This window comes from Streptomyces sp. NPDC050504 (assembly GCF_044458065.1).
Lineage (GTDB): Bacteria > Actinomycetota > Actinomycetes > Streptomycetales > Streptomycetaceae > Streptomyces.
The window spans coordinates 350,940-407,123 of record NZ_JBITHO010000001.1 but is presented as its reverse complement, the minus strand read 5'-3'; the positions used below and the strand labels follow the sequence as shown (position 1 = coordinate 407,123).

The 56,184-nt window shown below is 73.3% G+C and carries 48 protein-coding genes (2 of these 48 running past the window's edge); 17 read left to right on the top strand and 31 right to left on the bottom strand.

Annotation, left to right across the window (positions count from 1 at the left end):
* From ACIBNE_RS01760 to ACIBNE_RS01730, 7 genes are all read right to left on the bottom strand, one after another.
* Positions 1–258, bottom strand: partial view of a 1-hydroxy-2-methyl-2-butenyl 4-diphosphate reductase gene (locus ACIBNE_RS01760; protein ID WP_399268363.1) — the 5' end (the start) only. The gene continues 411 nt to the left of window position 1, outside the view; only the first 258 of its 669 coding nucleotides appear in the window; its start codon is at positions 256–258; its stop codon lies beyond the left edge, outside the window.
* The gene (gene shc, locus ACIBNE_RS01755; protein ID WP_399268361.1) at positions 258–2,273 is read right to left on the bottom strand and encodes a squalene--hopene cyclase; all 2,016 of its coding nucleotides are present in this window, start codon (positions 2,271–2,273) and stop codon (positions 258–260) included. Before shc ends, ACIBNE_RS01760 begins: the two co-directional genes overlap by 1 nt.
* Positions 2,274–2,401: 128 nt before the next feature.
* A complete protein-coding gene (locus ACIBNE_RS01750; protein ID WP_399268359.1) occupies positions 2,402–3,493 on the bottom strand; it encodes a polyprenyl synthetase family protein in 1,092 nt (363 codons plus the stop codon).
* Positions 3,490–4,878 carry a hydroxysqualene dehydroxylase HpnE gene (hpnE, locus tag ACIBNE_RS01745; RefSeq protein ID WP_399268357.1) on the bottom strand — a complete coding sequence of 463 codons (1,389 nt, stop codon included), beginning with the start codon at positions 4,876–4,878 and terminating at the stop codon, positions 3,490–3,492. Before hpnE ends, ACIBNE_RS01750 begins: the two co-directional genes overlap by 4 nt.
* Before the next feature lie 109 nt (positions 4,879–4,987).
* Positions 4,988–5,926, bottom strand: a complete 939-nt coding sequence (gene hpnD / locus ACIBNE_RS01740; RefSeq protein ID WP_399268355.1) for a presqualene diphosphate synthase HpnD — start codon at positions 5,924–5,926, stop codon at positions 4,988–4,990.
* An 8-nt stretch (positions 5,927–5,934) separates the two neighbouring features.
* A complete protein-coding gene (gene hpnC / locus ACIBNE_RS01735; RefSeq protein ID WP_399268353.1) occupies positions 5,935–6,846 on the bottom strand; it encodes a squalene synthase HpnC in 912 nt (303 codons plus the stop codon).
* 291 nt (positions 6,847–7,137) lie between these two features.
* On the bottom strand, positions 7,138–7,815 hold the full coding sequence (locus tag ACIBNE_RS01730; protein WP_399268351.1) for a WHG domain-containing protein: 678 nt from the start codon (positions 7,813–7,815) through the stop codon (positions 7,138–7,140).
* An 84-nt stretch (positions 7,816–7,899) separates the two neighbouring features.
* Here ACIBNE_RS01730 and ACIBNE_RS01725 point away from each other — a divergent pair, with 84 nt between their 5' ends.
* Complete coding sequence (locus tag ACIBNE_RS01725; protein WP_399268349.1) at positions 7,900–10,086, top strand: MMPL family transporter; 2,187 nt, start codon at positions 7,900–7,902, stop codon at positions 10,084–10,086.
* 55 nt (positions 10,087–10,141) lie between these two features.
* On the opposite strand, the gene ACIBNE_RS01720 is transcribed toward ACIBNE_RS01725, so the two are convergent.
* The 7 genes from ACIBNE_RS01720 to ACIBNE_RS01690 all read right to left on the bottom strand — a co-directional run bounded on the left by ACIBNE_RS01720 (position 10,142) and on the right by ACIBNE_RS01690 (position 17,254).
* A complete protein-coding gene (locus tag ACIBNE_RS01720) occupies positions 10,142–10,930 on the bottom strand; it encodes an ABC transporter ATP-binding protein (protein WP_399268347.1) in 789 nt (262 codons plus the stop codon).
* Positions 10,923–11,852 (bottom strand): ABC transporter permease, encoded by a 930-nt coding sequence (locus ACIBNE_RS01715; RefSeq protein ID WP_399268345.1) that lies wholly within the window; start codon positions 11,850–11,852, stop codon positions 10,923–10,925. Before ACIBNE_RS01715 ends, ACIBNE_RS01720 begins: the two co-directional genes overlap by 8 nt.
* A gap of 130 nt (positions 11,853–11,982) precedes the next feature.
* Positions 11,983–12,861, bottom strand: a complete 879-nt coding sequence (locus tag ACIBNE_RS01710; RefSeq protein WP_399270005.1) for a glycosyltransferase family 2 protein — start codon at positions 12,859–12,861, stop codon at positions 11,983–11,985.
* A 23-nt stretch (positions 12,862–12,884) separates the two neighbouring features.
* Positions 12,885–13,664: a CDP-alcohol phosphatidyltransferase family protein gene (locus ACIBNE_RS01705; protein ID WP_399268343.1), complete on the bottom strand. Its 780-nt coding sequence runs from the start codon at positions 13,662–13,664 to the stop codon at positions 12,885–12,887.
* Positions 13,642–14,703 carry an iron-containing alcohol dehydrogenase family protein gene (locus ACIBNE_RS01700; protein WP_399268341.1) on the bottom strand — a complete coding sequence of 354 codons (1,062 nt, stop codon included), beginning with the start codon at positions 14,701–14,703 and terminating at the stop codon, positions 13,642–13,644. Before ACIBNE_RS01700 ends, ACIBNE_RS01705 begins: the two co-directional genes overlap by 23 nt.
* Positions 14,691–15,428 carry a sugar phosphate nucleotidyltransferase gene (locus ACIBNE_RS01695; RefSeq protein WP_399268339.1) on the bottom strand — a complete coding sequence of 246 codons (738 nt, stop codon included), beginning with the start codon at positions 15,426–15,428 and terminating at the stop codon, positions 14,691–14,693. Before ACIBNE_RS01695 ends, ACIBNE_RS01700 begins: the two co-directional genes overlap by 13 nt.
* Entirely contained in the window at positions 15,425–17,254 is a 1,830-nt protein-coding gene (locus tag ACIBNE_RS01690; RefSeq protein ID WP_399270003.1) for a DUF5941 domain-containing protein, read from the bottom strand. Before ACIBNE_RS01690 ends, ACIBNE_RS01695 begins: the two co-directional genes overlap by 4 nt.
* Before the next feature lie 279 nt (positions 17,255–17,533).
* Between ACIBNE_RS01690 and galE the strand changes: the two genes are divergently transcribed.
* The 4 genes from galE (at position 17,534) to idi (ending at position 21,877) form a co-directional block, all read left to right on the top strand.
* A complete protein-coding gene (galE, locus tag ACIBNE_RS01685; RefSeq protein WP_399268337.1) occupies positions 17,534–18,517 on the top strand; it encodes a UDP-glucose 4-epimerase GalE in 984 nt (327 codons plus the stop codon).
* Positions 18,518–18,716: 199 nt separating this feature from the next.
* Entirely contained in the window at positions 18,717–19,655 is a 939-nt protein-coding gene (locus ACIBNE_RS01680; protein ID WP_399268335.1) for a cation diffusion facilitator family transporter, read from the top strand.
* Positions 19,656–19,905: 250 nt separating this feature from the next.
* On the top strand, positions 19,906–21,192 hold the full coding sequence (locus ACIBNE_RS01675) for a bifunctional class I SAM-dependent methyltransferase/N-acetyltransferase (RefSeq protein ID WP_399268333.1): 1,287 nt from the start codon (positions 19,906–19,908) through the stop codon (positions 21,190–21,192).
* A 115-nt stretch (positions 21,193–21,307) separates the two neighbouring features.
* Positions 21,308–21,877, top strand: coding sequence for an isopentenyl-diphosphate Delta-isomerase (gene idi, locus ACIBNE_RS01670; protein ID WP_399268331.1), 570 nt, complete (start codon positions 21,308–21,310; stop codon positions 21,875–21,877).
* A gap of 109 nt (positions 21,878–21,986) precedes the next feature.
* Here the strand turns inward: idi and ACIBNE_RS01665 are convergent, their stop codons facing one another.
* Entirely contained in the window at positions 21,987–22,442 is a 456-nt protein-coding gene (locus tag ACIBNE_RS01665) for an ATP-binding protein (RefSeq protein WP_399268329.1), read from the bottom strand.
* Between the two features lie 143 nt (positions 22,443–22,585).
* Entirely contained in the window at positions 22,586–23,305 is a 720-nt protein-coding gene (locus ACIBNE_RS01660; protein ID WP_399268327.1) for an HdeD family acid-resistance protein, read from the bottom strand.
* Between the two features lie 74 nt (positions 23,306–23,379).
* On the opposite strand from ACIBNE_RS01660, the gene ACIBNE_RS01655 reads away from it, so the two are divergent.
* Positions 23,380–24,129, top strand: a complete 750-nt coding sequence (locus tag ACIBNE_RS01655) for an enoyl-CoA hydratase/isomerase family protein (RefSeq protein ID WP_399268325.1) — start codon at positions 23,380–23,382, stop codon at positions 24,127–24,129.
* Positions 24,130–24,189: 60 nt separating this feature from the next.
* Here ACIBNE_RS01655 and ACIBNE_RS01650 read toward each other — a convergent pair whose 3' ends face one another.
* Positions 24,190–24,825: a DJ-1/PfpI family protein gene (locus ACIBNE_RS01650; protein ID WP_399268323.1), complete on the bottom strand. Its 636-nt coding sequence runs from the start codon at positions 24,823–24,825 to the stop codon at positions 24,190–24,192.
* A gap of 43 nt (positions 24,826–24,868) precedes the next feature.
* Positions 24,869–25,876: a GlxA family transcriptional regulator gene (locus ACIBNE_RS01645; protein WP_399268321.1), complete on the bottom strand. Its 1,008-nt coding sequence runs from the start codon at positions 25,874–25,876 to the stop codon at positions 24,869–24,871.
* Positions 25,877–25,988: 112 nt separating this feature from the next.
* Between ACIBNE_RS01645 and ACIBNE_RS01640 the strand changes: the two genes are divergently transcribed.
* Both ACIBNE_RS01640 and ACIBNE_RS01635 read left to right on the top strand, forming a co-directional pair.
* Positions 25,989–26,858 (top strand): hypothetical protein, encoded by an 870-nt coding sequence (locus tag ACIBNE_RS01640; protein WP_399268319.1) that lies wholly within the window; start codon positions 25,989–25,991, stop codon positions 26,856–26,858.
* Between the two features lie 191 nt (positions 26,859–27,049).
* Positions 27,050–29,512, top strand: coding sequence for a Tex family protein (locus ACIBNE_RS01635; RefSeq protein ID WP_399268317.1), 2,463 nt, complete (start codon positions 27,050–27,052; stop codon positions 29,510–29,512).
* A gap of 66 nt (positions 29,513–29,578) precedes the next feature.
* On the opposite strand, the gene ACIBNE_RS01630 is transcribed toward ACIBNE_RS01635, so the two are convergent.
* Both ACIBNE_RS01630 and ACIBNE_RS01625 read right to left on the bottom strand, forming a co-directional pair.
* The gene (locus ACIBNE_RS01630) at positions 29,579–31,216 is read right to left on the bottom strand and encodes an ABC-F family ATP-binding cassette domain-containing protein (RefSeq protein WP_399268315.1); all 1,638 of its coding nucleotides are present in this window, start codon (positions 31,214–31,216) and stop codon (positions 29,579–29,581) included.
* Positions 31,217–31,229: 13 nt separating this feature from the next.
* Positions 31,230–32,408 (bottom strand): oxidoreductase, encoded by a 1,179-nt coding sequence (locus ACIBNE_RS01625; protein ID WP_399268313.1) that lies wholly within the window; start codon positions 32,406–32,408, stop codon positions 31,230–31,232.
* 75 nt (positions 32,409–32,483) lie between these two features.
* On the opposite strand from ACIBNE_RS01625, the gene ACIBNE_RS01620 reads away from it, so the two are divergent.
* Positions 32,484–33,443 carry an FAD-dependent oxidoreductase gene (locus ACIBNE_RS01620; RefSeq protein ID WP_399268311.1) on the top strand — a complete coding sequence of 320 codons (960 nt, stop codon included), beginning with the start codon at positions 32,484–32,486 and terminating at the stop codon, positions 33,441–33,443.
* Positions 33,444–33,501: 58 nt separating this feature from the next.
* Here the strand turns inward: ACIBNE_RS01620 and ACIBNE_RS01615 are convergent, their stop codons facing one another.
* Together ACIBNE_RS01615 and ACIBNE_RS01610 are read right to left on the bottom strand one after the other, a co-directional pair.
* The gene (locus ACIBNE_RS01615; protein WP_399268309.1) at positions 33,502–34,854 is read right to left on the bottom strand and encodes a M14 family zinc carboxypeptidase; all 1,353 of its coding nucleotides are present in this window, start codon (positions 34,852–34,854) and stop codon (positions 33,502–33,504) included.
* A complete protein-coding gene (locus ACIBNE_RS01610) occupies positions 34,854–36,806 on the bottom strand; it encodes a Xaa-Pro dipeptidyl-peptidase (protein ID WP_399268307.1) in 1,953 nt (650 codons plus the stop codon). Before ACIBNE_RS01610 ends, ACIBNE_RS01615 begins: the two co-directional genes overlap by 1 nt.
* Before the next feature lie 214 nt (positions 36,807–37,020).
* On the opposite strand from ACIBNE_RS01610, the gene ACIBNE_RS01605 reads away from it, so the two are divergent.
* From ACIBNE_RS01605 to ACIBNE_RS01595, 3 genes are all read left to right on the top strand, one after another.
* On the top strand, positions 37,021–38,589 hold the full coding sequence (locus tag ACIBNE_RS01605; protein ID WP_399270001.1) for a M1 family metallopeptidase: 1,569 nt from the start codon (positions 37,021–37,023) through the stop codon (positions 38,587–38,589).
* 132 nt (positions 38,590–38,721) lie between these two features.
* Positions 38,722–39,789 (top strand): LacI family DNA-binding transcriptional regulator, encoded by a 1,068-nt coding sequence (locus tag ACIBNE_RS01600; RefSeq protein WP_399268305.1) that lies wholly within the window; start codon positions 38,722–38,724, stop codon positions 39,787–39,789.
* A 71-nt stretch (positions 39,790–39,860) separates the two neighbouring features.
* Positions 39,861–40,736, top strand: a complete 876-nt coding sequence (locus tag ACIBNE_RS01595) for an oxygenase MpaB family protein (protein ID WP_399268303.1) — start codon at positions 39,861–39,863, stop codon at positions 40,734–40,736.
* Positions 40,737–40,833: 97 nt separating this feature from the next.
* Here the strand turns inward: ACIBNE_RS01595 and ACIBNE_RS01590 are convergent, their stop codons facing one another.
* On the bottom strand, positions 40,834–41,319 hold the full coding sequence (locus ACIBNE_RS01590; protein WP_399268301.1) for a hypothetical protein: 486 nt from the start codon (positions 41,317–41,319) through the stop codon (positions 40,834–40,836).
* 449 nt (positions 41,320–41,768) lie between these two features.
* Between ACIBNE_RS01590 and sph the strand changes: the two genes are divergently transcribed.
* Positions 41,769–42,770: a sphingomyelin phosphodiesterase gene (gene sph / locus ACIBNE_RS01585; protein ID WP_399268298.1), complete on the top strand. Its 1,002-nt coding sequence runs from the start codon at positions 41,769–41,771 to the stop codon at positions 42,768–42,770.
* Between the two features lie 75 nt (positions 42,771–42,845).
* Here sph and ACIBNE_RS01580 read toward each other — a convergent pair whose 3' ends face one another.
* On the bottom strand, positions 42,846–44,606 hold the full coding sequence (locus ACIBNE_RS01580; protein WP_399268296.1) for an AMP-dependent synthetase/ligase: 1,761 nt from the start codon (positions 44,604–44,606) through the stop codon (positions 42,846–42,848).
* Positions 44,607–44,732: 126 nt separating this feature from the next.
* On the opposite strand from ACIBNE_RS01580, the gene ACIBNE_RS01575 reads away from it, so the two are divergent.
* Positions 44,733–45,545, top strand: coding sequence for a MerR family transcriptional regulator (locus ACIBNE_RS01575; protein WP_399268293.1), 813 nt, complete (start codon positions 44,733–44,735; stop codon positions 45,543–45,545).
* A gap of 200 nt (positions 45,546–45,745) precedes the next feature.
* On the opposite strand, the gene ACIBNE_RS01570 is transcribed toward ACIBNE_RS01575, so the two are convergent.
* The 4 genes from ACIBNE_RS01570 to ACIBNE_RS01555 are packed head-to-tail and all read right to left on the bottom strand — an operon-like array spanning position 45,746 to position 51,602.
* On the bottom strand, positions 45,746–47,932 hold the full coding sequence (locus tag ACIBNE_RS01570; protein WP_399268291.1) for a 3-hydroxyacyl-CoA dehydrogenase NAD-binding domain-containing protein: 2,187 nt from the start codon (positions 47,930–47,932) through the stop codon (positions 45,746–45,748).
* Positions 47,933–47,973: 41 nt separating this feature from the next.
* A complete protein-coding gene (locus tag ACIBNE_RS01565) occupies positions 47,974–49,188 on the bottom strand; it encodes an acetyl-CoA C-acetyltransferase (protein WP_399268289.1) in 1,215 nt (404 codons plus the stop codon).
* 55 nt (positions 49,189–49,243) lie between these two features.
* The gene (locus ACIBNE_RS01560) at positions 49,244–50,386 is read right to left on the bottom strand and encodes an acyl-CoA dehydrogenase family protein (RefSeq protein WP_399268286.1); all 1,143 of its coding nucleotides are present in this window, start codon (positions 50,384–50,386) and stop codon (positions 49,244–49,246) included.
* 13 nt (positions 50,387–50,399) lie between these two features.
* Entirely contained in the window at positions 50,400–51,602 is a 1,203-nt protein-coding gene (locus ACIBNE_RS01555) for a CaiB/BaiF CoA transferase family protein (protein WP_399268284.1), read from the bottom strand.
* 159 nt (positions 51,603–51,761) lie between these two features.
* On the opposite strand from ACIBNE_RS01555, the gene ACIBNE_RS01550 reads away from it, so the two are divergent.
* Entirely contained in the window at positions 51,762–52,946 is a 1,185-nt protein-coding gene (locus ACIBNE_RS01550) for a saccharopine dehydrogenase family protein (protein ID WP_399268282.1), read from the top strand.
* 52 nt (positions 52,947–52,998) lie between these two features.
* Here ACIBNE_RS01550 and mmpA read toward each other — a convergent pair whose 3' ends face one another.
* Both mmpA and ACIBNE_RS01540 read right to left on the bottom strand, forming a co-directional pair.
* A complete protein-coding gene (gene mmpA / locus ACIBNE_RS01545; RefSeq protein WP_399268280.1) occupies positions 52,999–53,115 on the bottom strand; it encodes a morphogenic membrane protein MmpA in 117 nt (38 codons plus the stop codon).
* A gap of 61 nt (positions 53,116–53,176) precedes the next feature.
* On the bottom strand, positions 53,177–53,920 hold the full coding sequence (locus ACIBNE_RS01540) for an endonuclease V (RefSeq protein ID WP_399268278.1): 744 nt from the start codon (positions 53,918–53,920) through the stop codon (positions 53,177–53,179).
* Positions 53,921–53,963: 43 nt separating this feature from the next.
* Here ACIBNE_RS01540 and ACIBNE_RS01535 point away from each other — a divergent pair, with 43 nt between their 5' ends.
* Positions 53,964–54,260 carry a YciI family protein gene (locus ACIBNE_RS01535; protein ID WP_399268276.1) on the top strand — a complete coding sequence of 99 codons (297 nt, stop codon included), beginning with the start codon at positions 53,964–53,966 and terminating at the stop codon, positions 54,258–54,260.
* A gap of 261 nt (positions 54,261–54,521) precedes the next feature.
* Here the strand turns inward: ACIBNE_RS01535 and ACIBNE_RS01530 are convergent, their stop codons facing one another.
* Positions 54,522–55,631 carry a YCF48-related protein gene (locus tag ACIBNE_RS01530; RefSeq protein ID WP_399268274.1) on the bottom strand — a complete coding sequence of 370 codons (1,110 nt, stop codon included), beginning with the start codon at positions 55,629–55,631 and terminating at the stop codon, positions 54,522–54,524.
* Positions 55,632–55,810: 179 nt separating this feature from the next.
* On the opposite strand from ACIBNE_RS01530, the gene ACIBNE_RS01525 reads away from it, so the two are divergent.
* Positions 55,811–56,184, top strand: the 5' portion of a protein-coding gene (locus ACIBNE_RS01525) for an SsgA family sporulation/cell division regulator (protein WP_399268272.1). 43 nt of this gene lie beyond the right edge of the window; the window shows 374 of its 417 coding nt (coding positions 1–374); it begins with the start codon at positions 55,811–55,813; its stop codon lies beyond the right edge, outside the window.

The window sequence follows — 56,184 nt, the reverse complement described above, 5'->3', positions numbered from 1 at the left end:
CGGGTGCATCCCGGGCCGCAGCCCGGCACAGAACCCGGACGCGACGACCGCCGCACCGCGCAGCGGCCCGCCGCCGAGCGCACCCGTGACGGCGCGCTCGGCCGCCGCCGGGCCCATGCCCGTGCGCAGCACCGTCACCGGCCCGGGGGCCTCGACGCCCCGCCCCCCGGCCCGCAGGGCGAACCGTTCGATGGCGAGCGCGCAGGCCACGAGCAGCGGCGTACCGCTCGCCCCTGCCGCCCCGTCGGGGTGTTCCATCACGCCCCCTCGCGCCCCGCGGCGAACGGCTCGCCGTGGACGTACCGGCCGAGCGCGGTCAGCGGGAAGACCTGCCGGTACAGGTGGTAGTTGATGGAGAAGTCCCAGGGGAAGCCGGTGCCGGTGAAGTACGGCTCGTCCCAGGAGCCGTCCTCGCGCTGGGTCTCGGCGAGCCAGGCCACGCCCCGCTCCACCGCCTTGCCCTCCCGCTCGCCGGCCGCGAGCAGCGCAAGCAGCGCCCACGCGGTCTGCGACGCGGTGGACTCCCCGCGGCCCGGCCGGCCGTGCTCGCGGTAGGAGCGCAGGTCCTCGCCCCAGCCGCCGTCCTCGTTCTGCACGGACTCCAGCCAGCTCACGGCGCGCCGGATCGCCGGGTGCCCGAGCGGCAGCCCGGCGGCGGTGAGGGCCGGGACCACCGACCCCGTGCCGTACACGTAGTTGACGCCCCAGCGGCCGAACCAGGCGCCGCAGGGCTCCTGTTCGGCGATGAGCCAGTCGATGCCGCGCCGGGTGCGCGGGTCGTGGGACCTGCCCTCGACGGCCAGCATCTCCACGACGTGGCCCGTGACGTCGGACGAGGGCGGGTCGATGACCTCGCCGAAGTCGCAGAACGGCAGCCTGTTGGGGAACTTGCTGGTGTTGTCGGCGTCGAAGGCGCCCCAGGCGCCGTTCTTGGACTGCATGCCGAGCACCCAGCGCACCCCCCGGCCGATCGCCGCCTCCATGCGCTGCGGGTCGGGGTGCGCGACCCGGCGCAGCGCGAGGACGACCTCGGCGGTGTCGTCGATGTCGGGGTAGTTGTCGTTGTGGAACTCGAACGCCCAGCCGCCGGGGGCGAGTCCGGGTCTGCGCACCGCCCAGTCCCCCGACTTGCCGATCTCCTCGTCCAGCATCCAGTCGGCGGCCTTGACCAGGGCCGGGTGGTCGGGGGGCAGGCCCGCGTCGGCGAGCGCGATCGTGGCGAGGCAGGTGTCCCAGACCGGTGACTGGCACGCCTCGATCATGCGGGAGCCGTCCTCGCGCCAGACCGCGAACCGGTCGAGCGATTCGAGGCCCGCCCGCATCACCGGGTGGTCCAGGTCGTAGCCGAGCAGGTGCAGCGCGATCACGGAGTACACGGCGGGCGGCTGGATCCCGCCCCAGCAGCCGTCGTTCTCCTGCCGCTCCACGATCCACTGCGCCGCCGCGCGCATCGCGGCCCCGCGCACCCGGCGCGGCGCGACCTTGCGGTAGGCGTGCACCACCCGGTCGAGGCGCTGGAAGAGCCCCTCCCAACTGACCGCCGGGGCAAAGGCTTTGGGCGGGCTGGGATTGCGGGCGTCGGCGTGCAGCTCGTCCAGGGCGAACGGCGCGGGCCGTACGGGGCGGTGCGCCGAGACGACGGTGAGCGGCACGATGGTCTGCCGCGCCCAGCAGCCGAAGTTGTAGATGCTGAGGGGGAACCACTTGGGGAAGTACATCATCTCGGGCGGCAGGTCGGGCAGGTCGTCCCACTTCCACCAGCCGAAGAGCGCCAGCCAGATGCGGGTGAAGACCCGGCTCGCGGCGATGCCGCCGTGCGCCCTGGCCCAGGCGGAGGCCCGCGCCATGTGCGGCGCGTCCGGGGCGTCCCCGGCCAGCCGCAGCGCGACGTACGCCTCGATGGTCGCGGAGAGTTCGCCGGGGCCGCCGTAGAAGGTGGCCCAGGCGCCGTCCTCGCGCTGCTCGTTCCTGATGTGCCGCGCGGAGGCCTCGGTGATCCGCGCGTCACTGATCCCCAGGAACTGCCGGAGCAGTAAATCCTCCGCGTCCATGGTGACGTTGGTTTCGAGGTCGCCCTTCCACCAGCCCTGGTCGTCCTGGAGGGCGAGCAGGTGGGCCGTGGAGCGGGCGGCGGCCCGCTCCGCGGCTTCGAGCACCGCGGGTGCTCCGCCGGCGCCCGCCGCGGTGCCGGTCGCGGCCGGGTCGTGCGGTCGGCTGGCCGAGGCGGCAAGGGGGCCTGGCGCCCCGGTGCTTCCGTCGGTCGTCGCTGTCATGGCTTCCCCTTCGTTGCAGTGGTCGCTCTGCTGTGCTGGGGTCTCCGTCGGCCGGTGCGCCCGTGCGGGGCACCGGCCGGCGACTGCGAGTCATATGCGCCGGTGGGTGACCGGCCCTTCGAAGGCGCTCATCTCTTCCGTACGACGACGAAGTCGGCGAGCGCGGTCAACTGGGCGTGCACCTGGACCGGCAGGTCGATGCCCTCCAGGGCCTCCAGGGCCACGGCGTACTGCCGCCGCGCCTCCTGGGAGGTCCAGTCCCGGCCGCCCGCCTCCTCGATGAGGGCGGCCCTGGCGGCGAACTCCTCCTCCGAGAAGCTGTCGAAGTCGTTGCTCTTGGCGTCGGCCGCGAGCAGTTCGCCGAGCCGGGTCGACGCCGGTCCGGCAGCCGCGAGGGCGGCGACCACCGGCAGGGACTTCTTGCGCTGGCGCAGGTCGCTCCAGGTCTGCTTGCCCGTGGACTCGGGGTCGCCCCAGATCCCCAGCAGGTCGTCGACGGCCTGGAAGGCCAGGCCGAGGTGGTAGCCGTACGCCTCCAGGCGGTCGGCGGTGCGGTCGTCGGCGCCGCCGAGCACCGCGCCGATCGAGGAGGCGCAGGCGAGCAGGGCGCCGGTCTTGTTGCCCTCCATCTCCAGGCACTCCTCGACGGTGACCCGCTCGCGGTGCTCGAAGGAGATGTCCTGGGCCTGGCCGTCGATGAGCTTGCGGGTGGCGGTGGTGAGCCGGCGCGTCGCACGGCCCGCGTCGGCCGTGCCGAGCTCCAGCAGCAGTTCGTTGGCGAGGGCGAACAGCGCGTCGCCGACGAGGATCGCCTGGGCGGGGCCGTGCACCTTCCACACCGTGTCGCGGTGCCTGCGCTGCTCGTCGCCGTCCATCAGGTCGTCGTGGAGCAGCGAGAAGTTGTGCACCAGCTCGACCGCGACGGCGCCGGGGATCCCGGTCTCCGGCGGGGCGCCCGCCGCCTCGGCGGAGAGCAGCGCGAGCGCGGGGCGCACGGCCTTGCCGCCGTCGCCGTCGGCGGGGTTGCCCTGGGCGTCGATCCACCCGAAGTGGTAGGCGGCCACGGTGTCCATGGGAGGGGCGAGCCGTTCCACAGCGGCACGCAGCACCGGAGTGGACAGGGTGCGCCCGCGCTCCAGAAGCGCGGTGACGTCCGCGGTGTCGACAGCCGGAATCGCCGGGTTCACGGTCTCTCCTCTTGTATCGGTCGAACTGCTCATGCCGCCTCCCCGAGCGGGTGCTCGTGTCCTCGGCCGAGCGCGGAGAGCGCCGCGCCCGCTGCGCTGAAGCCGCTGCGGACGGCGCCCTCCATGGTCGCGGGCCAGCCGGTGGCGGTCCACGATCCGGCCAGGTAGAGGCCGGGCGCGTCGGTCCTGGCCGCGGGGCGCAGCCGGCCGACGCCTGGGGTGGGGGCGAACGTCGCTGTCCGCTCCCTGGTGACGAAGAAGTCCCGTACGCCCGCGCCCCTGGCCGCGGGCAGCAGGCGCTCCAGCTCGGGGAGGTAGCGCGCGCGCAGCTCGGCCACCGGCGTGTCGATCTCGTCCTGGGCGGCCGACTGGGACACGGCGAGGTACTGGCCGCCGCCGGTGAGTCCGGAGGACCCGGTGCGGTCGAAGACCCATTGGACGGGGCTGCCGAGCGCGGTGAAGAAGGGGCGGCGGAGCACCTTGCGGTCGTAGACCACGTGGACGTTGAGGATCGGCGCGGTGTCGATGGCGAGGAGCCGGTCGGGGTCGGCGAGGGCGCCTTCGGGGAGCAGGCCATGGGCTTCGTGCTGGGCGGTGGCGAGGACGACGGTGTCGGCGCCGAACCGTTCGTCCTCGGTGTCGACGAGCCAGCGGCCGTCCGCGTCCCGGGTGAGGGCGGTGACGCGGGCGCGCAGTTCGGTGCGGACGCCCGCGGCGTCGAGCGCCTTGCGGGCCAGCGTGTCGTGGAGTTCGCCCAGCGGCACGCGGGCCCAGCCGATGTCGGCGGCGCCGGGGTCGGAGAGGAGGCCGGTCTTGAAGACCATCGCGGCCAGGCCCATGGAGGCGTGCGGGGCGGTGGCGTTGAGGGTGGCGACGCCGACCAGGTCCCAGAGGGCTTCGACGGTGCGCGGGGACTGGCCGCGGCGGGCGAGCCAGCCGGCGAAGTCGATGTCGTCGAGCGCGGGGTCGGCGGGGTCGAGGCCCTTCAGGGCGAGGGCGGCGCGCCCGACGCTCGCGCGTTCGGCGAGGGAGAGGTGCGGGTAGGTGGCGAGGCTGGCCGCGAGGTGCAGCGGTACGGGCAGGGCGGTGCGCCGCAGTCGTCCCAGGCGGGGGCCCTTGGGGTGGCCGACGTCGAGGACGGGGACGTCCAGCCGGTCCTGCACGGGGGCGAGTTCGGTGCCGCCGACGCGGTCGAGGAACCAGCGGTAGGCGGTGCAGCAGCGCAGGTAGACGTGCTGGCCGTTGTCGACGGTGAGGTCGCCGCGGCGGAAGGAGAAGGCGAGTCCGCCGAGCCTGGGGCGCCCTTCGAGGAGGGTGACGGTCAGGCCCGCGTCGGCGAGCCGCAGCGCGGCCGTGATGCCGGCGAGGCCGCCGCCGATCACCACGGCGCGGTCGGTCCGCACGTCGCGTTCGGTCATGCGCCCTCCCCTGAGCAGGCCGTTGCAGGCAGGGACGCGGCAGCCCGGCGGAGGGTTGCGTGCCGCCCGCAGTTCACGTTCATGGTGCACGTGTTGAACCTGATGCGCATCAGGGCCGCCTCCTGGCGGTCTGGCGCGAGATCGTCCGGGCGTCGAGTCCCGACAGGCCGCGCACGGCGACGTACGCCTTCTCGTGTCCGGGGAGGGAGACGCGCCCGCGGAGGACGGCCTCGGGGTCGCGCTCGATACGGTCGAGGAGGCGGCGGTAGATGCCGGCCATGGCCGCGACGCAGGCGCCGCTGCGCCGGTCGAGCATGGGCAGCAGCCGGTAGCCGTCGGCGAACAGCGAGCGGGCGCGCCGCACTTCGTAGTGGACGAGGCCGGTGAAGTCGGAGCCGGGCGGCGGGGTGGTGGAGTGGAAGCCGCTGGAGCAGCCGAACTTGGCGAGGTCCTCGGCGGGCAGGTAGGTGCGGCCGTTGGCGGCGTCCTCGCGAACGTCCCTGAGGATGTTGGTGAGTTGCAGGGCGAGGCCGAGCGTGTCCGCGTATTCGGCAGCGCGTTCGGCGTCGCGCGCGCCGGGCTCGGTGCCGAACACGCCGAGCGAGAGGCGGCCGATGGCGCCCGCGACGCAGCGGCAGTACAGCTTGAGGTCGTCCCAGGTCTCGTAGGTCTCGCCGCGGACGTCCATCAGTACGCCGTCGATGAGTTCGTCGAGGCCGCCGAGCGGCAGCGGGAAGCGGCGCGCCGCGTCGCTGAGGGCGACCGCGACGGGGTCGGTGTCGTCCTCGTCGACGTCGCCGGCGCGGACCCGGTCGAGGACGGAGCGGGTGGCTTCGAGGCGTTCCCGCTTGGTCCCGGGCGCCAGTCGGCCGTCGCCGATGTCGTCGACGCGCCGCGAGAACGCGTACAGCGCGGACATGGCCTGGCGCTTGTGGGGCGGCAGGAGTCTGATGCCGTACGCGAAGTTGCGTGCCTGCTGTCCGGTGACGGCCTCGCAGTAGCTGTACGCGGCCTGGACCGGCGCGGTCATGTGTGGCTGTCCCTCCATGGTCCGGCTCACCCCTCTCCCCGGGCGCTGCGCAGCACGGCTCCCGTTTCGCGCAGCAGTACGGGCTTGGTCGGCTTGGGCGGTCCGGGCAGCACGTCGTGTCCCGCGGCGGCGATCGCCCTCAGGGCGGCGCGCCCTCCTGCGACGAATCCGGCGAGCAGGAGCCTGAGCCTGCCGTGGACGCTGCCCACGAGGGCGGTGCCTTCGTCGAGCAGTTCGCGGGCGCGCCCGGCCTCGTAGGCGATCAGGCTGCGCACCGAGGCGCTCGCCGTGGGGCGGGCCAGGTCGGCCTCGGTGACGTGCAGCCCCCGCATGTCGTCGGCGGGCAGGTAGATCCGGTCGCGGGCGAGGTCCTCGGCGACGTCCTGGAGGTGTTCGACGATCTGGAGGGCGGTGCAGACGGCGTCGGAGCGGCGGACGCGCTCGGGGCTGGCGGTGCCGGTGATGCCGAGGACGAGGCGGCCGACCGGGTCGGCGGAGAGGGTGCAGTAGGCGCGCAGGTCGGCGTACGTGGCGTAGCGGCGCACGCGCTGGTCCTGGCGGTTGGCCTCGATCAGGCCGAGGAAGGGCTCGGGGGTGAGCGAGCAGCCGCGCACGGTGGGCACCAGGGCGCGGAGCAGGGGGTGGCGCGGGGTGCCGTCGAAGACGCGGTGGAGGTCGGCCTCGAAGGCGTCGAGCATGGCGAGCCGGTCGTCGGCGGCCTCCGGGTCGAGGCCCAGGAGGCGGGCGTCGGCGCCGCCGGGGGCGAGGTCGCCGTCGCCGATGTCGTCGACGAGCCTGGCGTAGCCGTACACGGCCATGAGGTCGTCGCGCCAGGCGCGGGGCAGGAAGAAGGGCGCCACGGGGAAGTTCTCGTGGGCGGCCTTGGCCAGGGTGGCGCGCTCGGCCGAGGCGGGCGCCGTCTGTTGGATTCCGGTCACCGCACGCTTCCCGCTACGTTTCGAACGGGGACGGCGAAAGCGTCTCGGAGCTGGAGATCATCCGTCATGGCCGTCACATCTCCCGTTCTACACCGCCGACCCATTACATCCCATTTCGGACACGCCGCTGGTTCAGCCGGGGGACCCGGAGGGGGTATCTCCCCACTTGCGGCGAATCAGCATCCGTACAGCTTACGTTGTACAACGCCCAGCACTCCGACGGGGTGCTGGGAGCGTTACAACAACACTCCGATCCGGCTCAACCTTCCCTGATGCCACCGGATTTGACGGTCATTCGCCCTCCGTGTCGGCCGGACTCCCCAGAGCCCGTCCGGCGGCCAGTCCCGCGACGGTGACGGCCACGGTCCGTTCGACGACGGGCACCCACTCCTCCTCGGAGAGGCCGCTCAGGCCGTCGATGACGAGCAGGGACAGGCCGTGCACGGCCGACCACGCCACGACCTCGGCCCCGGCCCGGTCCCCGGCGGCCATCCGCCCGGCGGCGACGAGGCCGTCCAGCGCTTCGGAGAGCAGGGCGTACGAGCGGTACACCGGCCCCTCGCCGGGCACCTCCTCCACCTTGGGGACGCCGAAGGCGGTGCGGTAGAGGCCGGGGTTCTCCAGCGCGAAGCCGACGTAGCCGCGCCCCAGCGCGCGCACGCGGCGCTCGGCGCGCTCCCCCGGGTCGCCGGCGGCCGTCGCGGCGTCGGCGTCCGACGCCGCGACGGCCCGCTCCATGGCGTCGGCCAGCCGGTCGTGGCAGTGCAGGGCGACGACGAGCAGCAGGTCGCCCTGGCCCTGGAAGTGGCGGTAGGCGGCGGCGGGCGAGACGCCGACGCGGCGCGCGGCCTCGCGCAGCACGACCTTGTCGGGACCGCCTTCGGCCGCGAGTTCGGCGGCGGCGGCGATCAGCGCGTTGCGCAGATCCCCGTGGTGGTAGCCGGACTTGCTTCCGTAGATCGTCGCCATACCCGCATCCTGCCCGATGTTGACAGTAGTAACATTCGCTGTCACCTTCAATGTTAACGTCGTGAACATTGAAAGGGCACGATCATGCTGACCAAGATCGCCGAGTTGGCCCTGCACCGGGCCAGGACCCTGCTCGTGCTGGCCGCCCTCGCCCTGGCCGCACTGGCCGTCCTGGGCGCCGGCGCCTTCGGGGTGCTGCGCGGCGGCGGTTTCGACGACCCCGGCGCACCGTCCGTCAGGGCCGGAAAACTGATCGAGGACACCTTCGGAGGCAGCACCAACCTGCTCTTCCTCGTCGAACTCGACGGCGCGTCCGCCGCCGCCGCCGACGCGCGCGGCCGGGAGATCACCGCCGTGCTCAAGGCCGACCCGCACGTCGAGAACGTCTCCTCCTACTGGGCGGGGCGCAGCCCGCTGCTGCGCTCGGACGACGGCCGCCAGGCCCTGGTCGGCGCCCATGTGAAGGGCGCCGACGGCAAGGACGACGAGCGGGCCGCCGCGCTGGTCGAACGGCTGGCCGGGGAGCGGGACGGGGTGCGGGTGCTGGCCGGGGGCGCGGCCGCGGTCAGCAACGAGGTCTCCACCCGGGTCGGCAAGGACCTCGCGCTCGCCGAGGCCGTCGCCGTGCCGCTCACCCTGGTCCTGCTCGTGCTCGCCTTCGGCAGCCTGGTCGCCGCGCTGCTGCCGCTGGCCATCGGCCTCTTCGCCGTCGCCGGGACCTTCGCCGAGCTGTACGTCATCGGCAGCCTCACCGACGTCTCGGTCTTCTCGGTCAACCTCACCACGGCCCTCGGGCTCGGCCTCGGCATCGACTACGGGCTGCTGCTCGTCAGCCGCTTCCGCGAACAGCTCGCGGCGGGCGACGCGATCGACGACGCGCTGCGCACCACCGTGCGCTCCGCCGGGCGCACGATCGTCTTCTCGGCCGCCACGGTGGTGGCCGCGCTCGCCACGCTGCTGCTCTTCCCGCCGTACTTCCTGCGCTCGTTCGCCTACGCGGGCATCGGGGTCGTCGTCCTCGCCGTGCTCGCCGCGCTCCTCGTCGTACCGCCGCTGCTGGCGCTCCTCGGCCACCGCGTCGACCGGGGGCGGCTGCCCTGGGCCGCGGCCGCGCGGCGGGCCGACGCGCCGCTGTGGGGGCGGCTCGCGGGCGCGGTGATGCGGCGCCCCGCGCTGACCGCGCTGCCGGTGCTCGCGGTCCTGCTGGCGATGGCGGCCCCGCTGCTCGGGGTCACCTTCGGCACGCCCGACGAGCGCGTCATGCACGAGGACGCGTCGGGCCGCCGGGTCGCCGCCGCGCTGGAGCGCGGCTTCCCCGGCTCGGACGCGGACGCGGTGCAGGTGGTCCTCAGGGGCCGCGTCGACGGCACGGCGCTCGCGGCGTACGCGGCCGAACTCTCGCGCGTCGAAGGGGTGCGCCGGGTGGACGCGAGCGGCGGCTCCTACCGGGCGGGGGCCGCGGGTCCCGCGGCCGCCGCGCTCGGCCGCCGAGACGCCCAGCGGCTGGTCGTGGTCGGCGCGCCCGAGGCCAAGTCGGCCGCCGCCCAGCGGCTCGTACGGGAGGTGCGCGCCGTGCCCGCGCCGCCGGGCGCCGACGCGCTGGTCGGCGGGGTGGACGCGCTGCTCGTGGACTCCAAGCGGTCCATCGCGGACCGGCTGCCCGCCGCCGTCGGGCTCGTCCTGTTCACCACCTTCGTCCTGCTGTTCCTCTTCACCGGCAGCGTCGTCCAGCCGCTGCGGGCCCTGCTGCTGAACGCGGTCAGCCTGTCGGCCGCGATCGGCGCCATGGTGTGGATCTTCCAGGACGGGCACCTGGCGGGGCTGCTCGGCTTCACCCCGCAGCCGCTGGACACCTCCATGACCGTGCTGCTGTTCTGCGTCACCTTCGGGCTCTCGATGGACTACGAGGTGTTCGTGACCAGCCGGATGAAGGAGCTGCACGAGGCGGGGGCGGACAACGCCACCGCGGTGACCGAGGGGCTGGCGCGGACCGGCCGGATCGTCAGCACGGCGGCGGGGCTGCTCGCGGTGAGCTTCTTCGCCTTCGGCACGGGCGAGATCAGCTTCCTCCAGATGTTCGGGCTCGGCACCGGGCTCGCGATCGTGATCGACGCGGTCGCGGTGCGCGGCGTGCTGGTGCCCGCCGCGATGCGGGTGCTGGGCCGCCGGGCCTGGTACGCGCCGCGCGCGCTGCGCGGGCTGCACGCGCGGGTGGGGCTGAGCGAGGAAGCGGGGACCGCGCCCGGGGAACGCACCCCCGTGAAGGTCTGAGACGGCGCGAAGGGGGCCACCGGACGGTGGCCCCCTTCGCACGCCGACCGGCGGACTACTTGCCGGTCTCCTTCAGGTACTCCTTGATGACCTCGTCCGTGGGCCCGTCCATCAGGAGCTCGCCCTTCTCCAGCCACAGCACCCGGTCGCAGGTGTCGCGGATCGAGTTGTGGCTGTGGCTCACCAGGAAGACCGTGCCGGCCTCCTTGCGCAGCTCCCTGATCCGCTGCTCGGAGCGGACCTGGAACCTGCGGTCGCCGGTGGCCAGCGCCTCGTCGATCATCAGCACGTCGTGGTCCTTGGCCGCCGCGATGGCGAACCGGAGCCGGGCGCCCATGCCGGAGGAGTACGTCCGCATCGGCAGGGTGATGAAGTCGCCCTTCTCGTTGATGCCCGAGAAGTCGACGATGCTCTGGTAGCGCTCGCGGATCTCCTCGCGGGACATGCCCATCGCCAGGCCGCCGAGGATGACGTTCTTCTCGCCGGTCAGGTCGCCCATCAGCGCCGCGTTCACCCCGAGCAGCGAGGGCTGCCCGTCGGTGTAGACCTTGCCGCTCTCGGTGGGCAGGAGCCCGGCGATCGCCCTGAGCAGGGTCGACTTGCCCGAGCCGTTGGTGCCGATGAGGCCGATGGCCTCGCCGCGGTACGCGGTGAAGGAGACGCCGCGCACGGCGTGCACCTTGCGCACCCCGCGCGACTCGCTCTTGTCGCGGCGGATTATCCGGCTCAGCGCCGCCGTCGCGCTGCCCTTGCCGCCGCCCGCGCCGTTGACGCGGTACACGATGTGCACGTCCTCGGCGATGACGGTGGGGACGCGCGCCTTGTTCTTGTCCGTCTCAGCCACGGCCGTACCGTTCCTCAGCCTTCCAGAAGAACACGAAGCCCACGACGCCCACGACGACCGCCCAGCCCAGGGCCGCGAGCCAGACGTGCGCGGGCAGGTTCGACGCCCCGTACCCGTCGATGAGCGAGAAGCGCATCAGGTCCATGTAGATCGCCGCCGGGTTGTACATCAGCACGTCCGCGATCCAGGCCGGCTTGTCCTTGAGCATCACCGGGATCGAGAACATCACGCCGGATGCGTACATCCAGGTCCGCATGATGAACGGCATCAGCTGGGCGAGGTCGGGGGTCTTGCTGCCGAGCCGCGCCATGACCAGCGCGAGGCCGACGTTGAAGACGAACTGCAGCGCCAGCGTGGGCACGATCAGCAGCCAGCTCAGCGAGGGGTAGCTGCCGAACGACGCCGCGACGATCAGCAGCACGATCATCGAGTACAGCAGCTGCTGGAGCTGCTGGAGCGCGAACGAGATCGGCAGCGAGGCGCGCGGGAAGTGCAACGCCCGCACCAGGCCGAGGTTGTTGGAGATCGCCCGGACGCCGGCCATCACCGAGGTCTGGGTGAACATGAAGACGAAGACGCCCGTCACCAGGAACGGGATGTAGACGTTCTTCTCCATCCCGCGGCCCGCGTTCAGGATCAGCCCGAAGATCAGGTAGTAGACGGCCGCGTTGAGCAGCGGCGTCGCCACCTGCCAGATCTGGCCGAGCTTCGCCTGGCTGTACTGGGCCGTGAGCTTGGCCCGGGAGAACGCCAGGATGAAGTGGCGGCGGCCCCACAGTTGCCTGATGTACTCGAAGAGTCCGGGCCTGGCGCCACTGACCGACAGACCGTACTTGGCGGCCAGCTCGGCCGGTGACAGACCGTCGTCGGGGGAAGGCGCGGTGGCCACGGCGACCGCACCGTCTTGGGTTGTGTCACTCACAAGTCGAAACTTCCGTGTTCAAGATGCGCAGCCAGTCGCGGGCGCGGCTGAGGCGGACAGGTCCCGGTGTTGCGCCCGATGGTCGTCGGCCTTCTCAAGAGCTCGTGAAGGTCCTCCGCCATCGAGCTTGTCAGATGACGGGTGGTCGGCCCAGTCGGGTCAGGCGCCATACCGTATGCCACTTCATCGGACGCCGAGGTCCGCAGGGTGCCTTCCAGCCCTCCTTGAACCCGGCGAACCACGCCTTGAGCGCGGGGCCCGAGGGGCGCCGGGCCAGCGTGAGCAGCATCCAGACGCCCGGGTAGACGGGCACCAGGGGCGCGGGGAGGTTGCGGCGGGCGAGCCAGACGCGGTTGCGGGCCACGTTGTGGTGGTAGGTGGCGTGCCGCGACGGCGGCATCGTCGGGTGGAAGAGCACCATGTCGGCGCGGTAGTCGATCAGCCAGCCCGCGTCGAGCGCGCGCCAGGCCAGATCGGTCTCCTCGTGCGCGTAGAAGAACTCGCCCGGCAGGACGCCCGCTTCGGCGAAGACCTTCGTCCGTACGGCGTTGGCGCCGCCGAGGAAGGTCGTCACGCGCGAGGAGCGCATCGGGTCCGACGAGCGGAGCCTGGGCACGTGGCGGCGCTGGGTGAGGCCGGTCTCCGGGTCGGCGATGCGGAAGCTGATGATGCCGAGCTCCGGATCGTCGGCGAAGGCCGCGCGGGCCAGTTCGGCGGTGTCGGTGTTCGGCAGGAGGCCGTCGTCGTCCAGGAACAGCAGCACGTCGACGTCCTGCCCGTGCGCGCCGAACGCCTCGATGCCGACGTTGCGCCCGCCGGGGATGCCCAGGTTCTCGGGCAGGTCGACGGTGCGGACGAAGGGGAAGTCCTCGACGCCCGTGACCGGGGCGCCGTTGCCGACGACGACGGTCTCGATCGGGTCGCCGTCCTGCTTGGCGACGGACTCCAGGAGGGCGCGCAGGTCGTCGGGGCGGTTGCCCATGGTGATGATGACCGCGCCGACCTTCAGCGGCTGCGACTGCCGCACGGCGCTCACCTCAGCCTGCTGGAGACGAGGATGGACACCAGGTGCAGCAGCGTCTGGAGCAGCGCGATGCCGGCGAGCACGGCGACGCCGACCCGCGAGAAGAACAGGTCGCCGCGGACGTGGTCGGCGATCGCCAGCGCCAGGATGAGCAGCGACGCCTCGATGCCCAGGACCAGGCGGTGGAACTTCAGCGCGGCCGCGGCCCTGCGGGCGAGCGCCATGCCGGACGAGCGGGGCTCGGCCGCGGCGTCCTTGACGACGGGCAGGCCGCCCTGGTGGCGGGCGACGCCGACGAGGTCGGTCTCGGCCTTGATCAGGATGGCGCCGAGCGCGGCGAGCGTGCCCAGGAAGGCCCACAGCCAGTCGATGCGCCCGGTGCCCCACAGGTCGGCGGCGCGCAGTCCGAATCCGACCAGGACGGCGGCGTCGCACAGGTAGGCGCCGACGCGGTCGAGGTAGACGCCGGAGAGCGAGAACTGCTTCTTCCAGCGGGCGACCTCGCCGTCGACGCAGTCGAGCAGCAGGTACATCTGGACGGCGACGACGCCGAGCACGGCGCCCCAGATGCCGGGCACCAGCAGCGCGGGGGCCGCCAGGACGCCCGCGATGGTCATCACGTAGGTCAGCTGGTTCGGCGTGACCTTGGTGGTGACCAGGAGGCGGGTGATGCGCAGCGAGATCTCGCGCATGTACAGGCGGCCGCCCCAGTGCTCTCCGCTGCGCCGGTCCTTCACTCCTGCCGGGTGAACGACCGGGCGGAGCTCAGCTACGGATGGTCTTTGCATAGTCGGCGTACGCGTCCCTGATCTGATCGGTGGTGAGGTCAAGGTGCTCAAGAATGGTGAACCGGCCGGGCCGGGTCTGCGGCGCGTACTCCACGGCCTTGACGAACTCGTCCGTGGAGAAGCCGATGTCGTCGGGGAGCACCGGCAGTCCGTGCCTGCGGAGCACGTCGGCGAAGTGGCCCGACGCGTCGCGGGCGCCGCGCAGGTGCATCGCGAAGGCGGCGCCGATGCCGACCTGTTCGCCGTGGCTGGCGGCCCGCTTGGGGTAGAGCAGGTCGAAGGCGTGGCTGATCTCGTGGCAGGCGCCGGACGAGGGCCGGGAGTCGCCGCTGATCGACATGGCGATGCCGGACAGGACCAGCGACTCGGCGAGGACGGTGAGGAACTCGTCGTCGGCGACGGTGCCCGGGTGGTGCAGCACCGCCTCGCCCGCCGTACGGCCCATGGCGGCGGCGAGGCCGTCGACCTTCTCGCCGGTCACGTCGCGGGAGAGCTCCCAGTCGGCGATGGCGGAGATGTTGGAGATCGCGTCGCCGATGCCCGAGCGGACGAACCGGTCGGGCGCCTCGCGGACGTAGTCGAGGTCGATGACCATCGCGATCGGGGTCGGGACTCCGTAGGAGCCCCTGCCGTTGTCGTTGTCCAGGATGGAGACCGGCGAGCAGAGGCCGTCGTGCGCGAGGTTGGTCGCGACGGCGACCATGGGCAGGCCGACCCGGGCCGCCGCGTACTTCGCCACGTCGATGATCTTGCCGCCGCCGAGGCCGACGACGGCGTCGTACCGCTTGCCCTTTATGTCGTCGGCGAGCTGCACCGCGGAGTCGATGGTGCCGTCGGCGACCGGGTACCAGTCGGCGTCCGGCAGCAGCGGCGCGAGGCGCTCGCGCAGCGCCTGGCCTGATCCGCGGCTGATCGCGATCGACAGGCGGCCCGCGTTGGAGATCCGCTGGTCGGCCAGGAGGCCGGCCAGGTCGTCCAGCGCGCCGCTGCTGATGTCGACGACGACCGGCGACGGAATGAGCCGGGTCAGTACAGGCACGCGATCTCACGGCCCTTCGCGAGGTCGTCGTGGTTGTCGATCTCGACCCAGGGGACGTCGCCGATGGGCGCCACGTCGACGGTGAAGCCGCGGTTCACCAGCTCCTGGTAGCCGTCCTCGTAGTAGAGGTCGGGGTCGCGCTCGAAGGTGGCCTTCAGCGCGTCGGCCAGCTCTTCGGCGGCCTCGGGCTCGATGAGCGTGACGCCGATGTACTCGCCGGTGGCGGTGGCCGGGTCCATCAGCTTGGTGATGCGCCGGACGCCCTTGCCGTCCTCGGTGATCACCTTCATCTCCTCGTCGGCGAGGTCCTTCACCGTGTCGAGGGCGAGGATGATCTTCTGCCCTTCGCCGCGCGCGGCGAGCAGGGTCTCCTCGACGGAGACGGGGTGGACGGTGTCGCCGTTGGCGAGGATCACGCCGCGCTTGAGGACCTCGCGGGCGCACCACAGGGAGTAGGCGTTGTTCCACTCCTCCGCCTTGTCGTTGTCGACGAGGGTGAGCTTCAGGCCGTACGTCGCCTCCAGCTCCTCCTTGCGCGCGTACACGGCCTCCTTGCGGTAGCCGACGACGATCGCGGCCTCGGTGAGGCCGACGGCGGCGAAGTTCGCGAGGGTGAGGTCGAGGACGGTCTTCTCGCCGGCCACGGGCACGAGGGCCTTCGGGAGCGTGTCGGTGTAGGGGCGCAGACGCCGTCCAGCACCGGCTGCCAGTACGAGGCCGATCATGCGGGTTCTCCTTCGTCGTGTACGGCGGGTGCTCCGGAGGACACCCAGAAGCGGATGGACTCCACCAGCACGACCAGCGCGATGGCGCAGGCCAGCGCCGTGAGCGCCAGGGTGAACCGGGTGTCCGTCGTCGTCAGCGCGGCGGCGAGCACCGTCACCACCAGGGTGCGGCCCTCGTGGCCGCCGATGGTCCGCACCAGCCACTGGGGCGGTGCGCCGGTGCCGCCGCGGATCCGGTACACCGTGTCGTAGTGATGGTAGGCGACCGCGGCGACCAGTCCGAAGGCGGCGGGGACCGCGTGCGGGACGTCCGAGCGGGCGGCCAGGATGAGGATCGTGAGGTACTCGGCGGCGCGGAAGAGCGGCGGCACGAGCCAGTCCAGGGCGCCCTTGAGGGGGGCCGCGACGGCGAGGCCGGAGAGGACGGCGTAGAACACCGCCGCGACGACCATCTGCCGGGAGCCGAAGGGCTGGGTGAGCGCGGCGGCGACCAGCGCGACCGCGCCGATCGCGGCGAGCACGGGGGCGGACGGGACCTTGGGGCCGCGCCGGGCGACCAGCTCGGCGAGCGGGCCGCTGTCGGCGAGGTCGGCGAGCGCCTGGGCGGCGCGGTCGGTGCGCTTCGCCTTGCGGGTCAGCGAGCGCAGCAGGCGGCCCGCCGTGGTGTAGCAGGCGGCGAAGGCGCAGCCGGCCAGGAGCGCGTAGAAGACGATCCGGGGCGTGGTGAGCGCGGTGAGGACCGCGATCATGGCCCAGCGCTCGCCGATCGGCAGCACGATCATCCGGCGGACCCAGACCGTCCAGCCCTTGCTGTCGAGCTTGTCGGAGAGGGCGGCGGTGGGGCTGGTGTTGGCGGTGGCGTCGTGGTTCGCCTCGTTGAAGGAGAAGTCCACGATGTGGCGGCAGCTCTGGAGGACCATCGCGCCGAGCGCCAGGACCCACACGTCGTCGCCGCCGCGTACGGCGCCGATCGCCAGGCCCGCGTAGTAGGCGTACTCCTTGGCCCGGTCGAAGGTGGCGTCCAGCCAGGCGCCCATCGTCGAGTACTGGAGCGAGTAGCGGGCGAGCTGCCCGTCCGTGCAGTCCAGGACGAAGGAGAAGAGGAGCAGGAGGCCGGCGACGACGTAGCCGCCGCGGGTGCCGGTGGCCGCGCAGCCCGCCGCGACGAGCGCGGTGAGCAGGGAGGCGGTGGTGACCTGGTTGGGGGTCAGGCCGCGGCGGGCGCACCAGCGGGCGATGTACTTGGAGTACGGGCTGACGCAGAACGTGGTGAAGAAGCCGTCGCGGGCCTTCACCGCTGAGCGCAGCCGCACGGCCTCGTCGTCCACGGCGGCGACGGCGGCGACGGCCGCCGCGCGGTCCGCCTCGTCCCGCGGCACGTCCGCGACGAGCGAGCCCAGCTCGGGCCGCTGCACGGGGGTGCCTTCGGCGTCGAGGGCCTCGGCGACGAGGTCGGGCAGCCCGGTGACGGTCGCGGAGGCCGCGCCGTGGTCCCCGGCGGCCGCGGAGGCCGCGCCGTGGTCCGCGGTGGGCAGCGCCTCCAGGGCGCGGGCGAGGGCGGCGCGGGCCTCGGGCTGCGCGGTGAGCGCGCCGGGGATCGCGGCGGCGGCGAAGCGCGGGTCGGTCAGGCCGAGGCGCAGCGCGTGGACGTGGCCCACGAAGCGGGGGTCCACCACGGCGACGCGCTCGGCGGCCGGGACCGCGGCGAGCAGCGCGGCGGCCTCGTCGGGTCCCGGTGCGATGCGGACGTCGAAGCCCAGCGACCGCAGCTCGCCTTCGAGCGACGATCCGGGTACCGGCGGACCGGTGAGGATGGCGGTCGACAGACGGACTCACTCCTTGGAGCTGATGGGGGCAGGTGCGCGCGGCGGTACGGCCCCAGGGCGGGCGGCGGCACGTCGGCTGAGGCTATCGGATGAACGGAACCGCGAATCCACTGCCCGTTTCCGTTCCCCCACGGCCACGGGCAGGCTCCGAATGGGCCTCGGCGATCATCATCGTCGATCAGTGCCTCGCCCCACAAACCGCGTGCACACCGCGTGCACGCCGCGGGGCCGACGGCCCGGAACCCGTGGGTCCCGGGGCCCGCGCCTAGGCTGGCCGTCATGACATGGCTGATCACAGGCGGAACGGGATACATCGGGGCGCACGTGGCCCGGTCCATGACGGAGGCCGGGGAGCGGGTGGTCGTGCTGGACGACGTGTCCTCGGGATTTCCCGACCGGCTGCCCGGGGGCGTCGACCTGGTGCGCGGCTCGGCGTACGACCGCGAGCTGCTGGACCGCACGTTCGCCGAGCACGGGGTCACGGGCGTGGTGCACCTCGCCGCGCGCAAGAAGGTCGGCGAGTCCGTCGAGCGGCCGCTGCTCTACTACCGGGACAACGTGGGCGGGCTGACCACGCTGCTGGAGGCCGTCGTCGCGGCGGGGATCGGCAGCTTCCTCTTCTCCTCGTCCGCCGCCGTCTACGGCGTGCCCTCGGTCGAGGTGATCGCGGAGGACACCCCGACGGCGCCGATCAACCCGTACGGGGAGACGAAGCTGGCGGGCGAGTGGCTGGTGCGGGCGGTGGGCCGGGCGCACGGCGTCTCCACGGCCTGTCTGCGCTACTTCAACGCGGCGGGGGCCGCGCGCCCCGAGCTCTCGGACGTCGGGGTGTCCAACGTGATCCCGATGGTGTTCGACCGGATCACCAGGGGCGAGGCGCCGCGGATCTTCGGCGCGGACTATCCGACGCAGGACGGCACCTGCGTACGGGACTACGTGCACGTCGCCGACATCGCGGACGCGCACCTGGCCGTGGCGCGGCGGCTCGCGTCGCCCGGACACGGCGGGGACCTGACGCTGAACGTCGGCAGGGGCGAGGGGGTGTCGGTGCGCGAGCTGATCGACCTGATCGCCGAGGTGTCGGGGCGGCGCGTCGAGCCGGTCGTGGAGGCGCGGCGCCCGGGTGACTCGGCGCGGGCCGTCGCGTCGGTCGGACTGATCGCGGAGGAGTTGGGCTGGACGGCCTCGCGCGGAGTGCGCGAGATGGTCGAGTCGGCCTGGGAGGGATGGCTGCTGCACCACCCCGAGGCGCGCGGCGCATGAGCGCGCGCGGCGCGGGGCGCTGATCGTCCACGCGTCGGGGCGCCACTCGCCCACAGCCCTGACCTGCGGACATTTCCGCAGGTCAGGGCACATGACAACGGTGTTCAGTACCGTGTTGCACATACCCCCCACCCGTAGTTCACTTGCCCCTGGTCCCGAGCCGGACCGACGGCTGGGCAGACGATCGGGAGGCGTCCTCATGGGGGCTGGGCACGACCACGGGCACACGCACGGCGCGGAGGCGGGCGGGACCGTGTCCGCCGCGTACGCCGGACGCCTGAAGATCGCGCTGGCGATCACCATCGGCGTGATGCTGGTCCAGATAGTCGGCGGCGTCCTCGCCAACTCGCTGGCGCTGGTCATCGACTCGGCGCACATGGCGACGGACGCGGTGGGGCTCGGCATGGCGCTGCTGGCGATCCGCTTCGCGGGCCGCCCCGCGACCGCGAGGCGCACCTTCGGCCTCGCGCGGGCCGAGATCCTGGCGGCGCTCGCCAACTGTCTGCTGCTGCTCGGCGTCGGCGGCTACGTGCTCTTCGAGGCGGTCGAGCGGTTCATCAGCCCGGCGGAGACCGACGGCAAGCTGGCGATCGGCTTCGCGCTGGTCGGCCTGGTCGCCAACCTGGTCTCGCTCTCGCTGCTCATGCGGGGCCAGAAGGACAGCCTGAACGTGCGCGGCGCCTTCCTGGAGGTGCTGGCGGACACCCTCGGCTCGCTGACCGTGCTCGTCTCGGCGAGCGTGATCCTGCTGACCGGCTGGCAGGCCGCCGACCCGATCGCCTCGCTGGTGATCGGCCTCATGATCGTCCCGCGCACCTTGAAGCTCCTCAAGGAGACCCTGAACGTCCTCCTGGAGGCCGCGCCCAAGGACGTCGACATGGCGGAGGTGCGGGCCCACATCCTGGCGCTGCCCGGCGTGGACGACGTCCACGACCTGCACGCCTGGACGATCACCTCGGGCATGCCGGTGCTCTCGGCGCACGTGGTGGTGGACCAGGACGCCCTGGACACGGTCGGCCACGAGAAGCTGCTGCACGAGCTCCAGGGCTGCCTCGGCGACCACTTCGACGTCGAGCACTGCACGTTCCAGCTGGAGCCGGGCGGCCACGCGGTGCACGAGGCGAAGGTCTGTCACTGACGGATGTTAGGCTTTTCGCAGAGACATTCGATTGCTTCGGTTGCACCCAGCTGCACCGAGCCGCATCGGCATTCGGGTCTCGTCCGTGACTGGTACAGCCGAGTCGAGAGAGGAGCTGAGGTTGATGACCGCCGCGATAGGGGCTGCCGTGCGCAGCACCGCCACCTCCCGGTCCTTCCTCAGCATCCGGGTTCACGGCTGACCGACGCCTGACGTCGGCCGGAGCCCTCTCCTTCCAAAGGGTTTCACGTTGACCGACAACGCCCAGCACGACGACATCCAGCACGACGCCCAGTACGAGGCGTTCTTCTCCCTCCACCACGGCCTGCCCCGGCAGAGCCCCGGTTCCGACGCCACCACCCGGCGTCTGCTCTCCCTCTGCGGTCCGCTGCCCGAGCGGCCGCGCGTCCTCGACCTGGGCTGCGGCCCCGGCCGTGCCGCACTGCTGCTCGCGGCGGAGGCGGGTGCCGACGTGACCGCCGTCGACCTGCACGAGCCGTTCCTGGACGAGCTGCGGCAGGCCGCCGACGCCCGCGGGCTCGGCGCCGCCGTCCGCACCGTCAGGGCCGACATGGGCGAGCTGTCCCCCGCCGACTTCCCCGACGGGTCGTTCGACCTGGTCTGGGCCGAGGGCTCGGCGTACAACATCGGGTTCGACACCGCGCTGGCCTCCTGGCGGCGGCTGCTCGCGCCCGGCGGCTCGCTGATGGTCTCCGAGTGCGTCTGGACGACCGACGAGCCGTCCGAAGAAGCCCGGGAGTTCTGGCGCGGCCACGGCTCCCTGCGGCCAGTGGCGGAGGTCACCGCGGCCGCCGTCGCCGCCGGGTACCACGTCCTCGGGGCGTACGAACAGCCCGAGAGCGACTGGGACGAGTACTACGTCCCGCTCGCCGAGCGCGTCGGGTCGGCCGACCCGACCGCGCCCGGCATGGCGTCGGCCCTCGGGGCCACCCGCGCGGAACTGGCGATGCGCCGGGACCACGCGGCGGAGTACGGCTACGTGGCGTACGCACTGCGCCCCGCCGACCCCCGGTGGCGCACGCGCCCCGAGACGGCGGCGGACCTTGCCGCCGTGCACGCGCTCAACGCCGCCGCGTTCGGGACCCCCGCCGAGGCCGACCTGGTCGACGCGCTGCGCGCCGACGCCGACGCCTGGGTACCGGGACTCTCGTACGTGGCCGAGGGCCAGGGCGACGGGATCGTCGCGCACGCCCTGGTCACCCGCTGTCACGTGGGCGACGCGCCCGCACTGGCACTGGCCCCCTGCGCGGCGGCCCCCGGGCTGCAACGGCGGGGCGCAGGACAGGCCGTGATCCGCGCGGTGCTGGACGCCGCACGGCTGCGCGGCGAGGAGAACCTGGTACTGGTACTCGGGCACCCGGAGTACTACCCGAGGTTCGGCTTCGTTCCGGCCTCCGAGTACGGGATCCGGCCAAGCTTCGAGGTGCCGGACGAGGCGATGATGGCGCTGGTCCTCGACGGGTCCCGGCCGGTTCCGCGCGGAGTGATCCGTTATCCGGCGGCCTTCGGGGTCTGACCGACGGCGGTCGCGCGCCGTGTCCTCGCTCCCGCACATCCATGCGGTGGGGATACGGCGCGGTCCGCGTGGGGCAGACTTGACCGGGCGCCGAGAACCGAAGCGAAGGATGGGTATGCCGACCACACCAGCCACCACCGCCGAAGAGATCCTGCTCGAACTGGTCGACGAGGACGGCAACACCATCGGCACGGCGGAGAAGCTCTCCGCCCACCAGGCCCCGGGCCGACTGCACCGGGCGTTCTCCGTGTTCCTCTTCGACGAGCAGGGGCGGCTGCTGCTCCAGCAGCGCGCGCTGGGCAAGTACCACTCCCCCGGCGTCTGGTCGAACACCTGCTGCGGGCACCCCTACCCGGGCGAGGCGCCGTTCGCGGCCGCCGCCCGGCGCACGTACGAGGAGCTGGGCATCTCGCCCTCGCTGCTCGCCGCGGCCGGCACCGTCCGCTACAACCACCCGGACCCGGACTCGGGTCTGGTGGAGCAGGAGTTCAACCACCTCTTCGTGGGGCTCGCGCAGGCCGCGCCCGCGCCCGACCCCGAGGAGGTCGGCGACACCGCGTTCGTGACCGCGGCCGAGCTGGCCGAGCGGCACGCGGCCGTGCCGTTCTCGGCGTGGTTCATGACCGTGCTGGACGCGGCGCGGCCCGCGATCCGCGAGCTGACGGGCGACGCTTCGGGCTGGTAGCCCCCGGCCCGTGCCCCGGGCGGAAGACCGGGAACCCCCGCCGGGCCCTCGTGGGCCGGGCGGGGGTCCCGTCGTCCGGGACGGGGGTCCAGTCCTCCGGGACGGGGGTTCAGCCCTTCGGGTCGAGCGGGAGGGCGGCCCAGATGATCTTGCCGCCGCTCGCGGTGTGCTCCACGTCGCAGGCGCCGCCCGCCTCCGTCGAGATCTCCCGGACCAGCAGCAGCCCCCTGCCGCCCGTCTGGGCGTAGTCCGTCTCCAGCGCCTTGGGGCGGTACGGGTGGTCGTCCTCGACCGAGATCTTGATCCAGTCCGGGCCGATGCTCACCTCGACGGCCAGCTCGGGCGAGAGGACCGCCGCGTGCTTCACCGCGTTGGTGACCAGCTCCGAGACGATCAGCAGCACGCTGTAGACAACCGTTTCGGCAGCGGGCACGCCCTGGCGGCTCAGCAGTTCGCGCACGGCGCGCCTGGCCTGCGGGACGGACACCTCGACCGCGGGAGCAGTGAAACGCCAGACGCCTTCGTACGACCGTGGCCTGGCCGGAACGCTCCCGCGGCTCTCCATAGATCGGCCCCATTCTCGCCCTCGCCCGGCGCCTTCCTCGAACGCCGGATAGGTCGAGTGTTGGGAACGGGCCCGCGCGGTCCGGCCGACTGACCACAAGTCAGTGCGTATCGACGGCTTCTGATCGCGTACGTATGACAACGTCAACCGGACGACTGATCCTGATCTTCTTCTGGCGGCGCCTTGGCCATGGGCACGGCGGATCCCGAGGGCGCGGCGCCCTCGTCGGGCCGTACCGGCTCGGCCGCACCGGCAGGAGCGGACGCCTCCGGTTCCGCCGGGGCCGCGGCCTGGGCCACCAGGTCCACGATGCGACGGCCCGTCACCCCGATCGCGACCAGACCGAGCCCGTCGAAGAGCAGCGCCAGCGAGAAGAAGCACCCCAGCACGTACCGGCTGCTGCTCGGCCAGTCGAAGAGCACCAGCAGACCCAGCAGCAGTCCGAACGCGCCCTGGAGCAGCGTCCAGCCGAACTGCGGGCCGCGCACCACCACGCTGCCCACCAGCCGGAACACCCCTCCGGTGAGGAAGAGCAGCGCGGCGAACATGGTCAGCGCCTCCGCCGTGCCCTCCGGGTGGCGGATCACCACGACGCCCGCGGCGAGGTTCAGCGCGGCGACGACCACACAGAGCCAGAAGTAGTTGGTGCCGCGCGACTGCACGGCGTGCAGGACTCCGACCAGGCCGCCGACCAGCAGCAGCCAGCCGAAGAGCAGCATCGAGGTCAGGGTGGCGAGGCCGGTGTAGACGAGGCCTACGAGTCCGCCGACCACCAGGATCCAGCCGAGCAGGGTCAGCCAGCCGAAACTGCGGCCCAGCTTGCGGCTTTCGGACCTTCGGCCCGAGAGCGCGGGATCGCCCATGGCGGCTCCTCGTCGTGAGGTGTTCCGGCCCCTTCTCGATCATAGGTTCGCGCACTGCGGATAGCATCCGGCGCATGGAGCCGCAGCTGCAAGCGTCCGTCGCGGACGGCATCGCCACCGTCGTCATCGCGAACCCCGCCAAGCGCAACGCGATGACCGCGTCGATGTGGCGGGCGCTGCCCGGACTCCTCGACGGCTTCGCCGCCGACCCGGCGGTGCGGGCGCTGGTGCTGACCGGTGCGGGCGACACCTTCTGCGCCGGGGCCGACATCTCCTCGCTGCGGGAGCGCGGCGGCGACACCCAGGCGCTCTCGGTGGTCGCCGAGGACGCGCTCGCGGCGTTCCCCAAGCCGACGCTCGCCGCCGTGCGCGGCTTCTGCGTGGGCGGCGGCAGCCAGCTGGCGGCCGCCTGCGACCTGCGGTTCGCGCAGGAGGGCGCGTCGTTCGGGGTGACCCCGGCGAAGCTGGGCATCGTCTACCCGGCGTCGGCGACCCGCAGGCTGGTGTCACTGGTGGGCCCCGCGACCACGAAGTACCTGCTCTTCTCGGGCGAGCTGATCGACGCGGAGCGCGCGCTGCGCACCGGTCTGGTGGACGAGGTGCTGCCGGAGGGCCAGCTGGGCAAGCGGGTCGCGGAGTTCACCCGGGTGCTGGCCGCGCGCTCGCTGCTGACCCAGGCGGCGGCGAAGGAGTTCGCCGACGGGCGCGAGGGCCGCGAGGAGCACTGGGCGGGGCAGGCGCGCGGCAGCGGCGACGCCGCGGAGGGCGTCGCCGCCTTCCTGGAGCGCAGGACGCCCCGGTTCGGGTGGACCCTGGGCGGCTGAGCCGCGGCCCCCGCCGGGGGGGCCGCCCGCCGGCCCCGCCGGACCCGCCGCGCACCGGCGTCAGCGGAGCGGCGGCCCGTCGCCCGAGGTGAGGCGCCGCACCAGCTCCGCCGGGGCCTTGTGCGGCGAGCCCGCGTCGTACGGCGGCTGGGGGTCGTACTCCGTGAGGAGCTGCACCGCCTGCGCCTGTTCGTCGTCCGCGATCCTGCCGATCAGGGTGAGCCCCATGTCGATGCCGGAGGAGACCCCGGCGGCCGTGACGTACTTGCCGTCGGTGACGACGCGCTGCCCGGTGGGCCGGACGCCGAATCCCTTGAGCGTGTCGAGTGCCAGCCAGTGCGAGGTGGCCGAGCGCCCCGTGAGGAGCCCGGCCGCGCCGAGCAGCAGGGAGCCGGTGCAGACGGACGTGGTCCAGGTGGTCGTCCGGTCGACGCGGCGGATCCAGTCGAGCAGCACCTCGTTCCCCGTCTGGACCCGGGAGCCGGGGCCGCCTGGCACCACCAGCACGTCGGGTGCGGTCACCTCGTCGAGGGTGCGGTCGGCGACGAGGCCGAGCGAGGAGCGTCCGTCGCGGACGGGGCCCGTCCGCTCGGCGACGAGGACGGTCTCGGCGCCGGGGAGGCGGCTCAGCATCTCGTACGGGCCGACGGCGTCGAGCGGGGTGAAGCGGTCGTAGAGCAGGATCGCGATCTGCACGGGGGGACCTTCCGTTCGGCGGGCGGGCTTCGGCGGGCGGGCTTCAGCGGGCGGGGCTGTGGGCGGGGCCCTGGGCCTTCGCCGGGGCCGGCAGGGGGCGGAAGCGGCGGCGGTACTCGGCGGGCGGAGTGCCGAGCGCCTTCACGAAGGCGCGGCGCATCGCCTCGGGCGTGCCGTAGCCGCAGGCGCGCGAGACCTCCTCGACGCCGTCCGGGCCGTCCTCCAGGAGCCGCCGCGCGTGTTCGAGCCTGACGCGCTCGACGTACCTGCCGGGCGGGACCCCGGTCTCCTCCTGGAAGGCGCGGGCGAAGTGCCGGGGCGAGAGGCTGGCGCGGGCGGCGAGCGCGTCGACCGAGAGGTCGTGGGCCGGGTGCTCGCTGATGTACTGCTGGACGTCGCGCAGCGGCTCGCGGCGCGCGGTCTGGGCGGCGAGCTGGGCGCTGAACTGCGCCTGGTTCCCCGGCCGGCGCAGGAAGACGACCAGGTGGCGGGCGACGGTGAGGGCGACCTCGCGGCCCAGGTCCTCCTCGACCAGCGCGAGCGCCAGGTCGATGCCCGCGGTGACCCCGGCCGACGTCGCGATGTGCCCGTCGCGCACGAAGATCGGATCGGGGTCGACCTCGACCTCCGGGTAGGAGCGGGCCAGTTGTTCGCAGACCACCCAGTGGCTGGTGACGCGGTGGCCGTCGAGCAGCCCCGCCTCGGCGAGGAGCAGGGCTCCGGTGCAGACGGACACCAGGCGCTCGGCGCGCGGGGCGTGGACGCGCAGCCAGTCGATCAGCTCGCGGTGCGGGTCGCGGGTGTAGGGGCCGCCGGGGACGATCAGGGTGTGCGGCGCGCCCTCCCCCGCCGCCGCGGCGAGGCTGGTGTCGGGGACGACCGTGAGCCCGCTGCCGGTGCGGACCGGGCCGCCGTCCAGGGAGGCCGTACGGATGTCGTAGGCGCCGCCCGCGCAGTGGTCGGCGCCCGCGAAGACTTCCACGGGTCCCGTCACGTCGAGGCTCTGCACGCCGTCGAAGAGGACGACCAGGATCGATCTCCGGTGCTTCATGGCCCCATCCTTCGCGGCGCCGGGGGGTGACCGCAATGACGTGTCCCCCACCTTTCCTGCCATCCTCCTGGAGGTCTTCCTGTCGTACCGACCAGTCAGTAGCGTGGCGGTCATGACCTCGCTGCCCGCGCGCGCCGGACGCCGCTGCCACCACGTGCTGAACCCGCTGTACTCGACCGTCTACTTCTCCCCCGACTACCCGAGGGAGCTGGCCGACGTCGGGGTCCACGACCGGGAGACGCACTTCTTCATCGGCCGCGCGGCGACCCTGGGCGCGGTCGGCCCCGGCGTGGTCACCGCGACGTTCTACAACTACAACCACGAACTGGTCGCCCGGCACGTGCCCGCGCTCTGGCGCACCACCACCCCCGAGGCCGTGGTCGGGGCCCGGCTGCGGGCCGCGGACACCACGCTGCGGCGGCTGCTGGGCGACGACGTGATCAAGTCCGACGCGATGGCGGAGGCCGCCGGGCTCGCCCTGCGCGCGGCCGAGGCCTGCACCCGGCACGCCAGGCCGCTGTACGCGGCCCAGGCCGACCAGCCGGTGCCCGCCGAGCCGCACCTCGCCTACTGGCACGCCTCGGCCCTGCTGCGCGAGCACCGGGGCGACGGCCATCTGCTCGCGCTGCTCGACGCCGAGTTGGACCAGGTCGAGGCGCTGGTCAGCCACACCGCGACCGGCAAGGGCATGCGGCCGCACTGGGTGCTGGCCACCCGCGGCTGGGGGCGCGCCGACTGGGACGCGGCGGTCGAGCGGCTGCGCGGGCGCGGGATCCTGGCGAGCGAGGGGGAGCTGACGCTCACCGAGGCGGGCGAGGCGCTGCGCGCGGACCTGGAGGAGCGGACGGACCGGCTGGACGCGGCGCCGTACGAACACCTGGGCGCCGAGGGCGTGGAGCGCCTGACGGAGCTGGGGCGCGGCTTCCTCATGACGGCGGTCGCCGCGGGCGGCTTCCCCGCGGACCTGACCGGCAAGGGCTGAGCGGGGCGCGACCGCGACCGACGCGCGGGACCGGCGCGCAGGACCCGGCGCTTAGGACCCGCGCGGGCGACACGGCACAATGGCGGCTGTCGGCCGTACGGCCCACGGGCGGTACGGCCACGTGGCGCACAGCGGTACGGCCACGCAGCACAGCCAGCACAGCCAGCACGAAAAGACGAGTCGGGGAGAACGTGACGACGTCCATCGAAGGCAGGATCGCCGAGGAGCTCGGCGTACGGGAGCGACAGGTCAAGGCGGCCGTCGAGCTGCTGGACGGCGGGTCGACCGTGCCGTTCATCGCGCGCTACCGCAAGGAAGCGACCGAGATGCTCGACGACGCGCAGCTGCGCACGTTGGAGGAGCGGCTGCGGTACCTGCGGGAGCTGGAGGACCGGCGGACCTCGGTCCTGGACTCCGTGCGCGAGCAGGGCAAGCTCACCGACGAGCTGGAGGCGCGGATCAGGGCGGCCGACACCAAGGCGCGCCTGGAGGACATCTACCTGCCCTTCAAGCCCAAGCGGCGCACCAAGGCGCAGATCGCCCGGGAGGCGGGGCTCGAACCGCTCGCGGACGGGCTGCTCGGCGACCCGTCCGTGGAGCCGGCCGCGGCCGCGGCCGCGTTCGTGGACGCCGACAAGGGCGTCGCGGACCCGGCCGCCGCGCTGGAGGGCGCGCGGGCGATCCTCTCGGAGCGGTTCTCCGAGGACGCCGACCTGATCGGCGAACTGCGCGAGCGCATGTGGGGCCGGGGCCGCGTGGTGGCCAGGGTGAAGGACGGCAAGGAGGAGGCGGGAGCGAAGTTCGCCGACTACTTCGACTTCTCCGAGCCCTTCACCGAGCTGCCCTCGCACCGGATCCTGGCGATGCTGCGCGGCGAGAAGGAGGACGTGCTCGACCTGGTCCTGGAGCCGGAGGAGCCGTCGGCGGACGGCGCCCCCTCCTCGTACGAGGGCATGGTGGCGCACCGGTTCGGCGTGTCCGACCGGGGCCGGCCGGGCGACAAGTGGCTGGGCGAAACGGTCCGCTGGGCCTGGCGCACCCGCATCCTGGTGCACCTGGGGATCGACCTGCGGCTGCGGCTGCGCACGGCCGCCGAGGACGAGGCGGTCCGGGTCTTCGCGTCGAACCTGCGCGACCTGCTGCTCGCCGCCCCGGCCGGGACGCGCGCCACCCTCGGCCTCGACCCCGGTTTCCGTACGGGCGTGAAGGTCGCCGTCGTGGACGCGACCGGCAAGGTCGTGGCCACCGACGTGATCCACCCGCACGTCCCGGCCAACCGCTGGGACGAGGCGATCGCCAAGCTGGCGCGCCTGGCGAAGGAGCACGCGGTCGAGCTGGTCGCCATCGGCAACGGCACGGCGTCCCGCGAGACCGACAAGCTCGCCGGTGAACTGATCGGCAAGCACCCGGAGTTGAAGCTGACGAAGGTGATGGTCTCGGAGGCGGGCGCGTCCGTGTACTCCGCCTCGGCCTTCGCCTCGCAGGAACTGCCCGACATGGACGTGTCGTTGCGCGGCGCCGTGTCGATCGCGCGGCGCCTGCAGGACCCGCTGGCCGAGCTGGTGAAGATCGACCCGAAGTCGATCGGCGTCGGGCAGTACCAGCACGACCTGTCCGAGGTGAAGCTGTCGCGCTCGCTGGACGCGGTCGTCGAGGACTGTGTGAACGGCGTCGGCGTCGACGTCAACACCGCGTCCGCGCCGCTGCTCTCGCGCGTGTCGGGCATCAGCGGCACGCTCGCCGAGAACATCGTGTCCCACCGCGACTCCAACGGCCCCTTCCGGTCGCGCAAGGCGCTCAAGGACGTGGCGCGGCTCGGCCCCAAGGCGTACGAGCAGTGTGCGGGCTTCCTGCGGATCCGGGACGGCGAGGACCCGCTGGACGCCTCAAGCGTGCACCCCGAGGCGTACCCGGTCGTGCGGAAGATGGCGGCGGGCGGCGAGGTCGCGGCGCTCATCGGCAACACCGGGGTGCTGAAGTCGCTGCGGGCCGACGAGTACGTGGACGAGAAGTTCGGGCTGCCGACCGTCACGGACATCCTGCGCGAGCTGGAGAAGCCGGGGCGCGACCCGCGGCCCGCGTTCAAGACGGCCACGTTCAAGGAGGGCGTCGAGAAGATCGGCGACCTGGCGTCCGGGATGGTGCTGGAGGGCGTCGTGACGAACGTCGCCGCGTTCGGCGCGTTCATCGACGTCGGCGTGCACCAGGACGGGCTCGCCCACGTCTCGGCGCTGTCCAGGAACTTCGTCAAGGACCCGCGCGAGGTCGTCAAGCCCGGCGACATCGTCAAGGTGAAGGTCCTGGACGTCGACGTGCCGCGCAAGCGGATCTCGCTGACGCTGCGCCTGGACGACGAGGCGGACGCGTCGGGCCGTCCGAAGCGCGAGCGGGGCGGCGAGCGGGGCGGTGACCGGCGCCCGCCGCAGCAGCGGCAGGGCGGCCAGGGCCAAGGTCGTCAGGGCCAGGGCCAGGGGCAGGGGCAAGGCCAGGGCCAGCGTCGTGGCAACGGCGGCGGCGGTGACCGGCAGGGCGGCGGCGGGCGCGGCTCGTCGGCTCCCGCCCCCGCGAACAGCGCGATGGCGGACGCCCTGCGCAAGGCGGGCCTGCTGAACCAGGGCGGTCGCGACGACCGCAAGGACCGCAAGCGGCGCTGAGACAGCGAAAGGGGGGCGTACGCGATTCGCGTACGCCCCCCTTTCGTCGTGTCCGTCGCGGGTCCCTCAGGACTCGACGACCTTGCCGTCCGCCACCGCGACGCGCCGCGTCGTGCGCACCGCGTCCAGCATCCGCCGGTCGTGCGTGACCAGCAGCAGCGTGCCGGTGTACGACTCCAGCGCGGACTCCAGCTGCTCGATGGCCGGCAGGTCGAGGTGGTTGGTCGGCTCGTCCAGGACCAGCAGGTTGACGCCCCGGCCCTGGAGGAGCGCCAGCGCGGCGCGGGTGCGCTCGCCGGGCGAGAGCGTCGTCGCGGGGCGCAGCACGTGGTCCGCCTTGAGCCCGAACTTGGCGAGCAGCGTGCGCACCTCGGCTGGCTCGGTCTCGGGGACCGCGGCGCAGAACGCGTCCAGCAGCGACTCGGAGCCGTAGAACAGGCCGCGCGCCTGGTCGACCTCGCCGACCACCACGCCGGAGCCGAGCGTCGCGTGGCCCGCGTCGAGCGGGATCCGGCCGAGCAGGGCGCCGAGCAGCGTGGACTTGCCCGCGCCGTTGGGGCCCGTGATGGCGACCCGGTCCGCCCAGTCGATCTGGAGCGAGGCGGGGCCGAAGGCGAAGTCGCCGCGGCGCACCTCGGCCTCGCGGAGCGTGGCGACGACGGAGCCCGAGCGCGGCGCGCTCGCGATCTCCATGCGCAGCTCCCACTCCTTGCGGGGCTCCTCGACCACGTCCAGGCGCTCGATCATCCGCTGGGTCTGGCGGGCCTTGGCCGCCTGCTTCTCGCTGGCCTCGCTGCGGGCGTTGCGGCCGAGCTTGTCGCCGTCGGTGGCCTTGCGGCGGGCGTTCCTGACGCCCTTGTCCATCCAGGAGCGCTGCATGTGGCCGCGGGCTTCGAGGGCCGCCTTCTTGTCGGCGTACTCCTCGTAGCCCTCCCGGGCGTGCCTGCGGGCCGTCTCGCGCTCCTCCAGGTAGGCGGCGTAGCCACCGCCGTAGAGGGTGATCTGCTGCTGGGCCAGGTCGAGTTCGAGGACCTTGGTGACCGTGCGGGTCAGGAACTCGCGGTCGTGGCTGATGACGACGGTGCCCGCGCGCAGCCCGGAGACGAAGCGCTCCAGGCGCTCCAGGCCGTCCAGGTCGAGGTCGTTGGTGGGCTCGTCGAGGAGGAAGACGTCGTAGCGGGAGAGCAGCAGCGAGGCGAGGCCCGCGCGGGCCGCCTGGCCGCCGGAGAGCGCGGTCATCGGCAGGTCGAGGCCGACGGTGAGGCCGAGCGACGCGGCGACCTCGTCCGCGCGCTCGTCCAGGTCGGCGCCGCCGAGCGCGAGCCAGCGCTCCAGGCTCTCGGCGTACGCGTCGTCGGCCCCGGGCGCGCCCTCGACCAGGGCCTCGGTGGCGGCGTCCATGGCGGTCTGGGCGGCGGCGACGCCGGTCCTGCGGGCCAGGAAGTCCCGTACCGTCTCGCCCTCCCTGCGCTCGGGCTCCTGCGGGAGGTGCCCGACGGTGGCGGTGGGCGGGGAGACCCGCACCTCGCCCTCCTCCGGGGTGTCGAGCCCGGCGAGGAGCTTGATCAGGGTCGACTTGCCCGCGCCGTTGACGCCGACGAGTCCGATCACGTCGCCGGGGGCGACGACGAGGTCGAGACCGGCGAAGAGGGTGCGGTCGCCGTGGCCTGCGGCGAGTTGCTTGGCTACGAGGGTTGCAGTCATCAGGGGCGTGATTTTAGTCGGGTCGCGGCGCGGGGCCGGGCGCCGGTGTCGCGGTCGCGCCGGGCGCCGCGTGGGGGCCAGGCGCCGTCAGCACGCTGCCGCCCGTGCGGGCCACCAGGTAGCACCGCCCCTTGAGCGCCTTGGCGTCGAGCGCGATGCGGTGCGTCCCCGCGTCCAGCCTGCCGTCGAACACCTCGGTGGTACGGACGCGGCGCAGGCCGCCCGCGCGGTGGGCGACCAGGCTGACCCAGCAGGTCGCGGCCGTCTCCAGCTCGGCGGCGCCGTCCGACACGGTGAGCCGGGTGAGCCTGCGGTGCCCGGCGGGGCTGCGGTCCAGGGCGTGTTCGAGCTGGGCGACGAGCAGCGGGACCAGCGGTGCGAGCGGGGAGACGTACGCGACCTCGGCGCCCGCCGCGGTGAAGGCCGCGCGGACGGCCGCGCGCTCCGACTCCTGGACCGCCCCGCCGAAGAGCACCGCGCCGTACGTGCGCAGCTCGTCGGCGGGGATGTCCACCGGGGCCGCCGTGATCTCGGCGCCGATGCCGATGGTGCGCAGCGCGGCGGCGACCCTGGCGAGCAGCGAGACGCGCGCGCCGATCAGCAGGACCCGACGGCGCACGAGCGCCCCGTCGCCGGTCAGCAGGCGCCCGAGCACGGCGCGGTACTCCGCGCCCCGGAAGCGGAAGGGCCCCAGCCCCTCGTACGGCTCGCGTCCCGCGTCGCCCCCGCCCGCCCCGCCCGCCCCGCCGTCCCCGCCGTCGGCGGTCTGCCAGGCGAAGTCCCGCCATATGTAGTCGCCCCCGTCGCCCCCCTCGCTCCGGTCGCCCCCATCACTCCCTTCACTCCGGTCGCCCCCGCCGCCCCCGGCCCGTTCGATCACCGCGGTGACCGCCCCGCAGCCCAGGTCCTCGCACTCCGGACAGGCGTAGATCACGAAGCGCCCGCCGGGCAGCGGCGCGGGCTCCTCCAGGAGCAGGCCGCGCACCTGGTGGGTGAGGATCGCGGGCGGCACGTCGGAGGCCAGCGGCGAGACCGCGTCCAGGTCGTCCAGGCGCAGCAGCAGCGGGCGGCCGTCCACCACGAAGTCCAGGAACTCCCGGTGCGTGCGGGTGAGCCCCTTCGTCCGGGCCTCGCCCATCCGCGCGGCGGGCGCGAGCGCGAAGGTCGTGTACGTCGCGTTGTCGGCAGACATGCCTGGAGCATGCCCGCCGGGTCCGCGCCCGGCACACCCGTTTCGTGATCGCCCGGCGTCCCGTACCGTCCCGGCATGACTGCTGATGTGATCGTGGTGGGCGGCGGGGTCGTCGGGCTCTCGGCCGCGGTGGCGCTGGCCGAGAGCGGGCGCGGGGTGCGGGTCTGGGCGCGGGACGGCGGCGCTGCGACCACGTCCGCCGTGGCGGGCGCGCTGATCTGGCCGTACCGCATCGAGCCCGCGAAACGGGTCGGCGCCTGGTCGGTGCGGTCCCTGCGGGTGTACGAGGAGCTGGCGGCGCGCCCCGAGGAGACCGGGGTGCGGATCGTGGGCGGGCGGATGGCGGACACCTCGCTCGCCGACCTCGACGGCTTCGACGACTGGGCCGCGGGGATCGGGGAGCTGCGGGAGGTCGGCGCCGACGAGATGCCGCCGGGTTACGCGCGGGGGCTGTACGCGCGGGTGCCGCTGGTGGACATGGCGGTGTACCTGGAGTACCTGCGGAGGCGGCTGCTGGCGGCGGGCGGGAGCGTGGCGGAGCGGTCGGTGTCCGGCTTCGACGAGCCGGCCGCCGAGGCCCGTACGGTGGTGAACTGCACCGGGCTCGGCGCGCGCGACCTGGTGCCCGATCCGCTGGTGCGGCCGGTGCGGGGGCAGTTGGTGGTGGTGGAGAACCCGGGCGTCGACGAGTGGTTCGTCTCGGCGCCGCCGGGGGCCGAGGAGCTGACGTACGTGCTGCCGCTGCCCGGCTCGGTGAAGCTCGGCGGGAGCGCGGGCGCGGGCCGCTGGGACCTGGCGCCCGATCCGGCCGAGGCCGAGGCGATCGTGGCGCGGTGCGCGGCGGTCCGCCCCGAGCTGGCCGGGGCGAAGGTCGTCGAGCACCGGGTGGGGCTGCGTCCCGCGCGCCCCGAGGTGCGCCTGGAGGCCGTCGAACTGCCGGGCGGGACGCGGCTGGTCCACAACTACGGCCACGGCGGCGCGGGCGTCACGGTGGCCTGGGGCTGCGCCGATGACGTGGTGCGCCTGGCGGGCTGAGCCCGTCCGGGCGGTACGGTGCCGGGGCGGCGGATCCGCCGCCCCGGCACCGCTCGGCTCAGCAGGTGTCCACGGGCCGCCCCTCGGTGAGGTGGTAGGTCGCCCGTGCGTCCAGCAGCAGCGGCACCAGCGCCCGCCGCGACTGCCGCAGCGGCACGAACGCGCCGTCGCCGGTCCGCCTGGACACGACGCCGTGCAGGGCGAGTTCGTCGCCCACGTCCGCGTACTGCTCCCCCGTCAGGCGGTAGCCGCAGGGCGGGTCGGCCAGGATCTCCTCCGGCTTCGCGGGCGTGTTGTCCGCGCCGCCGAGGTAGACCGGGCCCCGGTCGAGGAGGCCCGCCGTGCGGGCGAGGGCGGTCGCGGCCGCGATCCTGCCCCCGCGCTCGTGCGCGTAGGCGTACAGGCCCTTGAGCGCGGAGAGCTGCGAGCCCACCCGGCGGCGGTTGTTGACCGCCTCGTCGCGCTGTTCCTCGTCGGTGAGCGGGTCGACCCTGGACTCGATGAGCAGGCCCACCGCGTGCTTGATCCCCGAGACGTTGCGCAGGATCCGCTCCTGGCCGTCGCCCGCCGTCTGCTTGATCGGGTCGCCGGTGACGGGGTCGGTCCAGATGCCGTACGTGCCCGTGGAAAGGCCGTCGCGGGCGGCGGCCGGGCGGACGTGGTCCCCGGAGAGGGTCCGCGCCTCGCGGTGCACGCGCGGCGCGGTGTTGAGGTTGCGCGGCCAGAGGTCGAACAGGTCCTTCTCGTAGTACTTCGGCGTGGACCCGTACTCGTGCAGGTCGTAGACCACGTCGGGCGCGCGGTCGCGGACGACGGCCGCCACGGCGCGCGCCTCGGCCGTCTCCAGCGCGATGTGGTCGCGGTTGACGTCGATGCCCGCGGAGTTGCCCCGGGTGTCGGCGGCGCGGCCGTCGGGGTTGGCGGTGGGGATCACGAGGACGGTCGTCCGGGCCAGGAAGCGGCGCGTCCCGCGGTCCTTCGGGTACGCCAGGTCGCGGACCGTGGACAGGCACGCCTCGCGTCCCGACGGCTCGTCGCCGTGCTGGCTGCAGATGAGCAGCACGGTGGTGGCGGTCGGGCGGCGCTCGCCGAGCGCGACCAGCTGGAGCGGGCGCCCCTGCGCGGTCGTGCCGATCGTGCGCAGCGAGACGCCCTCGCCGCCGCGGGCGACGGCCGCGAGGAAGGACAGCTCCTCGGGCTGGGTCGTCCAGCGGGCCCCTTCGGTGCGCTCGAATCCGGTGCGGGGCGGGTCCGACGCCGGCTGGGCGGACGCCGGTGCCGTGAGGACGAGCGGCGCCGCGACGGCGGCCGCCGCGAGCCCGACGGTGAGGGCGCGCAGGCGCGTAGCCCCCGTACGGGTCGTACGGGCCGTACTGGTCAGGGGGGTCGTACGGGTCTGGGGGGTCGTCATCAGTGGCCGGCTCCCGGGATCGGACGGAACGCGCGCGGCTCGGACACGCCGCGCAGCCGCGCGGGCGGGGCGAGCACCGTGGTCGGCGGGCCCGCGGTCGCGGCGGCCAGCGCCTTGGGGCCGCCGACGAGCGGCAGCTTCGCGAAGGTGCGGGACAGGTCGACGGTGAGCGTGGGCCGGTCGGCAGGGGGGTCGATGAGCCCCTGGTCGGTGCCGCCGACGATCAGCGCGAGGCGGTGGCCCTCGGGCACGACGTGGTCGGTCGCGTGCAGGTCGAGGGTGATGGTGTACGCCTTGCCCGGCGTCAGCGGGCGGCCCTTGAGGTCGGACGCGTAGTTGCCGAGGTCGGCCCAGCCGCGGCTGACGACCTGAAAATCAACGGCCTTGGTACGGGCCTTCGTCTCCTTGAAGCAGGAGCTGTCGCCCCCGGTGCTCGCGCCCCAGCAGGTGCGCTCGGGCAGCGTGGTGATGCCCTCGCCGGACGCCGTGTAGTCGCGGATGGTGTCGGGCCCGAGGTCGACGAGGACGGCGGACAGGTGCGCGGTCGGGGTGGTCGGGGTCGCGGTGAGGGTCACCCGCGAGGAGCCGGACAGCCGCAGGTCCTTGGTGAGGGTGCGGGTGGTGAACCCGGCCTTGTCGGGGGTCGAGCGGTCGATGCTCGCCGCCCAGTCGAGTTCGCCGTTGCGGGGGTCGTCGGTGAAGGTCTCCGTCGCGCCCGCGGGGGCCGGGCGGGTGCTCAGGGTGCCGACGCCGGGCAGCGCGCCCTTCGCGGGGCGCAGCGTCGTGGCGCGGGTGCCGCTCGGCGGCCAGACGCGGTCGGTGGTCCACCGGTCGGGGGCGCGTTCGACGTCGGCCATCGGCTCGCGGTCGATGCCGTTGTCGTAGCCGAGGAGTTCGTGGTCGAACCAGCGGTGCAGGGTCTTCACCCAGTCTCCGCGCCGGAAGTCGAAGGGGTCGACGTGGCCGGTCTGGGAGAGCCAGATCTTGCGGTCGACGCCGTTCTTCGCGAGCGCGTCCCACCACTGTCCGAAGTGCTTGGTGCGGACGTTGAGGTCCTGCATGCCGTGGACCACGAAGACGCTGGCCTTCACGTCGTCGGCGTCCGGCACGTGGTCGCGCTCGGCCCAGAAGCGGGTCAGGTCGCCGGTGCGCGGGGCGCCCTCGACGATCCTCTGCTGCACGGCGGCGCAGCGCGCGCGGGCCTCGGGGCTCTCCACGTAGTCCGAGAGCCATTCGGGGCCGCTGTCGTAGAGCGGCGCGCCCTTGGCGAAGTAGTAGTCGTACCAGGAGGAGATGGCGCCGATCGGGACGATCGTCTCCAGTCCCTCGACGCCGGTGGCGGCGACGCCGTTGGCGACCGTCCCGTCGTAGCTCTTGCCGATCATGCCGGTGCGGCCGTTGGTCCAGCCCGCGCCCGCGCGGTCGCTGCCGGTGCGGGTGGTGTAGGCGCGGCCGCGGCCGTTGAGCCAGTCGACGACGGCCTTGGCGGAGAGGACGTCGGAGCGTCCGCCGACGTCTACGCAGCCGTCGGAGCGATTGGTTCCGGCCAGATCGACGGCGACGAAGGCGTAGCCGCGCGGCACGAAGTAGTTGTCGTAGTAGAGCGGGAACTGGACGGGTCTGCCGCTCGCGTCGTACGTCTTCTTCTGGCTCTCGTTGCCGCGCCCGCAGCAGGAGTAGTACGGGCTGGCATCCATGATCACGGGTATCTTCCGGCCCTGCCGCGCGGGTTCGCCCGGCCTGACGATGTCGACGGCGACCCGGTCGGTCCTCCCGTCGCCGTCGCCGTCGAGCCGCGTGTCGACCCAGACGGACTCGCGTATCGCGCCGTCGTAGGAGTACACGGGCTTGCTCTCGCGGGGCGCGGGGACGGCGTCGGCCACGGCCGGGACGGTGAGCCCGCCCAGCAGCGCGGCGAGCGAGGCGGCCACCAGTGTTCTTCGTATCGGCATGGCCGGAAGCTACAGGGGTCAACTCCCGTGCAACAGGGGGCAGTACGCAAAGGCACGGGGGCAAGAGCGGCCAAGGGCGACTGTTCGGGGCAGGCGGCACCATGTCGGCCAAATGGCGATCGTGTGACAGATGGGGCCATGGACATGGCGTGGTGTTCGACGGCTGAATAAGGTGCGGACAGATCTTGCGAACCAACGATTTGGAGCACCCGTGCTGCACCGCAGAATCCTCGCCCCGAGCGTCCTCGCGGCCTCGCTGCTGCTGGCGATCCCGGCATCTGCCGCGGACTTCACCCCCGGGGCTTCGGGCATCGGCGACCCCTACTACCCGGCCAGCGGCAACGGCGGCTACGACGTCTCGCACTACGACCTGAGACTGAAGTACCAGCCGACCACGGACGTCCTGGAGGGCACCGCCACCATCCAGGCCACCACCACGCAGAACCTCTCCCGCTTCAACCTGGACCTCGGCCTCGCGGTCAGCGAGGTGCGGGTGAACGGCAAGAAGGCGAAGTTCGTCAAGGAGGGCGACCAGGAGCTGGTCGTCACGCCGGTGACGCCGCTCCAGAAGGGCAAGTCCCTCTCGGTGGTCGTGCGGTACGCGGGCAAGCCGTCCGAGGTGAAGATCGGCGGCTGGACCGCCTGGCACCGCACCCCCGACGGCGGCGTCGCCGCGCAGGAGCCGGACTCGGCCGCCTGGTGGTTCCCGTCCAACGACCACCCGCTCGACAAGGCGACGTACGACGTCTCGGTCTCCGTCCCCGAGGGCCACTCCGCGATCAGCAACGGCACGCTCCAGTCGCAGTCCACCCGCTACGGCTGGACCCGCTTCAACTGGCGCTCCAACAAGCCCCAGGCGTCCTACCTGGCGACCCTCGCGGTCGGCAAGTTCGACATCACCACCGACACCACCGAGAACGGCATCCCCGTCCTCAACGCCTACAGCAAGGACCTGGGCGACAACGAGGGCGCGGCGCGAGCCAGCATCGAGCGGACCGCCGAGGTCACCGACTGGCTGACCGAGGTCTTCGGCCCGTACCCGTTCAACGCGACCGGCGGCTACGTCCCGAACGTCACCAGCGGCTACGCCCTGGAGACCCAGACCCGGCCGTTCTACAGCCCCCGCCAGTTCGCCAACGGCGCCAACGTCTCGGTCGTCGTCCACGAGATCGCCCACCAGTGGTACGGCGACAGCGTGTCGGTGAACCACTGGAAGGACATCTGGGTCAACGAGGGCTTCGCCCGTTACAGCCAGTGGCTGTGGTCGGAGAAGGAGGGCGAGGGCACGGCGCAGGAGATCGCGGACTACGTGTACGCGTCCCGCGCGGCCGACGACCCGTTCTGGACGGTCAAGCCGGGCGACCCGGGCCCGGACAACCAGTTCCACATCGCCGTGTACGACCGGGGCGCGCTGGCCCTCCAGGCGCTGCGCAACAAGATCGGCGACAAGGACTTCTTCGCGATCCTCAAGGGCTGGCCGCAGGCGAACAAGTACGGCAACGCGCGCGTGGCCGACTTCGTGAAGTACGCCGAGAAGATCTCGAACAAGCCGCTCTCCGGGCTGTTCGACACCTGGCTGTACCAGACGTCGAAGCCGTCGGCGACCGCCGCCGCGAAGGCCGGTCTCGCCGAGAAGGCCGCGCGGGCCCGCGCGTCCGTGACGGCGAAGGCCGGGCCGTCCCGGTCGGCCGCCCCGCTGGCCGGCAAGCCGGTCAAGCCCGTGCAGCCCAAGTCGTGGAAGAAGATCGCGGAGACCAACTCGATCCACGACCACGAGCACTGACGGCGAGTCTGCCGGCGGCCGCTCCCGTAGCCCCTCCGGCACTCCCTCCCGCGTTCTCTTCGACGGGATCTCCGTAAACCGGACGCCGTCGTCCCCATAGGGGACGGCGGCGCTTCGGCGTACCGTGTCGGAGTGACGGGAACATCATTCGAACGCACCTCCACCGCCCGCCCCACCCTGGAGGCCGTAGCGGCCCTCGCCGGGGTCTCGCGGGCCACCGTGTCGCGCGTGGTCAACGGCGGTGCCGGGGTGCGCGAACCCCTGGCCGAGCGGGTGCGGCGGGCGGTGGACGAGCTGGGGTACGTGCCGAACCAGGCGGCGCGCACGCTGGTGACCCGGCTGAGCGGCGCGGTGGCCGTGATCATCGCGGAGCCGGAGTCCCGGGTCTTCTCCGACCCCTTCTTCGCCCGGCAGTTGCGCGGCATAGGGCGCGAACTGGCGCTGCACGACTCGCAGTTGGTGCTGCTGTGGGCGGAGGGCCCGCAGGACCACGAGCGCATAGCCCGCTATCTGCGCGGCGGCCACGTGGACGGCGCGCTCGCGTTCTCGCTGCACGAGAACGATCCGCTGCTGTCGCTGATCAGCCGTGCGGGGGTGCCGGTGGTGCGCGGCGGGCGCCCCGCGGCGCACGAGGACGGGGGCGCGGACGCCGCCCCGGCCGCCGCCGTGCCGTACGCCGACTGCGACAACCGGGCGGGGGCGCGGGACGCCGTACGGCACCTGGTGTCGCTGGGGCGGCGGCGGATAGCGCACATCGCGGGGCCGGGCGACCAGACGTCGGCCGTGGACCGCGCGGACGGCTACCGCGACGCGCTCGGGGCGGACCGCTCAGCGGGGTGCGCGGGGCTCGTCGAGGAGGCGGACTTCACGGTGGCGGGCGGCGCGCGGGCGATGACCGCGCTGCTCGACCGGCGGCCCGACCTGGACGCGGTGTTCGCCGCGAACGACCTGATGGCGTCCGGCGCGCTGCGGGTGCTGCGCGAGCGCGGGCTGCGGGTGCCCGAGGACGTCGCCGTGGTGGGCTTCGACGACATGGCTGGGGTCGCCGACGCGGCCGACCCGCCGCTGACGACGGTCAGGCAGGACGTCGAGGGCATGGGCAGGCTGATGGTGCGGCTGCTGATGCGGCTGCTGGCCGGGGAGGACGCGGCGCCCGTGGTGATGGCGACGGAGCTGGTCCACCGGGAATCGGGTATGTGATTCGCCGTCGGTCCTTTGTAGCGTGAACCGTTGTTCCCGTCCGGCTCCGGTCGTCGCAGGGAGGCAAGGTCATGGGCCGCTACAGCAGGCTGCGCGAGATCCGCGGGATGGATCCCGCGCGGGACTTCGAGCACATACACAAGCTGATCACCCAGTACGAATTCCCGTGGGACTACCAGCAGGGCATCAACGTCGCCTTCCTGCGGGACTACGGCGTCCCGCGCATCTCCCGGCTCCTCGACCGCACCCAGGAGTTCGAGAAGGCGGGCCAGAAGAGGATCGACGACACGGTGCTGTTCGGCTTCGAGATGGCCGAGGAGGGCCTGGACTCCGAGCGGGGCCGGGCCGCCGTGCGCCACCTCAACCGGATCCACGGCAAGTACCGGATCCCGAACGAGGACTTCCTGTTCGTCCTCGCCACCACCGTCGTGGGCCCGGGGCGCTGGATCGACCGCTTCGGCTGGCGTCCGCTGTGCTCCAACGAGGTCGAGTCGCTGGCGCTGTTCGGGCACAGGATGGCCGCCGCCATGGACATCGCGGACGCGCCGACGACGTACGCGGGCTTCGAGAAGCTGCTCGACGACTACGAGCGGGAGATGTTCGCCTACGACCCGGCGAACCGGCGGGTGGCCGCCGCGACGTTCCGGACCATGGCCACGTGGTACCCGCGCCCGCTGCGCGGGCCGGTGCTGCGCCTGTCGCTGGCGCTGCTGGACGAGCCGCTGCTGCGGGCGCTGGGCTTCGGCCCCCAGCCCCGGTGGCTGCGGACGACGGCCGAGCGGGCGGTGCGGGCGCGCTCGCGCTGGGTGCGGCTGATGCCCGCGCGGCCGAAGCGGCGGCCGGTGCTGCCGAAGCCGCGGAGCTACCCGTTCGGCTGGACGCTGGACGACCTGGGCCCGCACTGGGCGCAGGGCCGCCCGCTGGAGCCGCTCCCCGACGAGCGGTGACGCACCGCGCGCCCAGGGAAAAGGCGAGGGTGCCGTCCCCCGCGGGAACGGCACCCTCACCCGGTGCTTCGATCGAGTGCCCCGGAAGGGGCGCGGCTCAGACCCGCTTCGAGCGGCCCGCGCCCACCGGCTCGCCGACCACGCTGGACGCGAGGGCCTCGGCCCACGCCTCCACGTCGCCCCGGAGCTCGCGCTCCGCGGACTCGCGCTCGGTCTCCAGGCGCTCCGCACCGGAGGCGAGGATCCGCTCGCGCTCGGTGTTGCCCTCGGCGCGGGCGGCGGCGATGGCGGCCGTGCCCTCCTCCTGCGCCTGCTGGCGGATGCGGGCCGCCTCGTGGCGGGCCTCGGCGAGGACGGCCTGGTACTCGGAGTGGACCTGCGCGGCCTCCTCGCGGAGCGCCTCGGCCTCCTCGCTCTTGCCGGAGGTCTGCGCCTCGCGCTCCTCCAGCGTGCTGTTGATCCGCGGCAGCAGAACCTTGTAGAAGAAGAGGAACACGGCGGCGAAGAGCACCACCATGACGATCATTTCCGACAGGTTCGGCTTGAGCGGGCCGATCTCAAGCGCGAGCAGGTGCGTCTGCATGTGCGATGACTACCCTCCGTTAGGCTGAACTACGACTTTGTGAACCGGAGTTGCGCGGGCAGCACGCCCACAGCCAGTGCGAGCGCCAGGCAGGCAACGACCGCTCCCAGCACCGGTGCCCACGGGATGACCAGGCCGACCGGAACCCCCAGGGTACCGGTGAGCACGACGTGCCTCGTCAGCAGGGACGCCACGGCGCCTCCACGGTACCCGCCGCGGGCCGGGGCGCACGGGCGGGTGCCGCGGCCGCCGACCGAACGCGAGCACCGGGTGACGGTACGTGACGCTCCGCCGACGCGCCCCGGGAACAGGCCGTCCTCCCCGGCCGGGCCGCACGCGTTCGCCGCGCCCGCGCAAATCTCCCGGCACCAGAGGGTTACCTGGAAGTAACCGCAGCTGATTTGATGGCGCGCGCCGCACGATTCCCCCCACTCCACGAGGGAGTTCCTTTGTCGCACGCCCCGCTCCGCCGCGCCCGCGGCGCGGCCGCGCTCGCCGCGTCCGCCGTCGCCGTGTCCCTCCTCGCCGCCGCGCCCGCCCCGGCGGCAGCGGCAGGGGCCTCGGGCGAAACGCCCCGGCTCAAGGTACTTACGTACAATGCGTTCCTTTTCAGCAAGAGCCTCTACCCGAACTGGGGCCAGGACCACCGGGCCAAGGCGATACCCGCCACCCCGTTCTTCCAGGGCAACGACGTCGTGGTGATCCAGGAGGCGTTCGACAACTCCTCGTCCGACGCCCTGAAGCAGAACGCCGCCGCGCAGTACCCCCACCAGACGCCGGTCATGGGCCGCGCCAAGACCGGCTGGGACGCCACCGGCGGGGCGTACTCCGCCACCACGCCCGAGGACGGCGGGGTCACGGTGCTCAGCAAGTGGCCGATCGTCCGCAAGGAGCAGTACGTCTACAAGGACGCCTGCGGCGGCGACTGGTTCTCCAACAAGGGGTTCGTCTACACCGTCCTCGACGTGAACGGCACCCGGGTGCACGTCGTCGGCACGCACGCCCAGTCCACCGACCCGGGCTGCGCCTCGGGCGAGGCGGCGCGGGTGCGCGGCAGCCAGTTCAGGGAGATGGACGCGTTCCTGGACGCGAAGAGGATCCCGGCGGGCGAGCAGGTCCTCGTCGCGGGCGACTTCAACGTGGACTCGCGCACGCCGGAGTACGCGTCGATGCTCGCCGACGCCGGGCTCGTCGGCGCCGACGCCCGCACCGGGCACCCGTACTCCTTCGACACCGCCGACAACTCGATCGCCTCCGAGCGCTACCCGGACGACCCGCGCGAGGACCTCGACTACGTCCTGCACCGCGCCGGGCACGCGCGGCCGGCCGGCGGCTGGACGAACGACGTGGTCAAGGAGCAGAGCGCGCCCTGGACGGTCTCCAGCTGGGGCAAGCAGTACACGTACACGAACCTGAGCGACCACTACCCGGTGGTGGCGTTCAGCAAGTGAGCTGAGCGCTGAGAGGTGCGGGGTGCGGGGTGCGGGGTTCCGCCGCGCGGGCGGAACCCCGCCCCGCGCCCCGGGCTACCGCTCCCCGTACAGCTCCGCGAGCTGTGCCGCGTACCGCTCCGCGATCACCCGTCTGCGCAGCTTCAGCGAAGGCGTCAGCTCCCCGGACTCCGGCGTCCACTCGTCCCCGAGCACCCGCCACCGCTTCACCCGCTCCGTGCGGTTCAGCCGGGCGTTCGCCGCCGCGACCGCCCGCCCCACCTCGTCCCGCAGCGCGTCCGGGCCCGCCCCCCGCGCCGCGGCCTCCGGATCGAGGACCAGCAGCGCCACCAGGTACGACCGTCCGTCGCCGTGCACGAACGCCTGGCCGATCAAGGGGTGCTCCTTGAGCGTGTTCTCGACCAGCGCGGGCGAGACGTTCTTCCCCGTGGAGGTGACGATCAGCTCCTTCTTCCGGTCGGTCACCCACAGGAACCCGTCCTCGTCGACCCGCCCGACGTCCCCCGTGGCGAACCACCCCTCCGCGTCCAGCACCGGCTCGACGCGCCCGTCCGCGCCCGCGTAGCCCGAGAAGACGGTCTCGCCGCGCACCAGGACCTCCCCGTCCTCGGCGGTCCGCACCTCGATCCCGTCCAGCGGGCGCCCCACCGACCCCAGCCGGAATCCGCTCGTGAGGCTGTTGGCCGTGCACACTCCGGTCGTCTCCGTCAGCCCCCACGCATCCATGATCACGATCCCGAACCCGGCCCAGAACCGCACCACCTCGATCGGCATCGGCGCCGCCGCGCTCGCCGTCCAGACGAGCCGGTCGAAGCCCGCGAGGGCCAGGAGCGGGTCGATGACCCGCTCCTTGACGCGCCGGTACTCCGCGTCGAGCCCCGGGGGCGGCGCCTCGCCCCGCTCGCGGTGCGCGACGTGCTCGCGCGCCGTCTCCCCCGCCGCCGCCACGGCCTCCCGCCGCTCGGGCGGCAGCAGTTCCAGCGCCGCCCGCACGGACGCGGTCAGCTTCTCCCAGACCCGGGGCACCCCGAAGAACTGCACGGGGCGCAGCTCCCGCACCGCTTCCGCGACGACCGCGGGGTCCGCGCAGAGCCGGACGTGCGAGGCGCGGAAGACCGGGAGGTAGATGCCGAGCATGCGCTCCGCGATGTGCGCGAAGGGCAGGTAGCAGACGTGCTGTACGTGCTCGGGGAGGTCGACCGCCCGGTCCAGGGCGAGGGCGTTGGCGACGACCATGCGGTGGGTGATCGGGACGGCCTTCGGCTCGCCCGTGGTGCCCGAGGTGTAGAGGACGGTGAGGACGTCGTCCGCCCGTACCTCGCGCCGCGCCTTCTCGAACGCCTCGCCGTCGTACAGCCGGGCCCCGGTGGCGTGCAGGGAGCCGTACGTGCGGTGCGGTCCCGCCTCCGCCGCCTCGACGACCACCTGCTTCTCCACGAGCGGAGCGAACAGCGCGGCCTCCCTCGCCCCCTCGACGACCGCGAACCGGGCGCGGCTGTGCCGGGCGATGTGCGCGACCTGCTCGGCGGACGCCGTGCCGTACACGGTGACGGGCACGGCCCCGATGTGCACGAGGGCGAGGTCGGTGAGCCAGTGCTCGGGGCGGTTGCCCATCATGAGCAGGACGCGCTCGCCCCGTACGACTCCGAGCGCGGTGTACGCGGCGGCCAGCACGGCGGTCTTGCGGCGGACGTCCCGCCAGGTGAGCGTGGACCAGCCGGTCCCCTCCCGCCAGGAGAGCGCGGGCAGCCCCGGATGGTCGTCCGCGTTGCGCAGGAGCAGGTCGGGGAGGGTGAGTCCGGCCGGTTCAGCGGGTAGTCGCAGGGTCGTGGTCATGACCGCCTCCGGGCGTCATCGACGGAGCATCTGCAGGATCGGGCGGACGACGCTTTCACAGCAGTGGTGAGACAGCAATACTGTTGCATCGAGTTGCGTCGGCCGGACGGGAAGCGAGACAGAGCCATGGCGACGGAGAGCGCGGGATCCGGGGAGCCGGTGGGCGCGGTGGAGGCGGTGGGCGGGACGGAGGCAGTGGGCGGGGCGGAGTCGACGGGCGGGGCGGAGCCGACCCTCACCGTCGACGAGTTGGCCGCGCGCGCCGGGGTGACCGTGCGCACCATCCGCTTCTACTCCACCAAGGGCCTGCTGCCGCCTCCGGTGATCGGCCCGCGCCGGGTCGGCCACTACGGCCCCGAGCACCTGTCGCGGCTCGCCCTCATCGAGGAGCTCCAGCGCCAGGGCATGACGCTCGCCGCGATCGAACGGTACCTGGAGCAGCTGCCCGCCGACCTGAGCGCCCACGACCTCGCGATCCACCGCGCGCTGGTGGCGACCTGGGCCCCCGACTCCGCGGAGGAGACCACGACGGCCGAGCTGGAGCGGCGGGCGGGGCGGGCTCTGTCGGAGCTGGATCTGGACCGGCTGACGGCGATGGGGGTGGTGCGGCGGGTGGAGGAGCGCCCCGGGGTCCTCCAGGTCGACCCCGGGCTGCTGCGGCTGGGGGTCCAGCTCCTCGACGTGCCGATCGCGCACGAGACGATCCTCGCGGCGCGGACGGTGCTCCTCGAACACACGCGCTCGGCGGCGCACGAGCTGACGCGGCTGTTCCGGGACGAGGTGTGGAACCCGTACCGGGAGCGGGAGGAGGATCCCGAGCACGTGGCGGCGATGCGGTCGCTGTCGGCGCACATGCAGCCGCTGGTGGTGCAGGCACTGGTGACCGCGTTCCAGCGGTCGCTGCGGGAGGAGCTGCGCGGCGCGTTCGACACGGGGTGAGGGGGCGCGGGGGCAGGTGCGGGCCGGGGGGCGGGCCGCTGCGCGGGGCGGTCCCCTACCCGCCCCTTCCCGAAACCCTCCGAGGGCCCTGCGGGACAGTGGGCACGTTACGCGTGTGCCCCACCCTCGCGCAGTTCCCCGCGCCCCTAAAAGGGGCGCGGGTGGGGACCGCCCGCCGCAGGCGAAACCGCCCCTGCGGGCTACGCCGGCCCGTACCGTTCGCCCTTCTCCGCCTTCTCCACCAGTGACGCGGGCGGCAGGAACCTCTCCCCGTACCGCTCCGCGAGCTCCCGCGCACGCGCGACGAAGCCCGGCAGCCCGCCCTCGTACCCGTTCATGTACTGCATCACGCCACCCGTCCACGCCGGGAAGCCGATGCCCATGATCGAGCCGATGTTCGCGTCGGCGACCGACGTCAGGACGCCCTCGTCGAAGCAGCGGACCGTGTCGAGGGCCTCCGAGAAGAGCATCCGCTCCTTCATGTCGTCGAAGGGGACGTCGGACGCCCCGTCGGCGCCGCCGCTCCCGAAGTGCTCGCGCAGCCCCGGCCACAGCCGCCCACGCTTCCCGCTCTCGTCGTACTCGTAGAAGCCCGCGCCACCGCTGCGCCCCGGGCGGCCGAACTCGTCGACCATGCGGTCGATCACCGCGTCCGACGGGTGGCCTGGCCACACCCCGCCCGCCTCCTCCACCGCGCGCCTGGTCTCGTTGCGGATCTTGCGGGGCAGCGTCAGCGTCAGCTCGTCCATCAGCGAGAGCACCTTCGCGGGGTAGCCCGCCTGGGCCGCCGCCTGCTCGACGGACGCGGGCTCGATGCCCTCGCCCACCATCGCGACGCCCTCGTTGATGAACTGGCCGATGACGCGCGAGGTGAAGAAGCCGCGCGAGTCGTTGACGACGATCGGGGTCTTCTTGATCTGGCGCACCAGGTCGAAGGCGCGGGCCAGCGCCTCGTCACCGGTCCGCCCGCCCTTGATGATCTCGACCAGCGGCATCTTGTCGACGGGCGAGAAGAAGTGCAGGCCGATGAAGTCGACGGGCCGGGCGACGCCCTCCGCGAGCTGGGTGATGGGCAGCGTGGAGGTGTTGGAGCAGAGCAGCGCGTCGGGCGCCACGACGTCCTGGACCTCCTGGAACACCTTGTGCTTGAGCGCGGTGTCCTCGAAGACCGCCTCGATCACCGCGTCGCACCCGGCGAGGTCGGCGACCTCGGCGGTCGGCGTGATCAGGGCGAGCAGCGCGTCCGCCTTCTCCCGGGTCGTACGGCCCCGGGAGACGGCCTTGGCGCAGAGCTTCTCGCTGTACTCCTTGCCCTTGGCCGCCGCCTCGGGCGTGACGTCCTTCAGGACGACCTCGATGCCCGCCTTCGCGCAGGAGTAGGCGATGCCCGCGCCCATCATTCCGGCGCCCAGCACCGCGGCCCTGCGCACGGGGCGCGGCTCGATGCCCTGCGGGCGGCTGGCGCCGGAGTTGACGGCCTGGAGGTCGAAGAAGAACGCCTGGATCATGTTCTTCGCGGTCTGGCCGGTGACCAGCTCGGTGAAGTAGCGGGCCTCGATGGTCAGCGCGGTCTCGAAGTCGACCTGGGAGCCCTCGACGGCCGCCGCGAGGATGTTGCGCGGGGCGGGGTAGGGCGCGCCGTTCAGCTGCTTCTTGAGGTTCGCGGGGAAGGCCGGGAGGTTGGCGGCGAACTTCGGGTTCGCCGGGGTGCCGCCCGGGATGCGGTAGCCGGGGACGTCCCAGGGCTGCTGCGACTCGGGGTGGGCGTCGATGAAGGCGCGGGCCTTGGCCAGCATCTCGTCGGGGGTGGCGGCCAGCTCGTGGACGAGGCCGTTGTCCAGCGCGCGCTTCGGGGTGTACTGGGTGCCCTGGAGCAGCACCTTGAGCAGCGCGTCGGCGATGCCCATGAGCCGTACGGTACGGGTGACGCCGCCGCCCGCGGGCAGCAGGCCGAGCGTCACCTCGGGCAGGCCGATCTTGGAGCCGGGCGCGTCGAGCGCGACGCGGTGGTGCGCGGCGAGCGCGATCTCGTAGCCGCCGCCCAGCGCGGCGCCGTTGATCGCGGCGACGACCGGCTTGCCGAGGGTCTCGATGCGGCGCAGGGAGCGCTTGATGGCGGTGCCGGCCTCGAACGCCTCGCGGGCGTTCTCGGGGCCGACCTTCATCATGTCCTTGAGGTCGCCGCCCGCGAAGAAGGTCTTCTTCGCCGAGGTGTAGACGATGCCGCGGATCGAGTCCCTCTCGGCCTCGGCGCGGTCGGCGATCGCCGCGATGGAGTCCTTGAAGGCCTGGTTCATGGTGTTCGCGGACTGGTCGGGGTCGTCCAGGACGAGGGTGACGATCCCGGTCTCGTCCTGTTCCCAGCGGATGGTGGTGCTCTCGCTCATGTGGCTGCTTCTCCGTTACGGGTGGTGAGTACGCGGGAGGGTCAGACGCGTTCGACGACGGTGGCGATGCCCATGCCGCCGCCGACGCAGAGCGTGGCGAGGCCGTACCGCTTGTCCTGGCGCTCCAGCTCGTCGACGAGCGTGCCGAGGATCATCGCGCCGGTGGCGCCGAGCGGGTGGCCGAGCGCGATGGCGCCGCCGTTGACGTTGACCTTGTCCAGCGAGATGCCCATGTCCTTGACGAAGCGCAGCACGACGGCGGCGAACGCCTCGTTGATCTCGACCAGGTCGATGTCGTCGATGGTGAGCCCGGCCCTGGCGAGCGCCTTGCGGGTGGCGGGCGCGGGCCCGGTGAGCATGATCAGCGGATCGGACCCGGAGACGGCGGCGGAGACGATCCGGGCGCGCGGCGTCAGCCCGTACCGCTCCCCCACCTCCTTGGAGCCGATGGCGACGAGCGAGGCGCCGTCGACGATGCCGGAGGAGTTGCCCGCGTGGTGGACGTGGTCGATCCGCTCGATCCAGTGGTACTTCTGGAGCGCGACGGCGTCGAAGCCGCCGAGGTCGCCGATGTCCGCGAAGGACGGCTTGAGCCGGGCGAGCGAGTCGGCGGTGGTGCCGGGGCGCATGTGCTCGTCGTGGTCGAGGACGGTGAGCCCGCTGCGGTCCCTGACGGGGACCACCGAGCGGTCGAAGCGGCCGTCCTTCCAGGCGGCGGCGGCGCGCTCCTGGGACAGTGCCGCGTACTCGTCGACGTCCCGGCGGCTGAAGCCCTCGATGGTGGCGATGAGGTCGGCGCCGATGCCCTGCGGGGCGAAGTCGGTGTCCCAGTTGGTCATCGGGTCGGCGAACCAGGCGCCGCCGTCCGAGGCCATCGGCACGCGCGACATGGACTCCACGCCGCCCGCGAGGACCAGGTCCTCCCAGCCGGAGCGGACCTTCATGGCGGCCATGTTGACGGCTTCGAGGCCGGAGGCGCAGAAGCGGTTCTCCTGGACGCCCGCGACGGTGTCGGGCAGTCCGGCGGCGATCGCCGCGATGCGGGCGATGTCCGAGCCCTGGTCGCCGACGGGGCCGACGACGCCGAGCACGATGTCGTCGATGGCGGCCGGGTCGAGTCCGGGGAAGCGGGCCCTGATCTCGTGGATCAGGCCGACGACCAGGTCGATGGGCTTGGTGCCGTGCAGGGCGCCGTTGGCCTTGCCGCGTCCGCGCGGGGTGCGGATCGCGTCGTACACGTACGCTTCGGTGCTCACGGAGAGGCCTTTCACGGAAAAGAGGGTGTGGGCGGTCGGCTGGGAGGGCGGGAGGTCAGCTCAGCAGGGAACGGCCGATGATCTCCTTCATGATCTCGGTCGTACCGCCGTAGATGGTCTGGATGCGGCCGTCCGTGAACGCCTTCGCGACGCGGTACTCCGTCATGTAGCCGTATCCGCCGTGCAGCTGGAGGCAGCGGTCGGCGACGCGCTTCTGGAGTTCGGTGGCCCACCACTTGGCCATGGAGGCGTGGACGGCGTCCAGTTCCCCGTTCGCGTGGTCGACGATGCAGCGGTCCAGGAAGGCGCGGGTGACGGCGCACTCGGTGGCCATCTCGGCGATCTCAAACCTGATGTGCTGGAGCTTGGCGAGCGGCCTGCCGAACGCCTCGCGCTCCTTCACGTACCGGGTGGTGATCTCCAGCAGGTGCTCGGCCGCGGCGATCGCGGCGACCGCGATGCCCATCCGCTCCTGCGCGAGGTTGGTCATGAGGTGGACGAAGGCGCCGTTGAGCTCGCCGAGCAGGTTCTCCTTGGGGACGCGCACGTCGTGGAAGAACAGCTCGGCCGTGTCCTGGGCCTTCTGGCCGATCTTGTCGAGGTTGCGGCCCCGCTCGAAGCCGGGCGTGCCGCGCTCGACGACCAGCAGCGACAGGCCGTGCGCGCCGCCCTCGGGGGTGGTCTGGGCGACGACGATCACCAGGTCGGCGAGGATGCCGTTGGAGATGAAGGTCTTGGAGCCGTTGAGGACCCAGTGGTCTCCCCGGTCCTCGGCACGGGTCTTGACGCCCTGGAGGTCGGAGCCCGCGCCCGGCTCGGTCATGGCGATGGCGGTGATCTTCTCGCCGGTGCAGAAGCCGGGCAGCCAGCGGCGCTTCTGCTCGTCGGTGGCGAGCGAGGTGAGGTACGGGCCGATGATGTCGTTGTGCAGCCCGACCGCGAGGCCGGACGCCCCGGCGCGGGTGAACTCCTCGGCGAGTACGGCGCTGTAGCGGAAGTCGGGGTTGCCGCCGCCCCCGTACTCCTCGTCGACGGCGAGCCCGAGCAGCCCCTGCCGGCCCGCGGCGAGCCAGGCGTCGCGGCTGACGATGCCGTCCTTCTCCCACTGTTCGTGGTGGGGCAGCACCTCCTTGGCGAGGAAGGTGCGGACGGTCTCGCGGAACGCCTCGTGGTCGGCGGTGTAGATCTGCCGCTTCAACTCCGGTTCTCCTTCACTGGTCGGGGTGGTCGGGCTGGCCGGGCTGATCGGTCTCGTCGGGTCCGTCGGCCGGGACGAGGGCGGGCACGTCCCAGTCGCGGGCGACCGCGGCCGTGTCGGCGCCCGGCACCGCGGGCGGCCCGTGCACGGCGCCGGGCGTCGCGGAGAACCGGGGCGCGGGCGCGGGCTGGGTGATGCCGCCGTGGTCGACGAAGGTGCCGCGGGCCTTGAGGTGCGGGTGCTCGGGGGCCTCGCGCAGCGACAGGACGGGGGCGACGCAGGCGTCGGAGCCCTCGAAGAGCGCGGTCCACTCCTCCCTCGTACGGGTCTTGAAGCGCGCGGCCACGGTGGCGCGCAGCTCCCCCCAGCGCGCGAGGTCGCCCCGGTCGGGCACCTCGTCCCGCACGCCGAGCAGGTCGACGAACTCCGCGTAGAACTGCGGTTCGAGGGCGCCGACCGCCATGTGCCGCCCGTCGGCGGTCTCGTACGTGCCGTAGAAGGGGCAGCCGCCGTCCAGGAGGTTGGCGCCGCGCCGGTCCTGCCAGCCGCCGGCCGCGACCATGCCGTGGATCATCGTGGCGAGGTGCGCGGCGCCGTCCACGATCGCCGCGTCCACGACCTGCCCCGTCCCGCCCGCGCCCCGGGCGTGCTGGAGCGCGGCGAGCACCCCGACGACGAGGTAGAGCGAGCCGCCCGCGTAGTCGCCGACCAGGTTGGCGGGGACGGTGGGCGGCTCGTCGGGCCTGCCGATCATGCCGAGGGTGCCGGTGACGGCGATGTACGCGATGTCGTGCCCGGCGCGCCGGGCCAGCGGCCCCTCCTGGCCCCAGCCCGTCATCCGCCCGTAGACGAGCTTCGGGTTGCGGGCCAGGCACGCCTCGGGGCCGACGCCCAGGCGCTCGGCGACGCCCGGCCGGTACCCCTCGATCAGCACGTCGGCGCGCTCGACGAGGTCGAGGACCGTTCCGGGACCCGCGGGGGCCTTGAGGTCGACGACCACGGAGCGTTTGCCCCGGTTGGTGAGGTCGTGCGCGGGGTCGACGCCGAGCCCCGCGCCGCCCGGTCTGTCGACGCGCACGACGTCGGCCCCGAGGTCCGCGAGGAGCATGGCGGCGAACGGTCCGGGGCCGATGCCCGCCAGCTCCACCACGCGCACTCCGGCGAGCGGCCCCCTGCCGTGCCCACCCGGCCCCGCCGGACCCGCGATGCCTGTCATCAAGCCCCCAGCGATGTGACACAACTGATGTAACATCAGTGATGCTAAGAACGTGTTCCACTCCGCACAAGCCCTCCGGGCGAGCAAGCGCTTGGTTCCCGGCAAGGATCCGCTAGCCTCTGCGCTCGACAGTGGCGCGACTCACCCGGCGGAGGCCCCGTGAACCAGTCGGACCGGCACAGCGGGGCGGACCGCCCTTACGACATCGTCCTGTTCGGCGCGACCGGGTTCGTCGGGAGGCTGACCGCCGAATACCTCGCGGCCCACGCCCCCGACGGCTGCCGCTGGGCGCTGGCCGGACGCAGCCGCACCAGGCTGGAGGCGCTGCGGGCGGAGCTCGGCAGCCCCGACGCCGCGGTCCTGACGGCCGACTCGGGCGATGGCCAGGCACTGCGCGGGCTGGCGCGGTCCACCAGGATCCTGGTGACGACGGTGGGCCCCTACCTCCAGCACGGCGATCCGCTGGTCGCGGCGTGCGCGGACGCGGGCACCGACTACCTCGACCTGTCGGGCGAGCCGGAGTTCGCCGACCGCTCCTACCTGCGGCACGACGCGCGGGCGCGCGAGACCGGCGCCAGGCTGCTGCACGCGTGCGGCTTCGACGCGGTCCCGCACGACCTCGGCGCGTACTACACCGTCCGGCAGCTGCCCGAGGGCGTGCCGCTGCGCGTGGACGGCTTCGTCCGCACCAACGCCGCCTTCTCCGGCGGCACGTTCGCGTCCGCGCTGGGCGCCATGGCGCGCGGCCCGCAGATGGTGCGCGCGGCGCGCGAGCGGCGGCTGCACGAGCCGCGCAGGCCGGGCCGCAGGGCCCGCGCCCCGCTCGGCGCGCCCCGCTTCAGCGGCGAGACCGGCACGTGGGCGCTGCCGCTGCCGACGATCGACGCGCAGGTCGTGGCGCGCTCGGCGGCGGCGCTCGACCGCTACGGCCCCGACTTCCGCTACCGCCACTACGCGTCGGTCAAGCGGCTCCCGATGGCGCTCGGCGGGGTGGCAGCGGTCGCGGCGGGCCTCGCCGTCGCCCAGGTGCCGCAGGCCAGGAAGTGGCTCACCGCGCGCTACGAGCCGGGCACGGGCCCCGACGCGCAGCGGCGCGCGAAGAGCTGGTTCACGGTGCGCTTCGTCGGCGAGGGCGGCGGACGGCGGGTCTTCACCGAGGTGACGGGCGGCGACCCGGGGTACGGCGAGACGGCGAAGATCCTCGCGGAGGCGGCGCTCTGCCTGGCGTACGACGAACTGCCGAAGACGGCGGGCCAGGTGACGACGGCCGCCGCGATGGGCGACGCGCTGCTGGAGCGGCTGCGCGCGGCGGGAATCGTGTTCCGCACGGCGGCGGTGCGCTGAGGGGCGCGGGGCGGTTCCGCCCGGGGCGGGCGGCCGTGGCGGGCGGCCGGGGTCAGCTGCCGGTCGCCCAGGCCGTCAGGGTGTAGAGCATCCCGCCGACCCAGGCGACGCCGAGCAGCACGGCGAGGAGGAGGACGGCGGCCATGGGCGTGCTCGTGTTCGAGTTCATACGACCACCGTGCCGATCATGATCGCCCGGCGGTATCCGTACGGATACTCACTTCTCGTACTCAGACGCCCGCTTCGGGCCCGGGTTCGGACACAGGCCCGCGCGCTTCGGCCAGGGCCCGGCGGCAGAGCGAGTCGGCCCTGCGGGTGGTCTCGGGGATGCGGTAGTCGGGCGCGAGGGCCAGCACGTGGGCGCAGGCGTTGTCGAGGCCGACGCGGTGCCCGACGGAGACGAACACCGGCTTCACGCCGCCGCGCGTGCGCAGCGCCCGCCCCACCTCGTCCGCGCCGTCGAGCAGCGGCGCCGCGTCCCCCCTGCGGGGGCCCGGCTGTTCGTACGTGAAGGTGAAGGGGTTCTTGGCGACGCCGATCACGGGCAGTCCTGTCAGCACGCCCAGGTGGCTGGCGAGCCCGAAGCGGCGCGGGTGCGCCCGCCCGTAGCCGTCGCAGACGACGAGCCCCGGATCGGCGGTCAGCCCGCCGAGCGCGGCCAGCGCGGTCGGCACCTCGCGGAAGGCGAGGAGCCCGGGGACGTACGGGAAGGAGACCCGGCCGACGGCGGTGGCCTCCTCGACCACTTCGAGCGTCGCGGCGTCGAGGACGACGGCCGCGGCGGCGACGAGGTCGCGCTCGTCGTCGTACGCGACGTCCACGCCGGTCACGTGACCGGCCCCGGGGAGCGGTCCCGTCTCGTCGAGCACGACGCGGGCGCGCAGCGCGTCCTGCACGGCGCGGGCCTCGGCCTCGGTGGCGGGGGCCTCGAAGGACGGGAGCGTCGGCGGCGCCTGGGGCGTTGGTGTTGTCATGGTGCCGACCACCTTAGAGCGGGGCGCCGGTAGCCTGGCGATCATGTTCGTACTCGAATTGACCTACACCGGCCCCGTCGAGCGCGTCGACGAGCTGCTGGACGCCCATGTGACCTGGCTCGACGCGCAGTACGAGGCGGGCGTCTTCATCGCGTCGGGCCGCAAGAACCCGCGGGACGGCGGCATCATCCTGGCGGTCGGCGAGCGGGCGCGGATCGAGGAGGTCGTGGCCGGGGACCCGTTCACGGTGGCGGGCGTGTGCGCGTACCGGGTCACGGAGTTCTACGCGACGAAGACCGCGGAGGAACTGGCGCGGTACCGGGACGTGCTGCCGGGGTAGCCCGGGGGCGTACGGAAGACCGCGCCCACGCGGCGGAGCCGCACGTCGCACAGCCCCGCGCCCCCGAAAGGGGCGCGGGGAACCGCGCGGGAGCGGGGCACACGCCCACCCGCCCCCGGAGGGTTTCGGGATGGACGGGGTCCCCCTCCTCGAACGAAGCCGAGAGCTCGGGGAGGGGGAGCGGACCGGCCCGCCGCAGGCGAAGAGGCGCCCGCCCCGGGCGCGGGGACCCGTGCCGCACGCGCCCGCCCCGCAGCCCGGTCACCCGCGCGCCACGCGCCCCTTCTCGCCGGAGGCCCAGCACGCGCCGTCCCACGTGCAGTCGACCGTGTCGTACGACCCCGTGTCGACGGTCCGCCAGCTGCGCCCGCCGTCCAGCGTGAGGTCCGTCCCCGTCGGCCCCACGGCCAGCGCCGCGGACCGCCCCCACGGCAGCCACGCCACCCCCGACCGGTACGCGGGCGGCGGCGTCGCCGCGCCCCGCCAGCTGCGCCCGCCGTCGCGCGTGACGGCGGCCGCCTTCGGCGACGCCTGGTCCGCCCGGTAGTCGCCGCCCACCGCGATCCCGGTCCGCCGGTCGCGGAAGGCCAGCCCGAAGACGCCCCGCGCCGAGTCGCCCGCCGGGATCGTGGTGTCCGTGACGGACCACGTCAGCCCCCGGTCCGCCGAGTGCAGCACCCGCCCGCGCGCGCCGCCGCCGGTGGCCAGCCACACGTCGCGCGGCCCCGAGCTGACCAGGCACTGTCCGCTCGCGGCGAACCCGGCCTCGCCCGGCAGCGCGTCCGGCATGCCCGCGCTCGGCAGGACGCGCCAGCTCCGGCCGCCGTCCCGGGTGGACAGGATGCGGTACTTCCCGTCGACCGGGTCGCTCATCGCGAGGCCGTGCCTGCTGTCGAAGAAGGTGATGCAGTCGTAGAAGGCGCGCGCGTCGGTGTTCCGGAAGGATTCGCTCCAGGTCGCCCCGCCGTCCTCGGTGCGCAGCACCCGGGACGCCTCGCCCTCCCCGATGGCCAGCACCACGGCCCGCCGCCCGTCGAACGCCTCGACGTCCCGGAACTCAAGGCCATCGGCCGCGGCCCCGGGCGGCGACACGTTCCGCCAGCTGCGCCCGCCGTCGGCCGTGCGCAGCACCGTGCCCTTGGAGCCCGCCACCCAGGCGACCTCGCGGTTCACGGCGGCGAGCCCCCGGAACCGCGCGTCGGTGCCGGTGTCGGTCAGCTGCCACCCGCCTCCGCGGAGCGCCTCGCCCCCGGCGTCCGCGCCGAAGGCGCCCGCCCCCGCGCCCTGCGCCGGCACCGCCGTCGCGGCGACCACCGCCGCCCCGCACAACCCCACCGTGACCATCCGTCGCACAAACCCCAAGCTCGTCATGGCGCTGGAAGCTAGCCCCACCAACCCGGCCCCGTCCAGGGCCCGGACCTCCGCCGTTCACCGGCGCGACCGCCGGGTGACGTAGCTCACGCGCCCCGTGGATGCACGCTTCGGGCCGCTTCTCCGTCTTTCCGGGTGCCGGGGGAAGGCGTTGTCGAACCGGAAGAGGGAGCGGGTCTTTGTCCACCGTCATCGAGCAGGCCGTGCAGGCCCGGATGGTCTCGTCCGTGCCGCAGATGGAAACCGTCCCCGCCACGTTGCGGTACGACCGCGACGACCCGTTCGCCGTGCGCATGGCCTTTCCGCCGCCGGCGACGCTGGAGGGCACCGAGGTGTCGTGGGCGTTCTCCCGCGAGCTGCTGGCCGAGGGCATCGAGGCGCCCGCGGGCCTCGGGGACGTACGCGTACGGCCCTACGGCTACGACCGCACGGTCCTGGAGTTCCACGCCCACGAGGGCGTCGCCATGGTCCACGTCCGCACCGCCGAGCTGCGCCGCTTCCTCAAGCGGGCGCAGGGCCTGGTCCCGGCCGGACACGAGCACCGCCACCTCGG

Excerpts from the sequence above, each read along its gene's own strand:
- ACIBNE_RS01705 (WP_399268343.1), bottom strand. The coding sequence starts at position 13,664 with ATGCAAAGACCATCCGTAGCTGAGCTCCGCCCGGTCGTTCACCCGGCA.
- ACIBNE_RS01655 (WP_399268325.1), top strand. The coding sequence starts at position 23,380 with ATGGAGCCGCAGCTGCAAGCGTCCGTCGCGGACGGCATCGCCACCGTC.
- ACIBNE_RS01595 (WP_399268303.1), top strand. The coding sequence starts at position 39,861 with ATGGGCCGCTACAGCAGGCTGCGCGAGATCCGCGGGATGGATCCCGCG.
- ACIBNE_RS01610 (WP_399268307.1), bottom strand. The coding sequence starts at position 36,806 with ATGCCGATACGAAGAACACTGGTGGCCGCCTCGCTCGCCGCGCTGCTG.
- ACIBNE_RS01530 (WP_399268274.1), bottom strand. The coding sequence starts at position 55,631 with ATGACGAGCTTGGGGTTTGTGCGACGGATGGTCACGGTGGGGTTGTGC.
- ACIBNE_RS01730 (WP_399268351.1), bottom strand. The coding sequence starts at position 7,815 with ATGGCGACGATCTACGGAAGCAAGTCCGGCTACCACCACGGGGATCTG.
- mmpA (WP_399268280.1), bottom strand. The coding sequence starts at position 53,115 with ATGAACTCGAACACGAGCACGCCCATGGCCGCCGTCCTCCTCCTCGCC.
- ACIBNE_RS01725 (WP_399268349.1), top strand. The coding sequence starts at position 7,900 with ATGCTGACCAAGATCGCCGAGTTGGCCCTGCACCGGGCCAGGACCCTG.
- galE (WP_399268337.1), top strand. The coding sequence starts at position 17,534 with ATGACATGGCTGATCACAGGCGGAACGGGATACATCGGGGCGCACGTG.
- ACIBNE_RS01555 (WP_399268284.1), bottom strand. The coding sequence starts at position 51,602 with ATGACAGGCATCGCGGGTCCGGCGGGGCCGGGTGGGCACGGCAGGGGG.
- hpnE (WP_399268357.1), bottom strand. The coding sequence starts at position 4,878 with ATGACCGAACGCGACGTGCGGACCGACCGCGCCGTGGTGATCGGCGGC.
- hpnD (WP_399268355.1), bottom strand. The coding sequence starts at position 5,926 with ATGGAGGGACAGCCACACATGACCGCGCCGGTCCAGGCCGCGTACAGC.
- ACIBNE_RS01570 (WP_399268291.1), bottom strand. The coding sequence starts at position 47,932 with ATGAGCGAGAGCACCACCATCCGCTGGGAACAGGACGAGACCGGGATC.
- shc (WP_399268361.1), bottom strand. The coding sequence starts at position 2,273 with ATGACAGCGACGACCGACGGAAGCACCGGGGCGCCAGGCCCCCTTGCC.
- idi (WP_399268331.1), top strand. The coding sequence starts at position 21,308 with ATGCCGACCACACCAGCCACCACCGCCGAAGAGATCCTGCTCGAACTG.
- ACIBNE_RS01665 (WP_399268329.1), bottom strand. The coding sequence starts at position 22,442 with ATGGAGAGCCGCGGGAGCGTTCCGGCCAGGCCACGGTCGTACGAAGGC.
- ACIBNE_RS01540 (WP_399268278.1), bottom strand. The coding sequence starts at position 53,920 with ATGACAACACCAACGCCCCAGGCGCCGCCGACGCTCCCGTCCTTCGAG.
- ACIBNE_RS01640 (WP_399268319.1), top strand. The coding sequence starts at position 25,989 with ATGACCTCGCTGCCCGCGCGCGCCGGACGCCGCTGCCACCACGTGCTG.
- ACIBNE_RS01620 (WP_399268311.1), top strand. The coding sequence starts at position 32,484 with ATGACTGCTGATGTGATCGTGGTGGGCGGCGGGGTCGTCGGGCTCTCG.
- ACIBNE_RS01590 (WP_399268301.1), bottom strand. The coding sequence starts at position 41,319 with ATGCAGACGCACCTGCTCGCGCTTGAGATCGGCCCGCTCAAGCCGAAC.
- ACIBNE_RS01680 (WP_399268335.1), top strand. The coding sequence starts at position 18,717 with ATGGGGGCTGGGCACGACCACGGGCACACGCACGGCGCGGAGGCGGGC.
- ACIBNE_RS01575 (WP_399268293.1), top strand. The coding sequence starts at position 44,733 with ATGGCGACGGAGAGCGCGGGATCCGGGGAGCCGGTGGGCGCGGTGGAG.
- ACIBNE_RS01580 (WP_399268296.1), bottom strand. The coding sequence starts at position 44,606 with ATGACCACGACCCTGCGACTACCCGCTGAACCGGCCGGACTCACCCTC.
- ACIBNE_RS01630 (WP_399268315.1), bottom strand. The coding sequence starts at position 31,216 with ATGACTGCAACCCTCGTAGCCAAGCAACTCGCCGCAGGCCACGGCGAC.
- ACIBNE_RS01535 (WP_399268276.1), top strand. The coding sequence starts at position 53,964 with ATGTTCGTACTCGAATTGACCTACACCGGCCCCGTCGAGCGCGTCGAC.
- ACIBNE_RS01625 (WP_399268313.1), bottom strand. The coding sequence starts at position 32,408 with ATGTCTGCCGACAACGCGACGTACACGACCTTCGCGCTCGCGCCCGCC.
- ACIBNE_RS01645 (WP_399268321.1), bottom strand. The coding sequence starts at position 25,876 with ATGAAGCACCGGAGATCGATCCTGGTCGTCCTCTTCGACGGCGTGCAG.
- ACIBNE_RS01695 (WP_399268339.1), bottom strand. The coding sequence starts at position 15,428 with ATGATCGGCCTCGTACTGGCAGCCGGTGCTGGACGGCGTCTGCGCCCC.
- ACIBNE_RS01660 (WP_399268327.1), bottom strand. The coding sequence starts at position 23,305 with ATGGGCGATCCCGCGCTCTCGGGCCGAAGGTCCGAAAGCCGCAAGCTG.
- ACIBNE_RS01750 (WP_399268359.1), bottom strand. The coding sequence starts at position 3,493 with ATGAGCAGTTCGACCGATACAAGAGGAGAGACCGTGAACCCGGCGATT.
- ACIBNE_RS01615 (WP_399268309.1), bottom strand. The coding sequence starts at position 34,854 with ATGACGACCCCCCAGACCCGTACGACCCCCCTGACCAGTACGGCCCGT.